Annotated in this window: 51 protein-coding genes (2 of these 51 cut by a window edge); 7 read left to right on the top strand and 44 right to left on the bottom strand. The window is 71.6% G+C overall.

All coding sequences use genetic code 11. The features are described from left to right. From ACFQ9Z_RS28030 to pyrR, 7 genes are all read right to left on the bottom strand, one after another. Positions 1-239: the start of a quinone-dependent dihydroorotate dehydrogenase gene (locus ACFQ9Z_RS28030; protein ID WP_383024507.1), read on the bottom strand. It extends 868 nt beyond the left edge of the window; only the first 239 of its 1107 coding nucleotides appear in the window; its start codon is at positions 237-239; its stop codon lies off the left edge, out of view. Between the two features lie 51 nt (positions 240-290). Further along, the gene (carB, locus tag ACFQ9Z_RS28025; RefSeq protein ID WP_383024504.1) at positions 291-3599 is read right to left on the bottom strand and encodes a carbamoyl-phosphate synthase large subunit; all 3309 of its coding nucleotides are present in this window, start codon (positions 3597-3599) and stop codon (positions 291-293) included. After that, a complete protein-coding gene (carA, locus tag ACFQ9Z_RS28020) occupies positions 3592-4734 on the bottom strand; it encodes a glutamine-hydrolyzing carbamoyl-phosphate synthase small subunit (RefSeq protein WP_383024496.1) in 1143 nt (380 codons plus the stop codon). The genes carB and carA overlap by 8 nt, the downstream gene beginning before the upstream one ends. Continuing rightward, the gene (locus ACFQ9Z_RS28015) at positions 4731-5291 is read right to left on the bottom strand and encodes a hypothetical protein (RefSeq protein WP_383024493.1); all 561 of its coding nucleotides are present in this window, start codon (positions 5289-5291) and stop codon (positions 4731-4733) included. The genes carA and ACFQ9Z_RS28015 overlap by 4 nt, the downstream gene beginning before the upstream one ends. After that, positions 5288-6574 carry a dihydroorotase gene (locus ACFQ9Z_RS28010; protein WP_383024488.1) on the bottom strand — a complete coding sequence of 429 codons (1287 nt, stop codon included), beginning with the start codon at positions 6572-6574 and terminating at the stop codon, positions 5288-5290. Before ACFQ9Z_RS28010 ends, ACFQ9Z_RS28015 begins: the two co-directional genes overlap by 4 nt. A 5-nt stretch (positions 6575-6579) precedes the next feature. Continuing rightward, a complete protein-coding gene (locus ACFQ9Z_RS28005) occupies positions 6580-7560 on the bottom strand; it encodes an aspartate carbamoyltransferase catalytic subunit (protein ID WP_383024484.1) in 981 nt (326 codons plus the stop codon). A gap of 92 nt (positions 7561-7652) precedes the next feature. Continuing rightward, entirely contained in the window at positions 7653-8225 is a 573-nt protein-coding gene (gene pyrR, locus ACFQ9Z_RS28000) for a bifunctional pyr operon transcriptional regulator/uracil phosphoribosyltransferase PyrR (protein ID WP_383024481.1), read from the bottom strand. Between the two features lie 251 nt (positions 8226-8476). On the opposite strand from pyrR, the gene bldD reads away from it, so the two are divergent. Continuing rightward, positions 8477-8980: a transcriptional regulator BldD gene (bldD, locus tag ACFQ9Z_RS27995; RefSeq protein WP_129310290.1), complete on the top strand. Its 504-nt coding sequence runs from the start codon at positions 8477-8479 to the stop codon at positions 8978-8980. Positions 8981-9167: 187 nt separating this feature from the next. Here the strand turns inward: bldD and nusB are convergent, their stop codons facing one another. The 13 genes from nusB to ACFQ9Z_RS27930 all read right to left on the bottom strand — a co-directional run bounded on the left by nusB (position 9168) and on the right by ACFQ9Z_RS27930 (position 22108). Next, on the bottom strand, positions 9168-9602 hold the full coding sequence (gene nusB / locus ACFQ9Z_RS27990) for a transcription antitermination factor NusB (protein ID WP_383024473.1): 435 nt from the start codon (positions 9600-9602) through the stop codon (positions 9168-9170). Positions 9603-9604: 2 nt separating this feature from the next. After that, entirely contained in the window at positions 9605-10171 is a 567-nt protein-coding gene (efp, locus tag ACFQ9Z_RS27985) for an elongation factor P (protein WP_360665989.1), read from the bottom strand. Positions 10172-10220: 49 nt separating this feature from the next. Continuing rightward, on the bottom strand, positions 10221-11327 hold the full coding sequence (locus ACFQ9Z_RS27980; protein WP_383024466.1) for an aminopeptidase P family protein: 1107 nt from the start codon (positions 11325-11327) through the stop codon (positions 10221-10223). Positions 11328-11406: 79 nt separating this feature from the next. Further along, positions 11407-12378 carry an AAA family ATPase gene (locus ACFQ9Z_RS27975; RefSeq protein ID WP_383024462.1) on the bottom strand — a complete coding sequence of 324 codons (972 nt, stop codon included), beginning with the start codon at positions 12376-12378 and terminating at the stop codon, positions 11407-11409. Positions 12379-12577: 199 nt separating this feature from the next. Then, entirely contained in the window at positions 12578-13669 is a 1092-nt protein-coding gene (gene aroB / locus ACFQ9Z_RS27970) for a 3-dehydroquinate synthase (RefSeq protein ID WP_383024459.1), read from the bottom strand. Further along, on the bottom strand, positions 13666-14148 hold the full coding sequence (locus ACFQ9Z_RS27965; protein WP_383024803.1) for a shikimate kinase: 483 nt from the start codon (positions 14146-14148) through the stop codon (positions 13666-13668). Before ACFQ9Z_RS27965 ends, aroB begins: the two co-directional genes overlap by 4 nt. 32 nt (positions 14149-14180) lie before the next feature. Then, positions 14181-15365, bottom strand: a complete 1185-nt coding sequence (gene aroC, locus ACFQ9Z_RS27960; protein ID WP_383024455.1) for a chorismate synthase — start codon at positions 15363-15365, stop codon at positions 14181-14183. Between the two features lie 166 nt (positions 15366-15531). After that, positions 15532-16371 carry a shikimate dehydrogenase gene (locus ACFQ9Z_RS27955; RefSeq protein WP_383024452.1) on the bottom strand — a complete coding sequence of 280 codons (840 nt, stop codon included), beginning with the start codon at positions 16369-16371 and terminating at the stop codon, positions 15532-15534. Next, positions 16352-18040 carry an endolytic transglycosylase MltG gene (mltG, locus tag ACFQ9Z_RS27950; RefSeq protein ID WP_383024449.1) on the bottom strand — a complete coding sequence of 563 codons (1689 nt, stop codon included), beginning with the start codon at positions 18038-18040 and terminating at the stop codon, positions 16352-16354. The genes ACFQ9Z_RS27955 and mltG overlap by 20 nt, the downstream gene beginning before the upstream one ends. 120 nt (positions 18041-18160) lie before the next feature. Continuing rightward, a complete protein-coding gene (gene ruvX, locus ACFQ9Z_RS27945) occupies positions 18161-18625 on the bottom strand; it encodes a Holliday junction resolvase RuvX (RefSeq protein WP_383024445.1) in 465 nt (154 codons plus the stop codon). 13 nt (positions 18626-18638) lie between these two features. Beyond that, entirely contained in the window at positions 18639-21311 is a 2673-nt protein-coding gene (gene alaS / locus ACFQ9Z_RS27940) for an alanine--tRNA ligase (RefSeq protein ID WP_383024440.1), read from the bottom strand. Next, complete coding sequence (locus ACFQ9Z_RS27935) at positions 21311-21658, bottom strand: hypothetical protein (RefSeq protein ID WP_383024437.1); 348 nt, start codon at positions 21656-21658, stop codon at positions 21311-21313. Before ACFQ9Z_RS27935 ends, alaS begins: the two co-directional genes overlap by 1 nt. 9 nt (positions 21659-21667) lie before the next feature. Then, a complete protein-coding gene (locus ACFQ9Z_RS27930; RefSeq protein ID WP_143638271.1) occupies positions 21668-22108 on the bottom strand; it encodes a DUF948 domain-containing protein in 441 nt (146 codons plus the stop codon). A 163-nt stretch (positions 22109-22271) separates the two neighbouring features. On the opposite strand from ACFQ9Z_RS27930, the gene ACFQ9Z_RS27925 reads away from it, so the two are divergent. Further along, positions 22272-24437: an ATP-binding protein gene (locus ACFQ9Z_RS27925; protein ID WP_383024434.1), complete on the top strand. Its 2166-nt coding sequence runs from the start codon at positions 22272-22274 to the stop codon at positions 24435-24437. Positions 24438-24458: 21 nt separating this feature from the next. Here the strand turns inward: ACFQ9Z_RS27925 and rpsD are convergent, their stop codons facing one another. From rpsD to ACFQ9Z_RS27900, 5 genes are all read right to left on the bottom strand, one after another. Continuing rightward, entirely contained in the window at positions 24459-25073 is a 615-nt protein-coding gene (rpsD, locus tag ACFQ9Z_RS27920) for a 30S ribosomal protein S4 (protein WP_301975067.1), read from the bottom strand. A gap of 305 nt (positions 25074-25378) precedes the next feature. Continuing rightward, positions 25379-26788, bottom strand: a complete 1410-nt coding sequence (locus ACFQ9Z_RS27915) for a replication-associated recombination protein A (RefSeq protein ID WP_383024424.1) — start codon at positions 26786-26788, stop codon at positions 25379-25381. 54 nt (positions 26789-26842) lie between these two features. Further along, entirely contained in the window at positions 26843-27496 is a 654-nt protein-coding gene (locus ACFQ9Z_RS27910; RefSeq protein ID WP_383024419.1) for a vitamin K epoxide reductase family protein, read from the bottom strand. A gap of 204 nt (positions 27497-27700) precedes the next feature. Then, positions 27701-28963 (bottom strand): histidine--tRNA ligase, encoded by a 1263-nt coding sequence (gene hisS / locus ACFQ9Z_RS27905; protein WP_383024416.1) that lies wholly within the window; start codon positions 28961-28963, stop codon positions 27701-27703. Between the two features lie 12 nt (positions 28964-28975). Next, positions 28976-29683, bottom strand: coding sequence for an MBL fold metallo-hydrolase (locus ACFQ9Z_RS27900; RefSeq protein WP_383024412.1), 708 nt, complete (start codon positions 29681-29683; stop codon positions 28976-28978). A 179-nt stretch (positions 29684-29862) separates the two neighbouring features. Here ACFQ9Z_RS27900 and ACFQ9Z_RS27895 point away from each other — a divergent pair, with 179 nt between their 5' ends. Continuing rightward, entirely contained in the window at positions 29863-30696 is an 834-nt protein-coding gene (locus tag ACFQ9Z_RS27895) for a peptidylprolyl isomerase (protein ID WP_383024407.1), read from the top strand. 154 nt (positions 30697-30850) lie between these two features. Beyond that, a complete protein-coding gene (locus ACFQ9Z_RS27890; RefSeq protein ID WP_383024404.1) occupies positions 30851-32080 on the top strand; it encodes a DUF349 domain-containing protein in 1230 nt (409 codons plus the stop codon). A gap of 72 nt (positions 32081-32152) precedes the next feature. On the opposite strand, the gene ACFQ9Z_RS27885 is transcribed toward ACFQ9Z_RS27890, so the two are convergent. The 15 genes from ACFQ9Z_RS27885 to pgsA all read right to left on the bottom strand — a co-directional run bounded on the left by ACFQ9Z_RS27885 (position 32153) and on the right by pgsA (position 47372). Then, a complete protein-coding gene (locus ACFQ9Z_RS27885) occupies positions 32153-34666 on the bottom strand; it encodes a RelA/SpoT family protein (protein ID WP_383024401.1) in 2514 nt (837 codons plus the stop codon). Between the two features lie 240 nt (positions 34667-34906). Next, positions 34907-35455 carry an adenine phosphoribosyltransferase gene (locus ACFQ9Z_RS27880; protein WP_383024397.1) on the bottom strand — a complete coding sequence of 183 codons (549 nt, stop codon included), beginning with the start codon at positions 35453-35455 and terminating at the stop codon, positions 34907-34909. Then, positions 35452-36561 carry a protein translocase subunit SecF gene (gene secF / locus ACFQ9Z_RS27875; RefSeq protein WP_383024394.1) on the bottom strand — a complete coding sequence of 370 codons (1110 nt, stop codon included), beginning with the start codon at positions 36559-36561 and terminating at the stop codon, positions 35452-35454. Before secF ends, ACFQ9Z_RS27880 begins: the two co-directional genes overlap by 4 nt. Positions 36562-36564: 3 nt before the next feature. Further along, entirely contained in the window at positions 36565-38340 is a 1776-nt protein-coding gene (gene secD, locus ACFQ9Z_RS27870) for a protein translocase subunit SecD (protein WP_383024390.1), read from the bottom strand. 141 nt (positions 38341-38481) lie between these two features. Next, positions 38482-38988: a preprotein translocase subunit YajC gene (gene yajC / locus ACFQ9Z_RS27865; protein ID WP_383024387.1), complete on the bottom strand. Its 507-nt coding sequence runs from the start codon at positions 38986-38988 to the stop codon at positions 38482-38484. Between the two features lie 165 nt (positions 38989-39153). Further along, on the bottom strand, positions 39154-40224 hold the full coding sequence (ruvB, locus tag ACFQ9Z_RS27860; RefSeq protein ID WP_383024383.1) for a Holliday junction branch migration DNA helicase RuvB: 1071 nt from the start codon (positions 40222-40224) through the stop codon (positions 39154-39156). Positions 40225-40252: 28 nt separating this feature from the next. Continuing rightward, entirely contained in the window at positions 40253-40858 is a 606-nt protein-coding gene (gene ruvA / locus ACFQ9Z_RS27855) for a Holliday junction branch migration protein RuvA (protein ID WP_383024378.1), read from the bottom strand. Continuing rightward, positions 40855-41394, bottom strand: coding sequence for a crossover junction endodeoxyribonuclease RuvC (gene ruvC, locus ACFQ9Z_RS27850; RefSeq protein WP_383024375.1), 540 nt, complete (start codon positions 41392-41394; stop codon positions 40855-40857). Before ruvC ends, ruvA begins: the two co-directional genes overlap by 4 nt. 136 nt (positions 41395-41530) lie before the next feature. Further along, positions 41531-42283 carry a YebC/PmpR family DNA-binding transcriptional regulator gene (locus tag ACFQ9Z_RS27845; protein WP_383024371.1) on the bottom strand — a complete coding sequence of 251 codons (753 nt, stop codon included), beginning with the start codon at positions 42281-42283 and terminating at the stop codon, positions 41531-41533. A 48-nt stretch (positions 42284-42331) separates the two neighbouring features. After that, the gene (pdxT, locus tag ACFQ9Z_RS27840) at positions 42332-42937 is read right to left on the bottom strand and encodes a pyridoxal 5'-phosphate synthase glutaminase subunit PdxT (protein WP_383024368.1); all 606 of its coding nucleotides are present in this window, start codon (positions 42935-42937) and stop codon (positions 42332-42334) included. A 13-nt stretch (positions 42938-42950) separates the two neighbouring features. Then, positions 42951-43856, bottom strand: coding sequence for a pyridoxal 5'-phosphate synthase lyase subunit PdxS (gene pdxS, locus ACFQ9Z_RS27835; RefSeq protein ID WP_383024365.1), 906 nt, complete (start codon positions 43854-43856; stop codon positions 42951-42953). Between the two features lie 126 nt (positions 43857-43982). Continuing rightward, positions 43983-44534, bottom strand: a complete 552-nt coding sequence (locus tag ACFQ9Z_RS27830; protein WP_365292946.1) for a hypothetical protein — start codon at positions 44532-44534, stop codon at positions 43983-43985. Positions 44535-44581: 47 nt separating this feature from the next. Further along, positions 44582-45742 (bottom strand): glycosyltransferase family 4 protein, encoded by a 1161-nt coding sequence (locus ACFQ9Z_RS27825; protein WP_383024361.1) that lies wholly within the window; start codon positions 45740-45742, stop codon positions 44582-44584. Next, positions 45739-46647 carry a phosphatidylinositol mannoside acyltransferase gene (locus ACFQ9Z_RS27820; protein WP_383024358.1) on the bottom strand — a complete coding sequence of 303 codons (909 nt, stop codon included), beginning with the start codon at positions 46645-46647 and terminating at the stop codon, positions 45739-45741. The genes ACFQ9Z_RS27825 and ACFQ9Z_RS27820 overlap by 4 nt, the downstream gene beginning before the upstream one ends. Beyond that, positions 46644-47372: a phosphatidylinositol phosphate synthase gene (gene pgsA, locus ACFQ9Z_RS27815; protein WP_383024800.1), complete on the bottom strand. Its 729-nt coding sequence runs from the start codon at positions 47370-47372 to the stop codon at positions 46644-46646. Before pgsA ends, ACFQ9Z_RS27820 begins: the two co-directional genes overlap by 4 nt. A gap of 200 nt (positions 47373-47572) precedes the next feature. Between pgsA and ACFQ9Z_RS27810 the strand changes: the two genes are divergently transcribed. Further along, positions 47573-49774 carry an elongation factor G-like protein EF-G2 gene (locus tag ACFQ9Z_RS27810; protein ID WP_383024354.1) on the top strand — a complete coding sequence of 734 codons (2202 nt, stop codon included), beginning with the start codon at positions 47573-47575 and terminating at the stop codon, positions 49772-49774. Positions 49775-49985: 211 nt separating this feature from the next. After that, positions 49986-51632, top strand: coding sequence for a hypothetical protein (locus tag ACFQ9Z_RS27805; RefSeq protein ID WP_383024350.1), 1647 nt, complete (start codon positions 49986-49988; stop codon positions 51630-51632). 34 nt (positions 51633-51666) lie between these two features. Here ACFQ9Z_RS27805 and ACFQ9Z_RS27800 read toward each other — a convergent pair whose 3' ends face one another. Further along, on the bottom strand, positions 51667-52227 hold the full coding sequence (locus ACFQ9Z_RS27800) for an HIT family protein (RefSeq protein ID WP_383024346.1): 561 nt from the start codon (positions 52225-52227) through the stop codon (positions 51667-51669). A gap of 67 nt (positions 52228-52294) precedes the next feature. On the opposite strand from ACFQ9Z_RS27800, the gene ACFQ9Z_RS27795 reads away from it, so the two are divergent. Then, positions 52295-52954, top strand: a complete 660-nt coding sequence (locus ACFQ9Z_RS27795; protein WP_383024343.1) for a potassium channel family protein — start codon at positions 52295-52297, stop codon at positions 52952-52954. Between the two features lie 28 nt (positions 52955-52982). Here ACFQ9Z_RS27795 and thrS read toward each other — a convergent pair whose 3' ends face one another. The 3 genes from thrS to ACFQ9Z_RS27780 all read right to left on the bottom strand — a co-directional run. Next, the gene (gene thrS / locus ACFQ9Z_RS27790) at positions 52983-54959 is read right to left on the bottom strand and encodes a threonine--tRNA ligase (protein ID WP_383024340.1); all 1977 of its coding nucleotides are present in this window, start codon (positions 54957-54959) and stop codon (positions 52983-52985) included. A gap of 207 nt (positions 54960-55166) precedes the next feature. Continuing rightward, positions 55167-56414 carry a hypothetical protein gene (locus tag ACFQ9Z_RS27785; protein WP_383024335.1) on the bottom strand — a complete coding sequence of 416 codons (1248 nt, stop codon included), beginning with the start codon at positions 56412-56414 and terminating at the stop codon, positions 55167-55169. After that, positions 56411-56685, bottom strand: the end of a protein-coding gene (locus ACFQ9Z_RS27780; protein ID WP_360666059.1) for a DUF4365 domain-containing protein. 292 nt of this gene lie beyond the right edge of the window; 275 of the gene's 567 nt are visible here — the last part of the coding sequence; its start codon lies beyond the right edge, outside the window; it ends in the stop codon at positions 56411-56413. Before ACFQ9Z_RS27780 ends, ACFQ9Z_RS27785 begins: the two co-directional genes overlap by 4 nt.

The following is a 56685-nucleotide window of genomic DNA, read 5'->3' as shown; positions in this document are numbered from 1 at the left end:
GACATGCCGTCGATCGCGACGGCGTTCTTGTCGAAGCCGGCCGCGAGCCCGAAGGGGCCGTGCATGCGCAGCCCGAAGGCCTCGGTGCGCAGCTCCTTGTGGCGGGGCGCGAGGGCGGCCGCGACGAACGTGCGCAGCACCGGGACGCGTACGGCCAGCCGGATCCAGCGGAAGGCCAGGTGATGCGCCTTCTCGGGGTCCATCCGTTTGAAGACGAGACTGAAGAAGATCTTGTACATGGTGTCCTCGTGAAGAGGGGGACACCGTTTCCGGTGTCCCCCTCGGGGCTGCTAGTCGCGGGCCGCGGTCAGGTGTTCCGCGTGTTCCTGGAGCGAGCGGACGCCCACGTCGCCGTGGTTGAGGGCGTCGATGCCCTGGACGGCCGCGGCGAGCGCCTGGACGGTCGTCAGGCACGGCACGGAGCGGGCCACCGCCGCAGTGCGGATGTCGTAGCCGTCGAGGCGGCCGCCGGTGCCGTACGGGGTGTTGACGATGAGGTCGACCTCGCCGTCGTGGATGAGCTGGACGATGGTCCGCTCGCCGTTCGGGCCGGTGCCCTCGGACTGCTTGCGCACGACGGTGGCGTTGATGCCGTTGCGCTTGAGGACCTCGGCGGTGCCGGAGGTGGCGAGCAGCTCGAAGCCGTGCGCGACCAGCTCGCGCGCCGGGAAGATCATCGAGCGCTTGTCCCGGTTGGCCACCGAGATGAACGCGCGGCCCTTGGTCGGCAGCGGCCCGTAGGCGCCCGCCTGCGACTTGGCGTACGCCGTGCCGAAGACGGAGTCGATGCCCATGACCTCGCCGGTGGAGCGCATCTCCGGGCCGAGGACGGTGTCGACGCCGCGACCCTGGATGTCGCGGAAGCGCGACCAGGGCATGACGGCCTCCTTGACGGAGATCGGCGCGTCCAGCGGCAGCTCGCCGCCGTCGCCGTTCGCCGGGAGCAGGCCCTCGGCGCGCAGCTCGGCGACGGTCGCGCCGAGCGAGATCCGGGCGGCGGCCTTGGCCAGCGGCACCGCGGTCGCCTTGGAGGTGAAGGGGACCGTGCGTGAGGCGCGCGGGTTGGCCTCCAGGACGTAGAGGATGTCGCCCGCCATCGCGAACTGGATGTTGATCAGGCCGCGCACGCCGACGCCCCTGGCGATCGCCTCGGTGGAGGCGCGCAGGCGCTTGATGTCGAAGCCGCCGAGGGTGATCGGGGGCAGGGCGCACGCCGAGTCGCCGGAGTGGATGCCGGCCTCCTCGATGTGCTCCATGACGCCGCCGAGGTAGAGCTCCTCGCCGTCGTAGAGCGCGTCGACGTCGATCTCGATGGCGTCGTCCAGGAAGCGGTCGACGAGGACCGGCCGGGAGGGGCTGATCTCGGTCGACTCGGCGATGTAGGAGGCCAGGCGGGTCTCCTCGTAGACGATCTCCATGCCGCGTCCGCCGAGCACGTACGAGGGCCGGACCAGGACCGGGTAGCCGATCTCGTCGGCGATGGCCTTGGCCTCCTCGAAGGTGGTGGCCGTGCCGTGCTTCGGGGCGGGCAGGCCGGCCTCCGCCAGGACCCGGCCGAAGGCGCCGCGGTCCTCGGCGGCGTGGATCGCCTCGGGCGAGGTGCCCACGATCGGCACGCCGTTGTCCTTCAGGGCCTGCGACAGGCCGAGCGGGGTCTGGCCGCCGAGCTGCACGATCACACCCGCGACCGGGCCGGCCTGCTGCTCGGCGTGGACGATCTCCAGCACGTCCTCCAGCGTCAGCGGCTCGAAGTACAGCCGGTCGGAGGTGTCGTAGTCGGTGGAGACGGTCTCCGGGTTGCAGTTGACCATCACGGTCTCGTACCCGGCGTCGGAGAGCGCGAAGGAGGCGTGGACGCAGGAGTAGTCGAACTCGATGCCCTGGCCGATGCGGTTCGGGCCGGAGCCCAGGATGATGACGGCCGGCTTCTCGCGGGGCGCGACCTCGGACTCCTCGTCGTAGGCCGAGTAGAAGTACGGCGTCCGCGCGGCGAACTCGGCGGCGCAGGTGTCGACCGTCTTGTAGACCGGGCGGATGCCGAGGGCGTGCCGGACCTCGCGGACGACGTCCTCGCGCAGGCCGCGGATCTCACCGATCTGCTGGTCGGAGAAGCCGTGGCGCTTGGCGTCGGAGAGCAGGTCACCGGTCAGCTCGGGGGCCTCGGCCAGCTCGTCCGCGATCTCCTTGATCAGGAAGAGCTGGTCCACGAACCACGGGTCGATCTTCGTGTACTCGAAGACCTCCTCGGGCGTGGCGCCCGCGCGGATCGCCTGCATGACCGTGTTGATCCGGCCGTCGGTGGGACGGACGGCCTCGCGGAGCAGGGTCTCCTTGTCGCCGGGCTCACCGGTGAAGGCGAACTGGCTGCCCTTCTTCTCCAGCGAGCGCAGCGCCTTCTGGAAGGCCTCGGGGAAGTTGCGGCCGATGGCCATGGCCTCGCCGACCGACTTCATGGTGGTGGTCAGCGTGGAGTCCGCCTGCGGGAACTTCTCGAAGGCGAACCGCGGCGCCTTGACGACCACGTAGTCGAGCGTGGGCTCGAAGGAGGCCGGGGTCTCCTGCGTGATGTCGTTCGGGATCTCGTCCAGCGTGTAGCCGACGGCCAGCTTCGCGGCGATCTTGGCGATGGGGAAGCCGGTGGCCTTGGAGGCGAGCGCGGAGGAACGCGACACGCGGGGGTTCATCTCGATGACGATGACCCGGCCGTCCTCGGGGTTCACCGCGAACTGGATGTTGCAGCCGCCGGTGTCGACGCCGACCTCGCGGATGACGGCGATGCCGATGTCGCGCAGGATCTGGTACTCGCGGTCGGTCAGCGTCATCGAGGGCGCGACCGTGATGGAGTCGCCGGTGTGCACGCCCATGGGGTCGAAGTTCTCGATGGAGCAGACGACCACGACGTTGTCGTGCTTGTCGCGCATCAGCTCCAGCTCGTACTCCTTCCAGCCGAGGATGGACTCCTCCAGGAGCACCTCGGTGGTCGGGGAGAGCGTGAGGCCCTGGCCGGCGATGCGGCGCAGCTCCTCCTCGTCGTGCGCGAAGCCGGAGCCGGCGCCGCCCATGGTGAAGGAGGGGCGGACGACTACGGGGTAGCCGCCGAGCGTCTCGACGCCCGCCAGGACGTCGTCCATGGTGTGGCAGATCACCGAGCGGGCGGACTCGCCGTGCCCGATCTTGCGGCGGACCTCCTCCACGACCGCCTTGAACTGGTCGCGGTCCTCGCCCTTGTGGATGGCCTCGGGCTTGGCGCCGATCAGCTCGACGCCGTACTTCTCCAGGACGCCGTTCTCGTGCAGCGAGATGGCAGTGTTCAGGGCCGTCTGGCCGCCCAGGGTGGGCAGCAGCGTGTCCGGGCGCTCCTTGGCGATGATCTTCTCGACGAACTCGGGGGTGATCGGCTCGACGTAGGTGGCGTCGGCGATCTCCGGGTCGGTCATGATCGTCGCCGGGTTGGAGTTGACGAGGATCACGCGCAGGCCCTCGGCCTTGAGCACGCGGCACGCCTGGGTGCCGGAGTAGTCGAACTCGGCGGCCTGGCCGATGACGATCGGGCCGGAGCCGATGACCAGGACGGACTGGATATCGGTGCGCTTAGGCACGCTGGCCCTCCATCAGGGAAACGAAGCGGTCGAACAGGTAGGCGGCGTCGTGCGGACCGGCTGCCGCTTCGGGGTGGTACTGGACGGAGAAGGCCGGCTGGTCGAGCAGCTGCAGCCCCTCCACCACGTTGTCGTTCAGGCAGACGTGCGAGACCTCGGCGCGGCCGAACTTCGTCTCGCTGACCTTGTCGAGCGGCGCGTCCACGGCGAACCCGTGGTTGTGCGCGGTGACCTCGACCTTGCCGGTCGTGCGGTCCTGGACCGGCTGGTTGATGCCCCGGTGACCGTACTTCAGCTTGTAGGTGCCGAAGCCGAGGGCGCGGCCGAGGATCTGGTTGCCGAAGCAGATGCCGAACAGCGGCGTCCGGCGCTCCAGGACGGCGGACATCAGCGCGACGGGGCCGTCCGCGGTGGCCGGGTCGCCGGGGCCGTTGGAGAAGAAGACGCCGTCGGGCTCGACGGCGAAGACGTCGTCGGGCGTGGCGGTGGCGGGCAGCACGTGCACCTCGATGCCGCGCTCGGCCATGCGGTGCGGGGTCATGCCCTTGATGCCGAGGTCGATGGCGGCGACGGTGAAGCGCTTCTCGCCGACCGCCGGGACGATGTACGCCTCCTTGGTCGCGACCTCCTCGTAGAGGCTCGCGCCCTTCATGTGCGGCTGCGTGCGCACGCGCTCGACCAGCTCGGCCTCGGGGGCGAGCGCCTCGCCGGAGAAGATGCCGGCGCGCATCGAGCCGCGCTCGCGCAGGTGGCGGGTGAGCGCGCGGGTGTCGATCCCGGAGATGCCGACCACGCCCTGCGCGACCAGCTCGTCGTCCAGGGACCGCTTGGCGCGCCAGTTGGACGGCACGCGCGCGGGGTCGCGCACGACGTAACCGGAGACCCAGATGCGCCGGGACTCGTCGTCCTCGTCGTTCCAGCCGGTGTTGCCGATCTGCGGGGCGGTCGCGACGACGATCTGACGGTCGTAGGACGGGTCGGTGAGGGTTTCCTGGTAACCGGTCATGCCGGTGGAGAACACGGCCTCGCCGAAGGTCTCCCCCACGGCCCCGTAGGCGCGGCCGCGGAAGGCGCGGCCGTCCTCCAGGACGAGTACGGCGGGAACCTTCGCGGCTCCCCTGGTGGAGGTCGTCATCGTGCGCCTTCCGTGTCGTTGATCATCTTGTTCAGGGTGTCGACCCACTCGGTGTGCTCGGCCGCGTGGTCGGAGCGGAAACCGGAGTCGATGAGCTTGTCGCCCAGTTCCCAGGTCACCACCAGCAGTCCGCCCTCGGTGAGGACCTTGCCGGCGATGCCCTTGTCGAGCCGGGCGCCGCGCAGCGCGGCCGCGGGGACGAAGAAGTCGCTCGCTCCGGGGCGCTCGACCGCCAGACCCGCGTCGGTCAGGGTGAGCTCGGCCCGGCTGCGGGTGCCGAGGCCGTGGGCCACGATGCGGTCCAGCCACTGTCCGGCGGTGGTGGAGCCGTGGTAGCGGCCGTTCATGCTCAGTCTCACCGGCCCGGTGGCCTCCGGCGCGCCGGGCGGGGCGGGCAGGTCACTCTGGAGGGTGCCGCGCCACTTCCAGCCCTCGCGCATCAGCCAGTAGATGAGCGCGACGAAGAGGGCGAGTCCGACGAGCCAGCCGATGCGGGCGCCCCAGTCGGTGACCTCGGCCGACTTCTTCGCCTCGGCCAGCAGGATTACAGGTGTCACGTGAGCTTCCCGTCGACGAGCGTGGCCTTGCCCCGCAGCCATGTGTGCGTCACACGGCCCGGCAGCTCACGTCCCTCGTAGGGGGTGTTGCGGCTGCGCGAGGCGAAGCCCGCGGGGTCCACCTGGCCACGGTATGCCGTGTCGACGAGGGTGAGGTTGGCGGGCTCACCAGCCGAGACGGGACGGCCGTGTCCGGTGGCCTGTCCGATCTGCGCCGGCCTGACGGACATCCGGTCGGCGACGCCTGCCCAGTCGAGCAGGCCGGTGTCGACCATCGTGTCCTGGACCACCGACAGCGCGGTCTCCAGGCCCACCATGCCCATGGCGGCGGCGGCCCACTCGCAGTCCTTGTCCTCGTGCGGGTGCGGGGCGTGGTCGGTGGCGACGATGTCGATCGTGCCGTCGGCGAGCGCCTCGCGCAGGGCGTGCACGTCGCGCTCGGTGCGCAGCGGGGGGTTGACCTTGTAGACCGGATTGTACGTGCGCACCAGTTCGTCGGTGAGGAGCAGGTGGTGCGGGGTGACCTCGGCGGTGACGTCGATGCCGCGGGACTTGGCCCAGCGGACGATCTCCACGGACCCGGCGGTCGACAGGTGGCAGATGTGCACGCGGGAGCCCACGTGCTCGGCGAGCAGCACGTCCCGCGCGATGATCGACTCCTCGGCGACGGCCGGCCAGCCGCCCAGACCCAGCTCGGCGGAGACGACGCCCTCGTTCATCTGGGCGCCCTCGGTGAGGCGGGGCTCCTGCGCGTGCTGGGCGACGACGCCGCCGAAGGCCTTCACGTACTCCAGCGCGCGGCGCATGATCACCGCGTCGTCCACGCACTTGCCGTCGTCGGAGAAGACGGTGACGCCGGCGGCGGACTCGTGCATGGCCCCCAGCTCGGCGAGCTTCCTGCCCTCCAGGCCGACGGTGACGGCGCCGATGGGCTGGACGTCGCAGTAGCCGTGCTCCCGGCCGAGCCGGTAGACCTGCTCGACGACGCCGGCGGTGTCGGCGACCGGGAAGGTGTTGGCCATGGCGAACACGGACGTGTAGCCGCCGCTCGCGGCCGCGCGGGTGCCGGTGAGCACGGTCTCGGAGTCCTCGCGGCCCGGCTCGCGCAGATGGGTGTGCAGGTCGACCAGGCCGGGCAGCAGCACCTTCCCGGCGGCCTCCACGACCTCGGCGCCCTCGGCGCTCAGGCCCTGGCCCACCTCGGCGATCGTCTCCCCGTCGATCAGCACGTCCTGCGGCTCGCCGCCGAGCACCTTCGCACCCCGGATCAGGATCTTGCTCATGGTCTTTACTTCTCCTCCGCGGTGCGGGCTTGGGTGAGGGCGGGCTCGTTGCCGCCGAGCAGCAGGTACAGGACGGCCATCCGGATGGAGACGCCGTTGGCGACCTGCTCGACGACGGTGCAGCGGTCGGAGTCGGCGACCTCGGCGGTGATCTCCATGCCGCGGACCATCGGGCCGGGGTGCATCACGATGGCGTGCTCGGGCATCTTCGCCATGCGCTCGCCGTCGAGGCCGTAGCGCCGCGAGTACTCGCGCTCGGTGGGGAAGAAGGCGGCGTTCATGCGCTCGCGCTGGACCCGGAGCATCATCACCGCGTCGGACTTCACCAGCGTGCTGTCGAGGTCGTACGACACCTCGCAGGGCCAGTTCCCGACGCCGACCGGCACCAGGGTGGGCGGGGCGACCAGGGTGACCTCCGCGCCGAGGGTGTGCAGCAGGTCCACGTTGGAGCGGGCGACCCGGCTGTGCAGGACGTCGCCGACGATGGTGATCCGCTTGCCGCTCAGGTCCTGGCCCAGCCCGGCGTCCCGGCCGACCAGGCGGCGGCGCATGGTGAACGCGTCCAGCAGGGCCTGGGTGGGGTGCTGGTGGGTGCCGTCGCCGGCGTTGACCACGGCGGCGTCGATCCAGCCGGAGTTGGCCAGGCGGTAGGGGGCCCCGGAGGCGCCGTGCCGGATGACGACGGCGTCGACGCCCATCGCCTCCAGGGTCTGGGCGGTGTCCTTCAGGGACTCGCCCTTGGACACCGACGAGCCCTTGGCGGTGAAGTTGATGACGTCAGCGGACAGCCGCTTCTCGGCGGCCTCGAAGGAGATCCGGGTGCGGGTGGAGTCCTCGAAGAAGAGGTTGACGATCGTGCGGCCGCGCAGGGTCGGCAGTTTCTTGATCGGCCGGTCGGCGACCCGGGCCATCTCCTCGGCGGTGTCGAGGATCAGGACGGCGTCGTCGCGGGTGAGGTCGGCGGCCGAGATGAGATGACGCTGCATCTGTCAGGCTCCGTAAGGCAGTTCATACAGGGAGATTCGGGGCGTACCGGTACGTGCACGGGCGCGCCGGGGCGGCCGTGCGGCCGGTCTCGCTACTGGCCGGCCGGCTTCGCGCCGAGCAGCACGGTGTCGCGACCGTCCTCCTCGGCGAGCTGGACCTTGACCGTCTCCCGCAGCGACGTGGGGAGGTTCTTGCCGACGTAGTCGGCGCGGATGGGCAGTTCGCGGTGGCCGCGGTCGACCAGGACGGCGAGCTGCACCGCGCGGGGGCGCCCGATGTCGTTCAGGGCGTCGAGGGCGGCGCGGATGGTGCGACCGGAGAAGAGCACGTCGTCGACGAGGACGACCAGTCTGCCGTCGATGCCGTCACCGGGGATCTCGGTGCGGGCCAGCGCACGCGGCGGGTGCATGCGCAGGTCGTCGCGGTACATGGTGATGTCCAGCGAGCCGACGGGGACCTTGCGGTCGGTGATCTGCTCAAGCTTGGCGGCGAGCCGCTGGGCGAGGAAGACTCCCCGGGTCGGAATGCCCAGGAGCACCACGTCGTCGGCGCCCTTGGCGCGCTCGACGATCTCGTGGGCGATGCGGGTCACAACCCGCGCGATGTCGGGGCCCTCGAGCACGGGCCGGGCATCGGACGGGGGCGGGCTGGTGTGCGTGTCCATACGAAACGGACCTCCTTCTCCGCCTCACGGGACGGACCTTAAAGGACGTCGGATTTGCGCCATTAACCGTAGCAGGTCCCCGGAGGCCCTCGATCACCCACCCGGCGCAATCGGCCGCCACCGGAACGGAAGGGTCGGGGTGGACCATTCGGCTTGACGCACCAGAGTCACGCTGCGTAACCTCACAGTGAGTTACCAGCCGCGCGGCGGAAATCACAGCCGACCGCGTCGACACAGTGCCGGGGAGCTATATGTCCAGCGAATACGCCAAACAGCTCGGGGCCAAGCTCCGGGCCATCCGCACCCAGCAGGGCCTTTCCCTCCACGGTGTCGAGGAGAAGTCCCAGGGTCGCTGGAAGGCCGTGGTGGTCGGTTCCTACGAGCGCGGTGACCGCGCCGTGACCGTGCAGCGCCTGGCCGAGCTGGCCGATTTCTATGGTGTACCCGTGCAGGAGCTGCTGCCGGGCACCACGCCGGGCGGCGCCGCCGAGCCGCCGCCGAAGCTGGTCCTGGACCTGGAGCGGCTGGCCACCGTGCCGGCCGAGAAGGCGGGCCCGCTGCAGCGCTACGCGGCGACGATCCAGTCGCAGCGCGGCGACTACAACGGCAAGGTGCTCTCGATCCGCCAGGACGACCTGCGCACCCTCGCCGTCATCTACGACCAGTCCCCCTCGGTCCTCACCGAGCAGCTCATCGGGTGGGGCGTCCTGGACGCGGACGCGCGTCGCGCCGTGGCGACCCACGAAGAGGCCTGAGCCGCACGGCGCCTGAGCAGAAACGTGCCGCCGGGGTGGCCGGAACTGCACGGTTCCGGCCACCCCGGCGGCTTTCGGGGCCCTCTCAGGGCCTTCCGGGAGAGCCCGGGCACCACAACGCCACAGGGCCCGCCGCGATCGCTCGCGGCGGGCCCTGTGGCGTTGTGGTGCTGTCGTGGTACCGGCTCTACGCCTCGTCCCGGCGCAGCGACGGCTTGAGCTCCTTCAGCCGGCCCAGCAGGCCGTTGACGAACGAGGGCGACTCGTCCGTGGAGAACTCCTTCGCCAACTGCACCATCTCGTCCAGGACGACGGCGTCCGGGGTCTCGTCCACCCAGATCAGCTCGTAGGCGCCCAGGCGCAGGATGTTGCGGTCCACCACCGGCATCCGGTCGAGCGTCCAGCCCACCGCGTAGCTCGCGATCAGCTCGTCGATCCGCTTCGCGTGCTCGGCGTAGCCCTCGACCAGCTGCATCGTGTACTCGCTCACCGGCGGCTGCCGGGTGTCGGACCGGGAGAGCCGGATCCAGTCCGCGAGGACCGTCAGGACGTCGGCGCCGCGCTGGTCACCCTCGAAGAGGATCTGGAAGGCGCGCTTGCGGGCCGTGTTGCGGGCAGCCACGGTTAGCTGTTCACCCGGCCGAGGTAGTCGCTGGTGCGGGTGTCGACCTTGATCTTCTCACCGGTGGTGATGAAGAGCGGGACCTGGATCTGGTGGCCGGTCTCCAGGGTGGCGGGCTTGGTGCCACCGGTGGAGCGGTCGCCCTGGACGCCCGGCTCGGTCTCCTGCACGACCAGCTCGACGGCGGCCGGCAGCTCGACGAAGAGCACCTCGCCCTCGTGCTGGGCGACGGTGGCCGTGAAGCCCTCGATGAGGAAGTTGGCGGCGTCGGCGACGGCCTTGCGGTCGACCATGAGCTGGTCGTAGGTCTCCATGTCCATGAAGACGAAGTAGTCGCCGTCCATGTACGAGAACTGCATGTCGCGCTTGTCGACAGTGGCCGTCTCGACCTTGACGCCGGCGTTGAAGGTCTTGTCGACGACCTTGCCGGAGAGCACGTTCTTGAGCTTGGTGCGCACGAAGGCCGGGCCCTTGCCGGGCTTGACGTGCTGGAACTCGACGACGGACCAGAGCTGGCCGCCTTCGAGCTTGAGCACCATGCCGTTCTTGAGGTCGTTCGTGGAAGCCACGGTTGCGGAATCTCCTGGACTGACGTACGACCCCGGGGCACGCACCTGACTAGAGGGCGAGCAGCTCCTTGGTCGTGATGGTGAGTAGCTCGGGTCCGCCGTCCGCCTCTGGGCGTACGACGAGCGTGTCATCGATCCGGACGCCGCCCCGGCCCGGGAGGTGGACCCCCGGTTCGACGGTGACCGGCACGCAAGCGTCCAGTTTACCCATGGCGGCGGGGGCGAGCTGCGGGTCCTCGTCGATTTCGAGTCCGACACCGTGTCCGGTCAGCGGTGGCAGTGCTTCCGCATAGCCCGCGGAGTCCAGCACCTGCCGCGCCGCGCGGTCCACCACACGGTAGGCGGCGCCCGGCATGAGGGACTCCCGTCCGGCCCGCTGCGCGGAGAAGACCAGGTCGTAGAGCTCGATCTGCCAGTCGGCGGGCGAGGTGCCGATGACGAACGTGCGGCCGATCTCGCAGCGGTAGCCCCGGTAGGTGGCGCCCAGGCAGACGGAGAGGAAGTCGCCCTCCTCCACCCGCCGGTCGGTGGGACGGTGGCCGCGCCGGCCGGAGTTGGGCCCGGTGGCCACGGAGGTGGGGAACGCCGGCCCGTCGGCGCCGTGGTCGACCAGCCGGCGCTCCAGCTCCAGGGCGAGGTGGCGCTCGGTGCGGCCGACCAGGATGGACTCCAGCAGCTCGCCGAGGGCCTGGTCGGCGATCTCGGCGCCGATGCGCAGGCAGGAGATCTCCTCCTCGTCCTTGACCACCCTGAGCTGCTCGACGGCCGCGCCGAGGTCGGCCAGGCGCAGCCGCGGGGCGACGGAGGACAGGGCCCGGTACCGGACGACGGTGAGGTCGTGCTCCTCCACGGCCAGCGCGTCGGAGCCCTGTGCGTCGGCGAGGCCTGCAGCGGCGACCGCCGCGTCCCCTCCGGGGGAGGGGAGGATGTGCAGCCGCAGGCTCTCGTCCGGGCGTCCTTCGGCGGGGCGGTCGTCCGGGGGCGCGGAGCACACCAGGAGGTCCTCCTGGCCGCCGAGCAGCAGGACGGCGCCCTGGGGGGCGGCGCCCGCCAGGTAACGCACATTGGCGGGGCGGCTGACCAAGGCGGCGGGGGCGCCGGCCGCGTTGCAGCGCTCCCTCAGGCGGGATCGGCGGGTCGCGTGCACCTCTGACATGAGATGAGCGTAGGAGTTCTGGGCGAAATGTGCCGGTTGGGTGGGGCCGAGTGGGGCCCGGGGCGGGCGCTGCCGCCGGTCACCAGCTCGGCGGGCTCGCCATCGCCCGGGCGATGACCTCGTCCAGCACCCGGGCCGTGCCCGGGACGTCGAGCTGGGAGTTGTCCACGATCGGCAGGCCCGAGCCGTACCAGCCCGCCATGCGGCCGTGGATCCGGGCCACCTCCTCGTCGGAGAGGCGGCGGTTGCCCGAGCGCTCGGCGTTGCGCTCCAGCACGACGTCCAGGCCCGGGAGCAGGACGACCGGCAGCAGACCGGGGCCCACGTGGCGTTTCCAGCCGCCGAGGCCCACGACCGGCCGGTCGGGGAAGACCGCGTCGTCGAGGATGCAGGAGATGCCGTTGGCCAGGAAGTTCCGGGCGGCGAAGCCGCAGGTCCGGCGGGCCAGGCGGTACTGGGCCTCGGAGTGGTCGTTCCAGCCGGACTGGGGGTCGGCGAAGCCGGAGCGGACCCATTCGCGCACGTCGTCCAGGCTGATGTGGGCCGTGGGCACCCGCCGGTGGTCCGCCCAGTACTTGGCGACGCTGGTCTTGCCGGCGCCCGCCGGGCCGATCAGCAGGACGGCCAGGGTGGTGGCCGCCGGATCGGGCGCGGGAGCGGAGGCCGGCGGCGCCGCGGGCACGCCGACGAGGCCGCCGGGCGGCAGCGGCAGGTGGCCGGTGGTGTCCGGGGGCGGGGGGGCGGGGGCGTGCCGCGGGGCGGGCGGCTGCGCGTGCGAGGGCGGCACCGGGCCGGACGGGGGCACGGGCGCGGAGGGGGGCATCGGACTGGAGGGGGGCACGGGCGCGGAGGGCGGCATCGGGCCGGACGGGGGCACGGGCCCGGACGGGGGCACCGGTCCCGCTCCGGTCGCCGGGTAGCCGGGTGGCGGCGGGGGCACGGGGGCGGGACCCTGCTGGGCTCCCGGGTGGTGCGCGGCCGACGCCCAGGCGGCGTGCGGTCCCCGCCCCTGCTGGTGGGGCGGCAGCGGCGACCCCCCTGCGTGCTGCATCCGTTGCCACTCCGTCTCGTACACACATCTGGCACTGGCAGGCGGGTGCGGAGCCCGCTCTCCCCCACACCCTAAGGGGCGTGGGAGGGACACCCACCCGAACGGTACCGCCCCCGGCCGTCGTTCGGTGAAACGACCGGGGGCGGTCCGAAGTGCCCGTGCCCCGGCCGGAATCGGACGGAACGGCACAGCGGGGTGGTTACTGGCCCACCTCTCCGTAGGCGGCGAGCAGCACGGCCGGGTCCGGGCCCTCCAGCACGGTCGGCTTGGCCAGTGCGTCGAGCACGATGAACCGCAGCAGGTCACCGCGGGACTTCTTGTCGACCTTCATCGTCTCCAGCAGCTTGGGCCACTGGTCGTGGCGGTAGTGCAGCGGCAGGCCGACCGCTTCGAGGACGGTGCGGTGGCGGTCCGCCGTCGCGTCGTCCAACCGGCCCGCCAGACGGCCGAGTTCGGCGGCGAAGTGCATGCCGACCGCGACCGCGGCGCCGTGCCGCCACTTGTAGCGCTCGTTCTTCTCGATGGCGTGCCCGAGGGTGTGGCCGTAGTTGAGGACCTCCCGCAGACCCGACTCCTTCAGGTCGGAGGAGACCACCTCGGCCTTCACCCGGATCGAACGCTCGATCAGCTCGGCCGTGTGCGGCCCCGCCGGGGTCCGGGCGGCCTCGGGGTCGGACTCGATGAGGTCCAGGATCACCGGGTCGGCGATGAAGCCGGCCTTGATCACCTCGGCGAGCCCGGACACGTAGTCGTTGACCGGGAGCGAATCCAGCGCGGCGAGGTCGCAGAGCACACCGGCCGGCGGGTGGAAGGCGCCCACCAGGTTCTTGCCCTCGGCGGTGTTGATGCCGGTCTTGCCGCCGACGGCCGCGTCCACCATGGCGAGCACGGTGGTCGGGACCGCGATCCAGCGCACCCCGCGCAGCCAGGTAGCGGCCACGAACCCGGCCAGGTCCGTCGTCGCGCCGCCGCCCACGCCGACGATGACGTCGGTGCGGGTGAAGCCGGACTGGCCGAGCGCCTTCCAGCAGTAGGCGGCGACCTCGGCGGTCTTGGCCTCCTCGGCGTTGGGCACCTGGATGGCGACGGCCTCGTAGCCCTGCTCGGCCAGGTCGGCGCGGAGCGCGTCACCGGTCTCGGCCAGCGCCTCCGGGTGGACCACCGCGACCCGCTTGGCCTTCGGCCCGATCAGCCCGGCCAGCTCGCCCAGGAGCTGCCGGCCGACCAGCACCTCGTAGGACTCGGTCCCGGCGCTGCCGGCGACCTGGATCCGGGTGACAGACTCGCTCATGCTTCCTTCAACTCCAGTGCGTCCAGCGCTGCTCGGGTGACCTCTTCGGGGGTGCGGCCGTCGGTCGCCACGACGGCGGCGGCGACCTCCTCGTACAGGTGCCGCCGGGCCTCCATCAGCTCGCGCCACTGCTTGCGCGGATTGACCGCGAGCAGCGGGCGGGCCACGTTGAGGCCGGTGCGCCTGACGGCCTCCTCCACGTCCATGGACAGGTAGACCACCCGGTGCCCGGCGAGCAGCGCCCGGGTGTCCGGGTCCAGGACGGCTCCGCCGCCGAGCGCGAGGACGCCCTCGTGCGCGGCGACGGCCCGGCGCACCGCCTCCTTCTCGATGGCGCGGAAGGCGGACTCGCCCTCCTCCACGAAGATGTCGGCGATGGTCCGGCCCTCGGCGGCCACGATGTCCTCGTCGGTGTCCCGGAACCCGGTCCCGAGCCGCTCGGCGAGGAGCCGGCCCACGGTGGACTTGCCCACGCCCATGGGTCCGACGAGTACGACGACGGGCACCGCGCTCACCGGATCCGCAGGCTGTCGAGGTACGACCGGACGTTGCGGCGGGTCTCGGCCACGCTGTCGCCGCCGAACTTCTCCGCCACCGCGTCCGCGAGGACCAGGGCGACCATCGCCTCGGCGACGATGCCCGCGGCCGGCACGGCGGAGACGTCGGAGCGCTGGTGGTGCGCCTGGGCGGCCTCGCCGGTGGTCACGTCCACCGTCCGCAGGGCCCGGGGCACGGTCGCGATCGGCTTCATCGCGGCGCGCACCCGCAGCAGCTCACCGGTGGACAGACCGCCCTCGGTGCCGCCGGCGCGGCCGGACACCCGCCGGATGCCCTCGTCGGTCCGCACGATCTCGTCGTGCGCCTTCGAACCCGGCACCCGCGCGAGCTCGAAGCCGTCGCCGATCTCGACGCCCTTGATCGCCTGGATGCCCATGAGCGCGCCGGCCAGGCGCGCGTCCAGCTTGCGGTCCCAGTGCACGTGCGAGCCCAGGCCCACCGGGACGCCGTAGGCCAGGACCTCGACCACGCCGCCGAGGGTGTCGCCGTCCTTGTGGGCCTGGTCGATCTCGGCGACCATCGCCTTGGAGGCGTCGGCGTCCAGGCAGCGCACCGGGTCGGCGTCCAGCCGCTCGACGTCGGCCGGCGTCGGGTAGACGCCCTGCGGGGCCTTGGCGGAGGCCAGCTCGACCACGTGGGAGACGATCTCGATGCCGGCCGTCTCCTTCAGGTACGACCGGGCCACCGCGCCGAGCGCCACCCGGGCGGCGGTCTCGCGGGCGGAGGCGCGCTCGAGGATCGGGCGGGCCTCGTCGAAGCCGTACTTCTGCATGCCGGCCAGGTCGGCGTGGCCGGGCCTGGGCCGGGTCAGCGGCGCGTTGCGGGCGAGGCCGTCCAGGATCTCGGGGTCGACCGGGTCGGCCGCCATGACCTGCTCCCACTTGGGCCACTCGGTGTTGCCCACCATGACCGCGACCGGGGAGCCGAGGGTCAGGCCGTGCCGGACGCCGCCGAGGAAGGTGACCTCGTCCCGCTCGAACTTCATGCGCGCGCCGCGGCCATAGCCGAGCCGCCGCCGCGCCAGGTGGTCCGCCACCATCTCCGTGGTGATCGGCACGCCGGCGGGAAGGCCCTCCAGCGTCGCGACGAGTGCGGGACCGTGGGACTCCCCCGCGGTGAGCCAACGCAGCCTGCTCAACGGTGCTCCTCCGTGTTCGCGCCCGGTACTGCCCTCAGTACGCGTGTCCTCGCGTACGGCGACGACGCGACCGGGTGCGCGACCCCGGCCCGCCACCTCCGATCCTCCCACGTCCGCGGGGCGGATTCGGCGGCCGGTCCAGCAGGCGGACGCCGGACCGGGGCGGTCAGCGCCCGGCGAGCGCCTTCTCGCCGGCGTGCCGCATGGCCTCCAGGGGCGCGGGCGAGCGGCCGGTCATCCGCTCCACCTGCAGCACGGCCTGGTGGACGAGCAGGTCGAGGCCGCTGACGACCGCGCCGCCGAACATGGACCAGCGGGCCGCCAGCTCGGTCGGCCAGGGGTCGTAGAGCACGTCGAACAGGGTGGCGGGACGCTCGGGCACGGCCGCGGCGAGGGCGTCGGTGGCGCCGGCCGGGGTGGTGGCGATCACCAGCGGGGCGCGCAGCGCCTGCCCGGCGTCCGCCCAGTCCGCCGTGCGGACGTCCACCTCCAGGCGTTCGCCCCACCGCCGCATCTCGGCGGCGCGGGCCTCGCTGCGCACGTAGGCGACGACCTCGCCGGTGCAGATCCGGGACAGCGCGGCGAGCGCGGACGACGCGGTCGCGCCGGCGCCGAGGATCGCCGCCGATCCGACCTCCTCGATGCCGTGCTCGGACAGCGCGGCCACGATGCCGGGGATGTCGGTGTTGTCGCCGAGGCGGCGGCCGTCCTCGGTGAGGACGACCGTGTTGACGGCGTCCACGGAGGCGGCCGTGTCGCTGATCTCGTCCAGCAGCGGGATGACCGCCCGCTTCAGCGGCATGGTGAGCGACAGCCCCGCCCACTCCGGTCCGAGTCGTTCGAGGAAGCCGGGCAGGGCGGCCTCGTCGGTCTCGAAGCGGTCGTACGACCAGCCGCTGAGGCCGAGGGCCTCGTAGGCCGCCCGGTGCAGCACCGGGGAGAGCGAGTGGGCGATCGGCGCTCCGAGCACGGCGGCCCGGCGGGCGTCAGTTGCCCGAGGAGGCATTGAACTTGTCCTTGAGCTGCTTGAATTCCGCGTAGGTCTTGGCGAATTCGGTGTTCGTGGTGCCGTCCGTCGCCACGAAGTAGATCCAGCCCTCGTGCGTCGGATTCAGTGTCGCCCGCAGCGCGTCCTCGCCGGGATTGCCGATCGGGCCGGGCGGGAGGCCCTTGTTGGTGTAGGTGTTGTACGGGCTGCGGTCGCTGTTGATCTCCTTCTCGGAGATGTGGATGTTGCTCGTGCCCTTGAGGTAGTTGTAGGTCGAGTCGAACTGGAGCAACTGGTTCGTCTCGGTGTTGGTGGGCTTGAGACGGTTGTAGACCACCTCCGCCATCTTGCGGAAGTCGTCGTGCGTCTTGCCCTCCGCCTGGACCAGGCTCGCGACCGTGAGCAGCTCGAACGCGTTCTTCAGGCCCAGCGCCTGCGCCTTCGCGGGGAGGTTGTAGGGGGCGTACTTCTGCTTGGTCTGGGCGACCATCTGCTTCAGCACCGCCTCGGGCTTCATGCCCTTGGCGGCCGGGTAAGTGGCGGGCCAGAGGAAGCCCTCGAGCGGGTCCTGGATGGAGCCGTTGTTCTGCGCCCAGCTCGGCAGGCCGAGGTTCTTGTACCGCGCCTTGGCGACCTTCCTGGTGGTGCCTGCGGAGACGCCCAGCTGCTTGTCGATGGCCTGGTACACCTGTGCGTTGCGCTCGCCGGGCTTGACGAGCACGTTGCTCTGGCTCCTCGGGTCCAGCATGAGCTGCACGGCGCTGGCGGCGGACATCTCCTTCTTCAGCAGGTACGCGCCGGCCTGGATGGTGTCGCCCTTGGGGTTCTGCCCCTGGGCGCTGACGAAAGCGTCGGCGCTCTTGACCACGCCCGCTTCCTTCAGCCGCCGTCCGATCTCCCAGCCGCCGGCGCCCTTGGGGATCTCGACGGTCACGCTCACGCCGGTTCCGCTGCCCGCGTAGTCGGGAGCCGGGGCGAAACGATTTTGGTAGAACTTCCAGCCGAAATAACCGGCTCCGCCGAGGCCTCCGCCGAACACCAGGCAGACGACCAGGCAGGCGCAGCCGTTGCGGCGCTTCTTGCCGTTGGCCGGTTTCTTGCCCTTGCCCCGCCGCTCACTCCTGCTCTGCAGCTCGTGCCCGGCGTCGTCATCGTCGTCGTCCGCCCCCGAGAAGAAGGCGTGCTCCTCCTCGGCCGCGGGTTCCGGTTCCGGCTCGGGGCGCCGGCGGCCCGGCGGCTCGGGCGGCGGGTAGGCGTCCTCGGTGCGGTAGAAGTCGTGCTGCTGCGCGGTGTAGGCGGCGGGCTGCTGGCCGTACGGGTCGCCGGGATCGGGCGGGTACGGCACCTGGCCCTGGGCGCCGTTCGCGTTCCAGACTCCCTGCTGCTGGTACTGCTGCTGTGTGTGCGCGGCGTACTGCTGGTCCTGGCCGGGGAACGCGCCACCGTACTGCTGGTGGTCCTGCTCGGGGTGGTACGGGTACTGCTGCTGGTCGTAGCCGGGCTGCTGCTGCCGGCCCTGGTCCCAGTCGCCGTACTGCGGCTGCTGCGGGTAGTGCTGCTGCGCCTGGCCGTCGTAAGGAGACTGCTGACCCGCGTGGGTCTGCTGCCCTCCCCATCCGCCGTCCCCGTACAACGGGTCCTCCGGATGCCACGGTTCGGAGCCAGGGCCCCGGCCATACTCAGTCATCGATCCCCTAGAGCCGCGAGGCGGACGGTCGCGCGGCCCGGACCGGCTTCCGTTCCGCCTCTTGTTGTGCGGTGGCTGTTCGAACACCGCCGCATCGCGCGGAACGTTACCGTATCGCGATCAGATGACCACTTCGACGCCCTCGCCGGGTGCTTTACCTGACACCCGTTCGGATTCCAGGGCCTGCTGCAGGATGATGACGGCCGCGGCCTGGTCGATCACGGAGCGGCCCTTCTTCGATCTGACCCCCGAGGCGCGCAGGCCCTGACTGGCCGTCACGGTCGTCATCCGCTCGTCCACCAGACGGACCGGCACCGGCTGGATGCCCCCGGCCAGCTCCTGGGCGAAGGCGCGGACCTTGGCGGCGGCCGGTCCCTCGCCCCCCTTGAGGGAGCGAGGGAGTCCGACGACGACCTCGATCGGTTCGTACTCCTCCACCAGCTGCCGCAGCCGGCGGTGGGCGGCGGGCACGTCCCGGCCGGGGACGGTCTCCACCGGGGTGGCGAGGATCCCGTCGGGGTCGCACGAGGCGACCCCGATCCGGGCGTCCCCGACGTCGATCGCGAGCCGGCGTCCTCTGCGCATGTCCGGCCGCTTCCTACTTCGCGGTCTCGGCGACGAGCCGCTCGACGGCGTCGGCGGCGTCGCCGACCGCGGCCGGGTTCTGGCCGCCGCCCTGGGCGACGTCCGGCTTGCCGCCACCGCCGCCGCCGAGCGTCTTGGCGGCGGTGCGGACCAGGTCACCGGCCTTGAGGCCGCGCTCGCGGGCCGCCTCGTTGGTGGCGATGACGGTCAGCGGCTTGCCGTTGTTGACCGTGAACAGGGCGACCACGGCGGCCCGGCCGCCCTGGATGCGGCCCCGTACGTCGAGGACCAGCCTGCGCAGGTCGTCGGGGCTGGTGCCGTCCGGCACCCGGCCGGTGACCACGGCGACACCGCGGACGTCCCGGGCGGACTCGGCGAGACCGGCGGCGGCCTGCAGGACCTTCTCGGCGCGGAACTTCTCGATCTCCTTCTCGGCGTCCTTCAGCTTGCCGAGCATGGCGGAGATCTTCTCCGGGAGCTCCTCCGCGCGGCCCTTGACCAGCTCCTGGAGCTGGGCGACGACCGTGTGCTCACGGGCGAGGAAGTTGTAGGCGTCGACGCCGACCAGGGCCTCGATGCGCCGCACGCCCGAGCCGATCGACGACTCGCCGAGCAGCTTGACCAGGCCGAGCTGGGCGGTGTTGTGCACGTGTGTGCCGCCGCACAGCTCCTTGGAGAAGTCGCCGATGGTCACCACGCGGACGCGCTCGCCGTACTTCTCGCCGAACTCGGCGATGGCGCCCTGCTTCTTGGCGTCGTCGATGCCCATGATCTCGGCGTGCACGTCGAGGTCGCGGGCGAGCACCTCGTTGATCTTCTGCTCGACGTCGGTCATCACGGCCGTCGGAACGGCGGACGGCGAACCGAAGTCGAAGCGGAAGCGGCCCGGCTGGTTCTCGGAACCGGCCTGGGCGGCCGTCGGGCCGAGGGCGTCGCGCAGCGCCTGGTGGGTCAGGTGGGTGGCCGAGTGGGCGCGGGCGATGGCCTTGCGGCGACGCTGGTCGATGGAGGCGTGGGCCTTGGCTCCGACGGTCACCTCGCCGACCTGGACGACGCCCTTGTGGACGTAGACGCCCGGGACCGGCTTCTGGGTGTCGCGGACCTCGATGACGGCCCCGGAGTCGACCCTGATCCGGCCGGTGTCTCCGATCTGGCCACCGCCCTCGGCGTAGAACGGGGTGCGGTCGAGGACGACCTCGACCTCGTCGCCCTCGGTGGCGGCCGGGGAGGAGACGCCGTCGACCAGGATGCCGACGATGGTGGTCTCGCTCTCGGTGTCGGTGTAGCCGATGAAGTCGGTGGCACCGGCGGAGTCGGCGATCTCGCGGTAGGCGCCCATGTCGGCGTGGCCGGTCTTCTTGGCCTGGGCGTCGGCCTTGGCGCGCTCCCGCTGCTCCTTCATCAGGCGGCGGAAGCCGTCCTCGTCCACGGAAATGCCCTGCTCGGCGGCCATCTCCAGGGTGAGGTCGATCGGGAAGCCCCAGGTGTCGTGGAGCAGGAAGGCCTTGTCACCGGAGAGCACCGTGCCGCCGGACTGCTTGGTCTCGGTGACGGCGGTGTCGAGGATGTTGGTGCCGGCCTTCAGCGTCTTCAGGAAGGCGTTCTCCTCGGCGAGGGCGACCTTCTCGATGCGCTCGCGGTCGGTGACCAGCTCCGGGTACTGCTGGCCCATCATGCCGATGACGACGTCGATCAGGTCCTTGACGACCGGGCCGGTGGCGCCGAGCAGGCGCATGTTGCGGATGGCGCGGCGCATGATGCGGCGCAGCACGTAGCCGCGGCCCTCGTTGCCCGGGGTGACGCCGTCGCCGATGAGCATGGTGGCGGTGCGCATGTGGTCGGTGACCACGCGCAGCGAGACGTCCGAGTCGTGGGCGTCGCCGTAGGCCACGCCGGTCAGCTCGGTGGCCTTGTCGATGACGGCCATGGAGGTGTCGATCTCGTACATGTTCTGCACACCCTGCAGAATCATGGCGAGGCGCTCCAGGCCGAGGCCCGTGTCGATGTTCTTGCTGGGCAGTTCGCCGAGGATCTCGAAGTCGTCCTTGCCGGTGCCCTCGCCCCGCTCGTACTGCATGAAGACGAGGTTCCAGATCTCCACGTACCGCTCGTCGTTGACGGCGGGGCCGCCCTCGGCGCCGAACTCGGGGCCGCGGTCGTAGTTGATCTCGGAGCAGGGGCCGCAGGGGCCGGGGACGCCCATGGACCAGTAGTTGTCCTTCATGCCCAGGCGCTGGATGCGCTCCTTGGGCACGCCGACGACCTCGTGCCAGATGCGCTCGGCCTCGTCGTCGTCCTTGTAGACGGTGATCCACAGGCGCTCGGGGTCGAGGCCGTAACCGCCCTCGTCCTGGGGCGAGGTGAGCAGCTCCCAGGCGTACTTGATGGCGCCTTCCTTGAAGTAGTCGCCGAAGGAGAAGTTGCCGCACATCTGGAAGAACGTGCCGTGCCGGGTGGTCTTGCCGACCTCTTCGATGTCGGGCGTGCGCACGCACTTCTGCACGCTGGTGGCGCGCGCGAAGGGCGGCTTGACCTCACCCAGGAAGTAGGGCTTGAAGGGCACCATGCCGGCGGGGACGAGGAGCAGAGTCGGGTCGTCCGCGATGAGCGACGCCGAAGGGACGACGGTGTGCCCGCGCTCCTCGAAGAAGCTCAGCCAGCGGCGGCGAATCTCGGCCGACTCCATCAGTGGTCCTCATTCCGGTTGTGCGAGTACGTCGTGTTCTCGATGTACTTCGGGTTGCTGCGGTTGTTCTCCAGGGCGGCGTACCGCCCGGGCGCGGGGAGTTCGGGGTCGGCGTTGATGCCCAGCGCCTCCCCCAGCTCGGCCTCCCGCCGGGCCATGTTGTCGCGGACGTCGAGCGCGAAGCCGACCGCGCCGTCCTTCAGTCGCCGGCCGGCCTCCAGGGCCTTGTCGGCCGCGGTCGCGGCGAGGCTCTCCGGGGTCAGCTGCCTCAGCTTGCGGTTGACCTTGGTGGTGGCCCACACCCCGGCGGCGACGCCGGAGGTGAACCAGAAAGTACGGCGGAACATCGGTCGGTCTCAGTCCTTCTTCCGCTTGCGTCGTGCGGCGGGGACCGTGCGGCCCACGATCACCGTACGCCGGGGCGACTTCGCGGGCGCGTCCTCCCTGCGGCCGCCCAGCGCACGGCGCACGCCGTAGCCGAAGGCCGCGACCTTGACCAGCGGGCCGCCGAAGGTGGAGGCGACGGTGGTGGACAGCGCGGAGGCGTTCGACGTGACCTCCTGGACGTCGGAGGCGATCGCGTCGACCCGGTCGATCTGCGTCTGCGCGGAGCGCACGGCCGCGGAGGCGTCCGCGAGCAGCGGGACGGCCTGGTCGGTCACCTCAGCCACGAGCTTGGTGGTCGCCTTGAGCGTCTGGGCCAGCCTCACCAGTGCGACGGCGAGGAAGGAGACCAGGATCGCCCAGAAGACGGCCACCAGGATCCCGGCCACCTCTCCACCGGACACTGTGCGCACCCGCTCCCTGAAACGTGCTCTGAACATCGGAACCGTGAAAAAAGCAGTGCACCGAGCCTATCGCGCCGGTGGCGGGGCTCCGTACCGGATTACCGTCGGCGGCGGACGCAGTCGCGGGAACCGATTGTACGGAGTGAACACGTTTCAGTACGCTCCGTGTCCCATGCGAGGTCCTCAGCGCCCCGGCCCCTGCGCGGACGGCGGCCCGCCCCTTGAGCTCACGGCCTTCGTCGGGCGCTCGGCCGAACTCGCCGGTCTGGCCGAGGCCATGGCGGGGGCCCGGCTGGTGACGGTGACCGGTCCCGGCGGGGTGGGCAAGTCCCGGCTCGCCCTGCGCGCGGCGCAGCGGCCGGCGGCCGGGACGGAGGTGGCCCGGGTCGAGCTGGCGCCGGTCCAGGACCCGCTGTTCGCCGAGTACGCGGTGGCGGAGGCCATGGGCCTGACCGACCACACCACCCGGCCGCCGCGCGAGGCACTGCTCCGCCATCTCGCCGGGCGCCGTTTCCTGCTGGTGCTGGACGGGTTCGAGCACCTGGTGGAGGACTGCGCCGGGCTGGTGGCCGAGCTGCTGCGCGGACTGCCGGAGCTGCGGGTGCTGGCCGTGGGGCGGCGTCCGCTGGGGTTGGCCGGCGAGCGGCTCTTCCCGCTGGCGCCGCTCGGCGCCGACGAGGCGGTGGAGCTGTTCGCCGACCGGGCCCGGCAGCACGGGGCCGAGGTGGCGGACCGTCCGGCGGTCCGTGAGCTGTGCCTGCGTCTGGAGGGGATCCCGCTGGCGGTGGAGCTGGCCGCGGGGCGGCTGCGGGCGCTGTCCCCGGAGCAGTTGCTCGAGCGTCTCGACGACCGGTTCCGGCTGCTGACCGGCGGCGGCCGGGACGCCCTGCCGCGGCACCGGACGCTGCGCACGGCGATCGGCTGGAGCCACGAGCTGTGCACCCCGGCCGAGCGGCTGCTGTGGGCGCGGCTGTCGGTGTTCGCGGGGACCTTCGACCTGGACGCGGCCGAGTACGTGTGCAGCGGGGACGGCCTGCCCGCCGAGGACGTCCTGGACGTGCTGTCGGAACTGCTCGCGCAGTCGCTGGTGACGCGCGAGGAGACGTTGACGGGACCCCGCTACCGGATGCTGGACACCGTCCGGGCCTACGGCGCCGACTGGCTGGAGGCCACCGGGGACACGGCCCGGCTGCGGCGACGGCACCGCGACTGGTGCCTGGGCCTGGCCACGATGTGCGAGCTGGACTGGTTCTCGCCCCGGCAGCGGGAGGTGGCCGCGCGCGTCGAGGCGGAGCTGCCGAATCTGCGGGACGCCCTCGAGTTCTGCCTGACCGAGCCGGAGGAGGCGCATCTGGGCCAGTACCTGGCGGGCTCGCTGTGGTTCTGCTGGGCGGGCTGCGGGCGGCTGTCGGAGGGGCGGCGCTGGCTGGAGCGCAGCGTGGAGCTGGAGTCGGGGTACGAGCGGTCGCGGCTGAAGGCGCTGTGGGTGCTCGGCTACGTGGCGATCCTGCAGGGCGACACCGTCGCGGCGCTGGCCGCGCTGCGGGAGTGCCGTTCCGCGGCGGAGCGGGTGGCGGACGGCACGGCGGTGGCGTACGCGGAGCACCGCACGGGCTGTCTGGCCCTGGTGACGGACGACATGGCGCGCGCGGAGCGGCTGCTGCGCTCGGCGCTCGGCCGGTACCGCCAGATCGGCGAGCTGAACAGCAACGTCCTGATGAGCCAGGTGGAGCTGGCGATGGCGCGGGCGTTCCAGGGGGACCTGGCGGACGCGGTGCGCCTGTGCGTGGAGGTGCGCCGGGTGTGCGAGGACCACGGGGAGCACTGGGCCCGCTCGTACGCGCTGTACGTACTGGCCTACGCGGCCTGGCGGGACGGGGACCTGCCCCGTGCGCGGGAGCTGCTGGTGGACTGCCTGGGCGACGCGCACGCCTTCCGCGACCTGCTCGGTTCGGTGCTGTCGCTCGAGCTGCTGGCCCTGGTGACGGCGTCCCAGGGCGACCCGGCGGAGGCGGCGGTCCTGCAGGGCGCCGCGGGCCGGCTGTGGCCGTCGGTCGGGCTGCCGCTGTTCGGCTCGGTGCACTACAACGCCCCGCACGAGCTGTGCGAGGCGGCGGCCCGGCAGGCGCTCGGCGACCAGCGGTACGAGGAACTGCTGGCCGAGGGGGCCCGGCTGGACCGGGCGGCCGCCGTGGCCCGGGCGCTGGCACACGGGCGTGCGCGGCCGGAGCAGGGGGTGCCCGGCCGGCGTGGACGGCTGCCGCAGGCGCGCGGCGAGGGCCACGAACGCGAACCCGCCGCCTCCCGCGCCCGGAAGGGCGGGGAGACGGCGGGCTGAGTGCCTACGCCGTGACCGGGGTCAGCGGGCGTAGTACTCGACGACGAGCTGCTCGTCGCAGATCACCGGGATCTCCTTGCGGTTCGGCTCGCGGTCCAGGCGGAACGCCAGGGCCCTGAGATTCACCTGCAGGTAGCGCGGGGTCTCACCGTCGGGGGCGAAGCCACCCTCGCGGGCGATCTGGAAGAGCGTCTTGTCCTTGGAGCGGTCGCGGACCTGCACGACGTCGTCCGGACGGACACGGAAGGACGGCTTGTCGACCTTCTGGCCGTTGACCTGGATGTGGCCGTGGACGACCATCTGGCGGGCCTGGTAGATCGTGCGGGCGATGCCCGAACGCAGGACCAGCGCGTCGAGACGGCGCTCGAGCTCGATGATCAGGGCCTCACCGGTCTTGCCCTGGACCTTGGAGGCACGCTCGTAGGCGCGGACGAGCTGGCGCTCGGACACGTCGTACTGCGCGCGCAGGCGCTGCTTCTCGAGCAGACGGACCTTGTAGTCCGAGTTCTGCTTGCGGCCGCGGCCGTGCTCACCCGGCGGGTAGGGACGGGCCTCGAAGTACTTGACGGCCTTCGGGGTCAGCGCGATGCCGAGGGCACGCGACTTCTTGACCTTGGGGCGGGACTGGTTCGCCACTGTCTGTTTCTCTTTCCTGGGTTTCGGCTTGTCAGGGTTGAGGGAGGTCGCATCCGCAGCCGGGGAGACCCGCCGGGTCCGCGTGGGACCTGCCGGGCAGCCGCTCCCCTGATCTGGGCACATACGTGCAGCACGCGAGTGGCCCACCGACCGTTCCCGGGGATCCGGGGTGGTGGTGGGCTGCCCGCGACACCGTTCGACGGTGCGCGACGCTCCTGGAGCTGGTCCGCGAGGGACCGGTCTCCGGCTGGCTGTCCCGCTCTGACTGCGCGGGACTCAGCACTTCGGGGCAGTCTACAGGCTGCTCAGGACCGCCTGCGACCGAGGTGCTTGCGCGTCCACTCCACCGCGTCCGCGTACCGGGCCTCGGTGCCGTGCCGGGTCGGCGTGTAGTACTCGCGGTCCTTGAGGGCGTCGGGGGCGTACTGCTGCTGGGCGATGCCCTCGGGCAGGTCGTGCGGGTACACGTAGCCCTGGGCGTGGCCGAGCTTGGCCGCGCCCTGGTAGTGCCCGTCCCGCAGATGCGCCGGCACAGGACCGGCCTGTCCCTTGCGCACGTCCTCCAGCGCGGCGCCTATGGCGGTGGTGGCCGCGTTCGACTTGGGGGCGAGCGCGAGGGCGATGGTGGCGTGGCTGAGGGTGAGGGCGGCCTCCGGGAAGCCGATCATGGCGACGGCCTGGGCGGCGGCGACCGCGATGGGCAGGGCGTTGGGGTCGGCGAGGCCGATGTCCTCGCTCGCGGAGATCATCAGGCGGCGGGCGATGAACCGGGGGTCCTCGCCGGCTTCGATCATGCGGGCCAGGTAGTGCAGCGCCGCGTCGACGTCGGAGCCGCGGATGGACTTGATCAGGGCGCTGGCGACGTCGTAGTGCTGGTCGCCGTCGCGGTCGTACTTCAGCGCGGCGCGGTCGACGGTCTGCTCGAGCGTGCGGAGGCTGATCTCGTGCTCGCCCTGGTCGAGGGCGGCTCCGGCGGCGGCCTCCAGCGCGGTCAGGGCGCGGCGGGCGTCGCCGCCGGCGATGCGCAGGAGGTGGTCCTCGGTGTCGCCGGGCAGGGCGACGGCGCCTGCCAGGCCGCGCTCGTCGCCGAGGGCCCGCTTCAGCAGGCCGCGGACGTCCTCGTCGGTGAGCGGTTCGAGGGTGAGCAGCAGGGAGCGGGACAGCAGCGGGGAGATCACCGAGAAGTACGGGTTCTCGGTGGTCGCCGCGATCAGGGTCACCCAGCGGTTCTCGACCGCGGGCAGCAGGGAGTCCTGCTGGGCCTTGCTGAAGCGGTGGATCTCGTCGAGGAAGAGGACGGTCTCCCTGCCGAAGCCGCCGGTGGCGCGGCGGGCGCCGTCGATGACCGCGCGGACCTCCTTGACGCCCGCGGTGATGGCGGACAGCTCCACGAAGCGCTTGTCGGTGGCCTTGGACACGACGTACGCCAGGGTCGTCTTGCCCGTGCCGGGCGGGCCCCAGAGGATCACCGAGGACGGCCCGGCGGGTCCCACGCGTCTCCCGCCGCCGCCCTTGCCGGAGGGGCCCGCGGCCCCGCCCCGCTGCTCCGGGCCCTCGCCCACCAGCCGGCGCAGCGGGGACCCGGGCTTCAGCAGGTGCTGCTGGCCCACCACCTCGTCGAGGGTGCGCGGGCGCATCCGCACCGCCAGCGGGCTGGCGGCGGGATCCTTCTCCTGGCGTTCTTCTGCTGCGGCGGTGAACAGGTCGGGTTCCACGCAGAAACCCTAAATCACCGCACCGACAATCCCGTCAGGGCCGCCGTCCGGCCGTCAGGCGGTCCAGAAGTCCCACCACCGGGTGAGCACCAGCATGCCGATCACGCCGACGTGCATGACGGGCACGACCCAGGTGAACTCGCCGAAGAACGACTTGAGCCAGCGCGGGGACGGCAGGAAGCCGTTGCGGATGTTGAACGAGGTGACGTACCAGAACATGACGATCGTGGCGACCCAGGCGAGCGAGCACCACAGGCACAGCGCGTTGATCCGGTACAGGGACTGGAACTGCAGCCAGGTGCAGAAGGCGACCCCGAAGAGGGTGCCGAAGTTGAAGGTCAGCCAGTACCAGCGCGGGAAGCGGGCGCGGGCCAGCAGGCTCACGCCGACGCAGACGACGATGCCGTAGGCGACCAGGCCGAGCATCGGGTTGGGGAAGCCGAAGACGGCGGCCTGCTTGCTCTCCATGACGCTGCCGCAGGACACCACCGGGTTGAGGCTGCAGCCGGGGGTGTAGGTCTTGCCGGCGACTTTGGCCTCGAGGATCTTGAACTTGTCGATCGTGATGACCCAGGCGGCCAGCAGCCCGGCGGCGCCGGTGATCACCAGCAGGATCGCGAGGGCGCGGCTGCCGCCCTCCGCGCGCGGCGCGGCGACGGGCCCGGACCCGGGCTCCCTGGAGACGTCCTTGACTGTCGTCTTGCTCATCACGCCGATTCCGTCACTCGAGAGGTGGACCTTCTTCGGGCAGCCCTCATTCTGCCGCACGCACGCGTCGGTTCACCGTTCGCTTTGCATAAGGAGGCTCGTACGAGCGGTGGCGTTCGACCGCCTTCGGGCAGCGGTGGCACCACGTGCGGCGAGGGCGCCGGACGCCCCGGCGGGGTGTCCGGCGCCCTCGCGCGCGTGTGCTCAGCCGAGCCGTGACTCCAGTTCGGCCACGATCTCGTTCACGCCGATCGCCGTCTGCTCGCCGGACTCCATGTCCTTGAGCTGCACGACGCCCTCGGCGAGGTCCCGCTCGCCGGCGACGATCGCGTAGCGGGCGCCGCTGCGGTTGGCGTTCTTCATGGCGCCCTTCAGGCCCTTGCCGCCGTAGGCGAAGTCCGTCGCGACGCCGATCCTGCGCAGTTCGGTGACCTTGGCGAACAGGACCCGGCGGGCCTCCTCGCCCAGCGGGACGGCGTAGACGCTGGTTGTGGACGGCAGGTCGAGGGTGACGCCCTCGGCCTCCAGGGCGAGGACCGTGCGGTCGACGCCCAGCGCCCAGCCCACCGACGGCAGCGCGGGGCCGCCGATCATCTCCGACAGGCCGTCGTAGCGGCCGCCGCCGCCGACCGCGGACTGGGAGCCGAGACCGTCGTGCACGAACTCGAAGGTGGTCCGGGTGTAGTAGTCCAGGCCGCGGACCAGCTTCGGGTCGTTCTCGAAGGCCACGCCCGCCGCGGTGAGCAGCTCGCGGACCTCCTCGTGGTACGCCTTGCAGGCGTCGCACAGGTAGTCGCGCAGCAGCGGCGCGCCGGTGAGCTGCTTCTGCACCGACTCGCGCTTGTCGTCGAGGACCCGCAGCGGGTTGATCTCCACCCGGCGGCGGGTGTCCTCGTCCAGGTCAAGGGCGCGCAGGAAGTCCTGCAGCGCGGCCCGGTACACGGGCCGGCACTCCTTGTCGCCCAGGCTGTTCAGCAGGATGCGGAAGTCGCGCAGGCCCAGCGAGCGGTAGGCCTGGTCGGCCAGGATGATCAGCTCGGCGTCCAGCGCCGGGTCCTCGGCGCCGATCGCCTCGGCGCCGACCTGGGAGAAGTGCCGGTAGCGGCCCTTCTGCGGCCGCTCGTAGCGGTAGTACGAGCCGGAGTACCAGAGCTTGACCGGGAGGTTGCCCGCCTTGTGCAGGTTGGCCTCCAGGGCTGCGCGCAGCACGGACGCGGTGCCCTCGGGGCGCAGGGCGAGCCGGTCGCCGCCCTTGGTCTCGAAGGCGTACATCTCCTTGGTGACGATGTCGGTGGACTCGCCGACGCCGCGCGCGAACAGCTCCACGTTCTCGAAGCCGGGGGTCTCGACGTAGCCGTAGCCGGAGTCGCGCAGCGGGGCCGCGATCGCCTCCCGGACCGCCAGGTAGACGGCGGAGTCCGGCGGGAGGAGGTCATAGGTGCCCTTGGGGGCCTGGAAGGTACTCACGGATGTCTCTCGTCACATTCCTCGTCGGGGAGCCCGGAAGGCTCCCTGGCCGGCCGCCACCTGCCGCAGATGGGGGTTGGTGGCGCGCTCCTGGCCGATGGTCGTCTGGGGGCCGTGCCCGGACAGCACCACGGTGGAGTCCTCGAGCGGCAGGCACACGCGGGCCAGCGAGTCGAGCATGTCCTCCATGGAGCCACCCGGCAGGTCGGTGCGTCCGACGGAGCCGGCGAACAGCAGATCCCCGGAGAAGAAGACCGACGGGATGTCCGCGGTCTCGGGCATCCGGAAGGTCACCGACCCCTTGGTATGGCCCGGTGCGTGCGCGACGGAGAAGGTGAGACCGGCCAGCTCCAGCTCCGCGCCGTCGCTCAGCTCCCGGACGTCGTCCGGCTCGCCCACGGTCAGCTCGCCCAGGAGCGGCAGGCCGAAGGCGCGGCCGAGCGCCTTCTCGGGATCGCTCATCATGTACCGGTCGGCGGGGTGGATCCAGGCCGGCACGTCGTGTGCGCCGCACACGGGGACGACCGAAGCCACATGGTCGATGTGGCCGTGGGTGAGGACGACCGCGACGGGCTTGAGCCGATGCTTCCTCAGCGCTTCCTCGACTCCGTCGGCGGCCTGGTGGCCCGGGTCGATGATCACGCACTCCTCACCGGCGGCGGGGGCGACGAGATAACAGTTCGTCCCCCAGGCCCCGGCGGGGAACCCGGCAATGAGCACGATCGTCCTTCGTTGTGTCGATACGGGAGGGCCTGCGCGCAGGCAGCCTGTGGTCCAGAGCCTACCGGCGCTGCCGTTTCCTCAGCGAACCCATATACGGTACGGGGCTACACGCGGCCGTCGGCTCACAGGACGCACGCGTACCGTCGGCAACACGACACGCATGAGGAGAGAACCCGGTGGTCAGCCAGGAGCAGCGGCGGCGTCAGCTCGCCCGGGAGAAGTTCTTGCGGCAGCAGCAGCGGCGCACCAGCGCGCGGCGCAAGGCACGCATGCGCAACTCCGTGATCGCGTCGGTGCTCGGCGTGGTCGTGATCGGCAGCGTCGCGCTGTACACGACGGGCGTGCTGAAGAACGACGACGACAAGAAGACCAGCGCCGGCGCGGACGCGTCGCCGAGCGCCTCGCCGAGCGGCAAGGCGCCGGACCCGTGCGAGAAGCCGGCGGCGGGCTCGGTGAAGAAGCTGAGCTGGAAGAAGGAGCCGGCGGTGACGATCGACACGTCGGCGAAGTACACGATGACGCTCGCGACGACGTGCGGCGACATCGACATGTCGCTGAAGGCGTCGGCGGCCCCGCACACCGTGAACTCGTTCGACTTCCTCGCGGGCAAGGGCTACTTCGACCACACCAAGTGCCACCGGCTCACCGCCGAGGGCATCTTCGTGCTGCAGTGCGGCGACCCCACGGGCACCGGCAGCGGCGGGCCCGGCTACACGATCCCGGACGAGAACCTCAAGGACAAGAGCCTGAAGGGCAACGTCTACCCGGCCGGCACGGTCGCGATGGCGAACACCGGACAGAAGCACACCGGTGGCAGCCAGTTCTTCCTGGTCTACAAGGACAGCCCGCTGCCGCCGAGCTACACGCCGTTCGGGACGGTCTCCGACGCGGGCATGAAGGTGCTCAAGAAGATCGCGGCGGCCGGCGCCCAGGCGGCCGACCCGACGACCGGCAACACCGCGCCGAACGCGACGGTAGTGATCAACAAGGCGACGGTCGCCAAGTCCTGACCCGGCGAGACGCCGGGGACCGCCGCCAGCGCAGATTCGCCCGCGCTGGATGCGGACAGGCCACCCGCCGGTCGCCTATGTTGGCCGTGACGAAACTGTGGACGATGCCCGGGGGCGCTGAGGCCCCCCGCAGGCATCATGTGGAGGAGGCGCTGTGAGCAGCGACCCGTGGGGCCGCGTCGACGAGACGGGGACCGTGTACGTGCGTACGGCCGACGGCGAGCAGGTCGTCGGTTCCTGGGCGGCCGGCTCCCCTGAGGAGGCGCTTGCCTACTTCGAGCGCAAGTACGAGGGCCTGGTTGTCGAGATCGGCCTCCTCGAGAAGCGAGTGCAGACCACCGACCTGTCGGCGAAGGACGCCCGGGCCGCGGTCGACCACCTGCGCGAGCAGGTGGACGCCCACCACGCGGTGGGCGACCTCGACGCGCTGCGGACCCGCCTCGACAAGCTCGTGGAGACGGTCGAGGCCCGGCGCGAGGAGCGCAAGGCGCAGCGGGCCAAGCAGTCCGACGAGGCCCGCAGGGCCAAGGAGGACCTGGTCACCGAGGCCGAGCAGCTCGCCCAGTCCGACCAGTGGCGGGCGGCCGGTGAGCGGCTGCGTGCCCTGGTGGACACCTGGAAGGGCCTGCCGCGTCTGGACCGCAAGTCGGACGACGAGCTGTGGCACCGCTTCTCGCACGCCCGGTCGGCGTTCTCCAAGCGGCGCAAGGCGCACTTCGCGCAGCTCGACGCGCAGCGCGAGGAGGCCCGCCGGACCAAGGAGCGGCTGGTCTCCGAGGCCGAGGCGCTGTCCGGTTCGACGGACTGGGGCGCGACGGCGGCCCGTTACCGCGAGCTGATGACCGAGTGGAAGGCCGCGGGCCGCGCCCAGCGCGAGCACGAGGACGACCTGTGGAACCGCTTCCGCGGCGCCCAGGACGTGTTCTTCGCGGCCCGCAGCTCGGTCTTCGCCGAGCGGGACGCGGAGCAGGCCGAGAACCTGAAGCTGAAGGAGGAGCTGGCCGGGGAGGCCGAGAAGCTCCTGCCCATCACGGACCTGAAGGGCTCGCGGGCGGCCTTCCGCTCCATCAACGAGCGCTGGGAGGCCATCGGTCACGTCCCGCGGGACGCGCGCCCGAAGGTCGAGGGCCGGATGCACGCCGTGGAGCGGGCCCTCCAGGAGGCCGAGGAGGCCGAGTGGCGCCGGACGAACCCGGAGGCACGCGCGCGTGCGGAGGGTCTGACCGGTCAGCTCCAGGCCGCGGTGGACAAGCTGAGGGCGCAGATCGAGCAGGCCCGCGCCCAGGGCAACGGCGCCCGGGCCGACAAGCTGGAGCGTGAGCTGGAGGGCCGTCAGGCGCTTCTGGACCAGGCTCTGAAGGGCCTGCAGGAGTTCGGCGGCTAGTCACCCCTTCGCTCCCGCGAAAGGGCCCCATACCGGCGTATGGGGCCCTTTCGCGTGCGGCTCGGCCTCCGGTCAGGCGCGGCTGCGCGCCGAGGTCACGCGGTACACGTCGTACACGCCCTCCACACCACGCACGGCCTTGAGGACGTGGCCCAGGTGCTTGGGGTCGCCCATCTCGAAGGTGAAGCGGGAGGTGGCCACCCGGTCGCGGGACGTCTGCACGGCGGCGGACAGGATGTTGACGTGCTGGTCGGACAGGATCCGTGTGACGTCCGACAGCAGCCGGGAGCGGTCCAGCGCCTCCACCTGGATGGCGACCAGGAAGACCGAGGACTGGGTGGGGGCCCACTCGACGTCGAGGATGCGCTCCGGCTCGCGGGACAGTGACTCCACGTTGACGCAGTCGGTGCGGTGGACCGATACGCCGCTGCCGCGCGTGACGAAGCCGATGATCGGGTCGCCGGGCACGGGCGTGCAGCAGCGGGCCAGCTTGACCCACACGTCGTCGACGCCCTTGACCACGACGCCCGGGTCGGCGCTTGAGCGCCGCTTGCGGCCGCGGCCGCGGGCCGGCGGGACCGTCTCGTCGATCTCCTCGGTGGCGGCCTCCTCGCCGCCGAGGGCCTGCACCAGTTTCTGGACGATGTTCTGCGCGGAGACGTGGCCCTCGCCGATCGCCGCGTACAGCGCGGAGATGTCCGAGTAGCGCATCTCGTGCGCCATCGTGACGAGCGAGTCGCCGGTGAGGATGCGCTGGATGGGCAGGTTCTGCTTGCGCATGGCCCGCACGATGGCGTCCTTGCCCTGCTCGATCGCCTCGTCCCGGCGCTCCTTGGAGAACCATGCCCGGATCTTGTTGCGGGCGCGCGGCGACTTGACGAACCCGAGCCAGTCGCGGGACGGGCCGGCGCCGGCCGCCTTGGAGGTGAAGACCTCCACAAGGTCGCCGTTGTCCAGGGTCGACTCCAGCGGTACGAGCCTGCCGTTGACCCGTGCTCCTATGGTGCGGTGGCCGACCTCGGTGTGGACGGCGTACGCGAAGTCCACCGGCGTCGCCCCGGCCGGGAGCGCGATGACGTCGCCCTTCGGCGTGAAGACGAAGACCTCGTTGCGGGAGAGGTCGAAGCGCAGCGACTCCAGGAACTCGCCGGGGTCCTCGGTCTCCTTCTGCCAGTCCAGCAGCTGCCGCAGCCACGCCATGTCGTTGATGGCGTCCTTGTCCTTGCCGGAGGCCTTGGGCACGTCCGTGCGGACCTTGGAGGCGCCGGCGACGGCCTCCTGCTTGTACTTCCAGTGCGCGGCGATGCCGTACTCGGCCCGCCGGTGCATGTCGAACGTGCGGATCTGCAGCTCGACGGGCTTGCCGTTGGGTCCGATGACCGTCGTGTGCAGCGACTGGTACATGTTGAACTTCGGCATCGCGATGTAGTCCTTGAACCGGCCGGGCACCGGGTTCCATCGCGCGTGCACCGTGCCCAGGGCCGCGTAGCAGTCCCGGACCGTGTCGACGAGCACACGGATTCCCACCAGGTCGTAGATCTCCGCGAAGTCACGGCCGCGGACGATCATCTTCTGGTAGACGCTGTAGTAGTGCTTCGGGCGGCCGGTGACCGTCGCCTTGATGCGGGCCGCGCGCAGGTCGGACTGGACCTCGTCGGTCACTATGGCGAGGTACTCGTCGCGCTTGGGCGCCCGCTCGGCCACCAGCCGCACGATCTCGTCGTACATCTTGGGGTAGAGGATCGCGAAGGCGAGGTCCTCCAGCTCCCACTTGATGGTGTTCATGCCCAGCCGGTGCGCCAGCGGGGCGTAGATCTCGAGCGTCTCGCGCGCCTTCTTCTCCTGCTTCTCACGCTTGAGGTAGCGCATGGTGCGCATGTTGTGCAGGCGGTCGGCGAGCTTGATGACCAGGACGCGCGGGTCCTTCGCCATCGCCACGACCATCTTGCGCACGGTCTCGGCCTGTGCGGCCTCGCCGAACTTGACCTTGTCCAGCTTGGTCACGCCGTCGACGAGCAGGGCGACCACGTCGCCGAAGTCGCGGCGCAGGTCCTCCAGGCCGTACTCGGTGTCCTCCACGGTGTCGTGCAGCAGCCCCGCCATCAGGGTGGCCGGGTCCATGCCCAGCTCGGCGAGGATGGTGGTGACGGCGAGCGGGTGCGTGATGTACGGGTCGCCGCTCTTGCGCTTCTGCCCCCGGTGCCAGCGCTCGGCGACCTGGTAGGCGCGCTCGATCTGGCGGAGCGTGGCGTTCTCGATCTTGGGGTCGTTGCTGCGCACTATCCGCAGCAGCGGTTCCAGCACCGGGTTGTACGGGTTCGCGCGCTGCACGCCGAGACGCGCGAGGCGGGCGCGGACGCGGTTGGAGGAGCCGGAGCGGGCGGGCTGGCCGGCGGCGGGGCGCACGGGCGGGGCCGGTTTGGGACGGGCGACCTCGGCTGCCTTCTCGACGGGCGCGGACTGGGCGTGCTCGACCGCCCCGCGGGTGTCGTTCTTGGCGGACGACACGTTCCGCGCGGACTTGGCCGCGGGGGCCGAGCCGGGCTCGGGCTTGGCGGCGGTCAGTGGCTGGGCCTCGTCTGGCAAGAGGACTCCTCGTGCGCGTTCCGGGTCCCCCGGTCAGGCTCCGGAGACCCCATGGTAGCGATCCTGCGCCTCCTCATCGCCTGCGGGCGGATGTGAGGACCGTCTACCCGTGAAACGCGAGGGACTCCCCTGGGATTCCGCGATGTGGACGCGGGACGGGACCGGGGTGTGCGGCGGGTGACCGAACGGCGAACGGCCGCCCCCGGGACACCGGGGGCGGCCGTTTCGTACGAGGAGGCGTCAGATCCGCAGGAGCGCGGCCAGCGGTGCCTCGCCGAGCGCCGGCTCCAGCCGGGTCCGGCCGCCGAGGAAGCCCAGCTCCATGAGGACCGCGAGCCCCGAGACCTCGGCGCCCGCCCGCTGGATGAGCCGGATCGCGGCCTCGGCGGTACCGCCGGTGGCCAGGACGTCGTCGACGATCAGCACCCGGTCGCCGGACGCCAGGTCCTCCGCGTGCACCTCGATCTCGGCCGAGCCGTACTCGAGGTCGTACGCCTGGCGCAGGGTCGCGCCCGGCAGCTTGCCCGCCTTGCGGACCGGGATGAAGCCGAGGCCCGCGCGGACGGCCACCGGCGCGCCCAGGATGAAGCCCCGGGCCTCCAGTCCGACGATCTTGGTCGCGCCGGTCTCGGCGGCGACCCGGGCCAGTGCGCCGGTCAGCGCGGAGAACGCCTCGGGGTCCGCGAGCAGCGGGGTGATGTCCTTGAACATCACGCCGGGCTCGGGGTAGTCGGCGACGTCCCGGATGCGGCTGAGCAGCAGCGACGTGATGTCGGTCAGCTCGGTCATCGGCGCTTCCCGGAGGGTCGGCCGCGGCCCCGGTTGCGGGACGCGGTCTGGTCGCGGGGGCCCACCACGGCGTGTGCCGCGTCCTCGGGCCCGTCGCCCGGGCCGGGCCGGGCCGTCACGAGGTCCTCGCCGGCCGCGGCCTGCGCGCGCTTGGCCATGACGCGCTTGCGCAGCGCCTTCATCGCCGGCTCCCTCTCCTTGAGGTCGGCGACGAGCGGGGTGGCGATGAAGATCGAGGAGTACGCGCCGGCCGCGAGGCCGACGAACAGCGACAGCGAGATGTCGTTCAGGGTGCCCGCCCCGAGGAAGCCGCCGCCGATGAACAGCAGGCCGGCCACCGGCAGCAGCGCGACCACGGTGGTGTTGATGGAGCGGACCAGCGTGCCGTTGATCGACTGGTTGGCGATGTCGCTGTAGGTGAAGCGGGTCTGCTTCGTGATGTCCTTCGTCTGCTCCTTGAGGCTGTCGAAGACGACGACCGTGTCGTAGAGCGAGTAGCCGAGGATCGTCAGCAGACCGATGACCGTACCGGGCGTGACCTCGAAGCCGACCAGGGCGTAGATGCCGGTCGTGATGGTGATGTCGTGGATCAGCGCGACGAGGGCCGCGATGGCCATGCGCCACTCGAAGGCGATGGCCAGGTAGATCACGACGAGCACCATGAAGATCGCCAGACCCTGCCAGGCCTTGCTGGCGATCTGCTCGCCCCAGCTCGGGCCGACCAGGTCGGCGGCGAGCTTCTCGGGGTTGAGCTTCAGGTCCTGGGCCAGCGTCTGCTTGATCTGGTCGGACTTGTCGGTGTCGATGCCGGCGATCTGGATGCGCAGGCTGCCGTTGCCGAGCTTCTGCACGACGGCCTCGTGGCCGGAGGCGCTCCTCGCGAACTCCTCCGCCTGGGTCACCGTCGTGCTCATGTGGGTCGGCGTCGTGAAGACGGCGCCGCCCTGGAACTCGATGCCCATGTTCAGGCCGCGCACCGCCAGGCCGACGATGGCCGTGATGGTGATCAGGATGGAGATGCCGTACCAGATCTTGCGCTTGCCGACGAAGTCGTAGCTGATCTCGCCGCGGTGCAGTCGAGCGCCGAGGTTGCCGAGTTTCGACATCGCTCACGCCTCCTTCGGGTCGACAGGGCCGGCGGCGGGACCGGCGGGACGGCGGGTGCGGCGCAGCGGCGGCTTGGCACCCAGGCTCTTCGGGTCGAGGCCGGACCACTTGTGGCCGTCCGCGAAGAACTTGCGGCGGGCGAGCAGCGTCATCAGCGGCTTGGTGAAGAGGAAGACGACGACCACGTCGAGGACGGTGGTCAGACCGAGCGTGAACGCGAAGCCCTGCACCTTGCCGACGGTCACGATGAACAGCACGGCGGCGGCGAGGAAGGACACGAAGTCGGAGACGAGGATCGTGCGCCGGGCGCGTGGCCAGGCCCGCTCGACGGCGGGGCGCAGCGAGCGGCCCTCGCGGATCTCGTCCCGGATGCGTTCGAAGTACACGATGAACGAGTCCGCTGTGATGCCGATGGCGACGATGGCGCCGCAGACGGCCGGCAGGTTCAGCGCGAAGCCGATGGCCGGGCCGAGCAGCGACATGATCACGTAGGTGAGGATCGCGGAGACCAGCAGGGACGCCATGGCGACGAGCGACAGGCCGCGGTAGTAGGCGATCAGGTAGATCACGACCAGCGCGAGGCCGATCGCACCGGCGATCAGACCGGCGCGGAGCTGCTCACCGCCGAGCGCGGCGGTCACCGTGGTGACGGTCTCCTCCTTGAAGGAGAGCGGGAGCGCGCCGTAGGACAGCATGTTGGCGAGGTTCTGGGCCTCCTGCTGCGTGAAGCTGCCGGAGATCTCCGCCTGGCCGCCGGTGATGGCGGTCTGGACGTACGGGCTGGAGACGACCTCGCCGTCGAGGACGATGCCGAACTCGTTCTGCGGGGTCTGGTTCTTGGCGAGCTGGCCGGTGATGTCGGCGAACTTCTTCGAACCGGTGCCGGTGAAGGTCATCTGGACCTGCCAGCCGGAGCCGCCCTGGGTGTCGAAGACCGCCTGGGCCTTCTTGACCTCGGTGCCGTCCACGCCGGCCGGGCCGAGCAGGTACTTGTACCAGACCTTGTCGCGCTCACCGCAGGCCACGGTGGGGTCGCCGGGCTTGGCGTTGGTGCCGGCGTTGGCGCGCTCGGCGGGCTTGGCGCAGTTCAGGGCCGCGTACTGGGCCTGCAGCTTGGTGGTGTCCGGGTTGGCGGAGGCCGTGGCGGACGGGCTGGCGGAGGTCTTGGCGCCGGACGAGGCGCTCGGGGAGGACGAGCCCGACGGCGTGGGGTCGGCCTTCAGGGCGTCGGTGACCGCGCGGCCCTGCGAGGTGGCGGAGGCCGTCGGGGAGGCGGAGGAGGACGAGGACGCCTTCTCCTTGCCGGAGCTCGACGGGCTCGGCGAGGCGCCGCCGCTGGAGGACGCGCTCGGCGAGGGGCTCGCCGGGGTGGTGCCGCTGGGCTCGCTGGCGAGCACCGGGCGGAAGTACAGCTTGGCGGTGGTGCCGACCTGCTGCTGGGCCTCCTTGGAGTTGGTGCCCTTGGGGATGTTCACGATGATGTGATCGGCCCCCTGGGTCTGCACCTCCGCCTCGGAGACACCCAGACCGTTGACACGGCGGTTCATGATGTCGACCGCGGTGTTCATGTTGGCCTCGTTGATCGCGGACCCCTGGTCGGCCTTCGCCTTGAGCGTGATGCTCGTACCACCGGCGAGGTCGATGCCGAGGCGCGGTGTCGTGTGCCCGGAGACGAACATCCCACCGGTGAGCGCCACGATGGCGATCAAAATGAGGGCCAGCGAGCGCCCTGGCTTGCTCTGGGCGCTCGCGCTCCGGCCCCTCTTAGGTGCTGCCACCTTCTCGTACTCCCTCTCGGGCCGCGCCGCGCCAGGTCGGCGCCGGTCGGCCATGACATGGTGTCGGGCTCCGTGCGGCGAACAGAGGCGCCCGGGGTGCGCCGGTCACGGCCGGGCCGCGCCGCACACCCCGGGAGGTGCCTACTTCGCCTCGGAGTCGCCGTCGGTCTTCTTCGGCTCTTCGTCCGTCTTGGCCTCGGCGACCTCGGCGGCTCCGGTCCCGTCCTCGGCGGCGTCCTTCTTGCCGAGGTCGACGGTCTTGTCGCCGGAGGCGGCGGCAGCGGCGGGCTCGTCGCTCCCGCCGGTCCCGGTGAGGGAGGAGGCGTCGTCCGGGACGACGCCGGCGTCGGACTTGAGGTCGTGCTCGATGCCGTGGACGATCCGGTTGTACTCGTCGTCGGTGAGGACGGCGCCGATCGCGTTCTTGGCGAAGAGGAGTTCGACGCCCGGCCCGGCGTCGAGGAGGACGGTGTCCTCGCTGACCTCCTTGACCGTCGCGTACATGCCCCCGATCGTGCGAACGCCGGAGCCGGGCTGCATCTCATTGCGCATGCTCGCGGCCTGCTGCTGCTTCTTCTTGGCCGAGCGCGTCATCAGGAACATGGCCGCGATGAGCACAATGAACGGGAGAAGGGTCAAGGTATTCACGGGACGGGGTTTCCTTCGCGCGACCGCGCGGTGAGCGGCCTGTTGGATGGGGGTGGGTCGGCGCCGCCCGCAAGGGCGGCATCGGCGGAGTCTAAGCGAGTCCGCGCGCATGGAACAACGCTCAGCATGGCACCTGGGTTCCTGCTCCGGCCAATGCCCTCGCCGTCACGCCCCGAACAGGTCCTGTTGTCCGGTTCCCCCGCCGGCCGAGCGGGGCGGGGTCAGACCGAGGTGCGCCCAGGCGGCCGGGGTGCCGACACGGCCGCGCGGAGTGCGGGCCAGCAGGCCCTCCCGGACCAGGAAGGGCTCGGCGACCTCCTCGACCGTCTCTCGCTCCTCCCCCACCGCCACGGCGAGCGTGGACAGGCCCACCGGACCGCCGCCGAACAGCTTGAGCAGCGCCTCCAGGACGGCCCGGTCGAGGCGGTCGAGGCCGCGCGCGTCCACTTCGTAGACGGCGAGGGCGGCCGCGGCGATCTCCCGGGTGATCACGCCGTCCGCCTTGACCTGCGCGTAGTCCCGGACGCGGCGCAGCAGGCGGTTGGCGATGCGGGGCGTGCCGCGGGAGCGGCCGGCGATCTCGGCGGCGCCGTCCGGCACTATCTCTACGTCGAGCAGGCCGGCCGAGCGGTGCACGACCCGCTCCAGCTCACGCGGCTCGTAGAACTCCATGTGCGCGGTGAAGCCGAAGCGGTCGCGCAAGGGGGGCGGCAGCAGGCCCGCGCGCGTGGTGGCGCCGACCAGGGTGAAGGGGGGCAGTTCCAGGGGGATGGCGGTGGCGCCGGGGCCCTTGCCGACGATGACGTCGACGCGGAAGTCCTCCATCGCCATGTACAGCATCTCCTCGGCGGGCCGGGACATGCGGTGGATCTCGTCGAGGAAGAGGACCTCGCCCTCCTGGAGCGAGGAGAGGATCGCGGCGAGGTCGCCGGCGTGCTGGATGGCCGGGCCCGAGGTGATGCGGATGGGGGCGCCCATCTCGGCCGCGATGATCATCGACAGGGTGGTCTTGCCGAGTCCGGGGGCTCCGGAGAGCAGCACGTGGTCGGCGGTGGCCCCGCGCGCGCGTGCGGCGCGCAGGACGAGGTCCAGCTGTTCGCGGACCTTCTCCTGGCCGATGAACTCCTCGAGGTCCTTGGGGCGCAGGGCGGCCTCGACGGCCTGGTCCTCCCGGTCGGCTGCGGAGCCCACCAGCCGCTCGGGGGCGGCGGAGTCGGTCGTGTCGTCCCAGTTCATGTGGCGTGCCTCGGGGTGGTGTGGTCGGTCAGCGGGCGCGGTTCAGGGTCTGCAGCGCCGCCTTGAGCAGCCGGCCCACCTGCGGGGTGCCGCCCTCGGCCTCGGCCTGGGGGGTTACGGCGGCGACGGCCTCGTCGGCCTCGCGGGTGGCGTACCCGAGGCCGATCAGCGCCGCGTGGAGCTGGTCCCGCCAGCCCTGGGTGACGGGCGCGCCCACCGCGGGGGCGCCGGCCGGCGCGCCGAGGCGGTCCTTCAGCTCCAGCAGGAGCTTCTGGGCGCCCTTCTTGCCGATGCCGGGCACGGCTGTGAGGGCCTTCTCGTCGGCGGTGGCGACGGCCCGGCGCAGAGCGTCCGGCGTGTGGACGGCGAGCATGGCCTGGGCGAGCCTCGGTCCGACCCCGCTGGCGGTCTGGAGCAGCTCGAAGACCTGGCGCTCGTCGTCGTCGGCGAAGCCGTACAGCGTCAGGGAGTCCTCCCGGACGACCAGCGAGGTGTGCAGCTTGGCGGGCCGGCCCTGGCGGAGCGTGGAGAGCGTGTTCGGCGTGCACTGCACGGACATGCCGACGCCGCCCACCTCGATCACCGCCGCGTCGGGGGCGAGCGCGGCGACCGTGCCGCTGAGGAAGGCGATCATGGCGTACGGCCTTTCGTCGCGTGGGCCGAGTGCAGCGCCACGGCCTGCTGGAGTCGGTTCTGCGCGGGGGCGCGCCAGATGTGGCAGATGGCGAGCGCCAGGGCGTCGGCGGCGTCGGCCGGCCTGGGCGGCGCGGCGAGTCTGAGCAGCCGGGTGACCATGGCGCCGACCTGCGCCTTGTCGGCGCGGCCGCTGCCGGTGACGGCGGCCTTGACCTCGCTGGGGGTGTGCAGGGCGACCGGGATGCCCCGGCGGGCGGCGCACAGCATGGCGACCGCGCTGGCCTGCGCGGTGCCCATCACCGTACGGACGTTGTGCTGGCTGAACACCCGCTCCACGGCGACGAACTCGGGCCGGTGCTCGTCCAGCCAGGCCTCGATGCCCTGTTCGACGGCGACCAGCCGGTGCCCCAGTTCGGCGTCCGCGGGCGTCCTCACGACGCCGACGCCGAGCATGGTGAGCGGGCGTCCCGCGACCCCCTCGACCACACCCACACCGCACCGGGTCAGGCCGGGGTCCACCCCCAGTACGCGCACGCGCCCTCCCTCTCTGGTCATCCGCGGACGCCTGGTGATCCACGGATGCCGCCAGGCTAGCCGCTGCCTGTGACAACGGCGGCGGGCCGGTGGACGTGTCCCACCGGCCCGCCGAACCGCTCAGTCCGCGGCAGGGCTACGCGTCGACCTTCTCCATGATCTCGTCGCTGACGTCGAAGTTGGCGAAGACGTTCTGCACGTCGTCGCTGTCCTCGAGCGCGTCGATCAGCTTGAAGATCTTCTTGGCGCCCTCCTCGTCCAGTTCGACCTGGACGGAGGGGACGAAGCTGGAGTCCGCGGAGTCGTAGTCGATGCCGGCCTCCTGGAGGGCGGTGCGGACCGCGACCAGGTCGGTGGCCTCGCTGATGACCTCGAAGGTCTCGCCGAGGTCGTTGACCTCCTCGGCGCCCGCGTCCAGGACGGCGCCGAGCACGTCGTCCTCGCTCAGCTCGCCCTTGGGGACGATGACGACGCCCTTGCGGCTGAACATGTACGACACCGAGCCCGGGTCCGCCATGCTGCCGCCGTTGCGGGTCATGGCGACCCGGACGTCGGAGGCGGCGCGGTTGCGGTTGTCGGTGAGGCACTCGATGAGCACCGCGACACCGTTGGGGCCGTAGCCCTCGTACATGATCGTCTCGTAGTCCGCGCCACCGGCCTCGAGACCGCCCCCGCGCTTGATGGCGGAGTCGATGTTCTTGTTGGGGACCGACTGCTTCTTGGCCTTCTGGACGGCGTCGTAGAGCGTCGGGTTGCCCTCGAGGTCGACGCCGCCCATGCGCGCCGCGACCTCGATGTTCTTGATCAGCTTCGCGAAGAGCTTGCCGCGCTTGGCGTCGATCACGGCCTTCTTGTGCTTCGTCGTGGCCCATTTAGAGTGGCCGGACATCTGCCTGTCTCCTTCGCGTAACCCATCTCTGCAACGACTCCAGAGATCCTACAAGGACTCCGGTGTCCGGTTGGCGCGCACCATGTCGACGAACAGGGAGTGCACGCGGTGGTCGCCGGTCAGCTCCGGGTGGAACGACGTGGCGAGCGCGTTGCCCTGGCGGACCGCGACGATGTGGCCTTCGTGCTCGGCGAGCACCTCGGCCCCGGCGCCCACGGACTCCACCCAGGGGGCGCGGATGAAGACGCCCTCCACAGGATCGCCCGCGACGCCCCGGACGTCGACCGCTGCCTCGAAGGACTCGTTCTGCCGGCCGAAGGCGTTGCGCCGCACGATCATGTCGATGCCGCCGATGGTCTCCTGGCCCGAGCGCGGGTCGAGGATCTTGTCGGCGAGCATGATCATGCCGGCGCAGGTGCCGTAGACGGGCATGCCGTCTCGCACGCGCGCGCGGAGGGGATCCATCACTCCGAACAGGACGGCCAGCTTGGAGATGGTGGTGGACTCGCCGCCGGGCAGCACGAGGCCGTCGACCTCGGCGAGTTCCTCGGGGCGCCGCACCGGCCTGGCCACGGCGTCTGCCGCGGCCAGGGCGATGAGGTGCTCCCGTACGTCGCCCTGGAGGGCCAGGACGCCAATGACGGGGGTGTTCATGTGTTCCGTTGCCTTACCAGCCGCGGTTGGCGTAGCGCTCGGCCTCGGGCAGGGTGTCGCAGTTGATGCCGACCATGGCCTCGCCGAGGTTGCGGGACGCGTCCGCGATGATCTTCGGGTCGTCGAAGAAGGTGGTGGCCTTCACGATGGCGGCGGCGCGCTTGGCCGGGTCGCCGGACTTGAAGATGCCGGAGCCGACGAAGACGCCCTCGGCACCGAGCTGGCGCATCAGCGCGGCGTCGGCCGGGGTGGCCACACCGCCGGCGGAGAAGAGGACCACCGGGAGCTTGCCCAGCTCGGCGACCTCCTTGACCAGCTCGTAGGGGGCGCGCAGCTCCTTGGCGGCGGCGTACAGCTCGTTGTTGTCGTAGCCGCGCAGGCGGGCGATCTCGTTCTTGATCTGGCGCAGGTGGCGGACGGCCTCGACGACGTTGCCGGTGCCGGCCTCGCCCTTGGAGCGGATCATCGCGGCGCCCTCGGCGATGCGGCGCAGGGCCTCGCCCAGGTTGGTGGCGCCGCAGACGAAGGGGGTGGTGAAGGCCCACTTGTCGGAGTGGTTGACCTCGTCGGCCGGGGTGAGGACCTCGGACTCGTCGATGTAGTCGACGCCGAGGGACTGCAGGACCTGGGCCTCGACGAAGTGGCCGATGCGGGACTTGGCCATGACCGGGATGGAGACGGCGTCGATGATGCCCTCGATCATGTCCGGGTCGGACATACGGGCCACGCCGCCGTCCTTGCGGATGTCGGCCGGGACCCGCTCCAGGGCCATGACGGCGACGGCGCCCGCGTCCTCAGCGATCTTCGCCTGCTCCGGCGTGACGACGTCCATGATCACGCCGCCCTTGAGCTGCTCGGCCATGCCGCGCTTCACACGGGCGGTGCCGGTCTCGGGAGCCTGGTTCTCGGTGGTGGACACGGGTGACCTCACTGGTGTGGAAAGAGTGACTGCACCGACGAGGAAACGCGAGGCGACCAGTCCACAGCAAGGGCCAATGGCGATCCGGTGGCTCCTTTTGTCCGGCGGCGGGCGCCGGCGCCCGGTTCAGGCGGCTCGTTCCACCAGCGCCGCGGGCGGCTCGTCGTCCATCTCGAAGGCCAGCGGGAAGGGGGCGTGGCCGGCCAGCCGGAACCAGCGCACCTTGCGGTGCTCACGGAGCCTGCGGGCGGCTCCCACGGCGTCGTTGTGGAAACGGCGGGCCATGGGCACGCGGCGCACCGCCTCGGCCAGCTCGTGGGCCGCCGCCTCGCCGCCCGGGGCGTCCCGGACGACCTCGACCTGCCGCGGGTCCTCGAACACCGCGCGCAGGGCCTGGCTCAGCTCGCTCTCCGCGACCTCCCGCTGGTCCTCCTCCGCCTGCCGGGCGGCGTGCGCGGCCTCGTAGAGCACGATCGAGGCCGCGGGGTCCAGTACGCCCGAGGTGGCCAGCTCCTGGGCCACGGAGGCCCGCCGCAGCAACTGGGCGTCGAGCGCGGCGCGTGCGGCGTCCATGCGCACGTGCAGCCGGTCCAGCCGCCCGGCGGTCCAGCTCAGGTACACGCCGACGGCGATCAGCACGACGAGGGCGACGAGGATCCAGGTGAGGGTTGCGGTCACGGGCGAAGGCTATCGGGACGCCGCGGCGCGCCGTCGCCCCCTCCGGTTCAGTCCCGGGCCAGCCCGAACCGCGAACGCCGGCCCGGGCGCTCGTCCGTGGCCACCGCCGCCGTGCCGGTCGTGACGGTCTCGTACACCGACAGGATGTCGGCGCCGACCGTCGACCAGTCGAAGCGGCGGACGTGCGCGCTCCCCCGCTCCCGCAGCCCGGCCCGGCGCTCCGGGTCGGCCAGCAGGTCCACGGCGGCCCGCGCCAGCGCGTCGGCGTCCTCGTTGGCGAAGACCTCGCCCGCCTTGCCCTGGTCGAGGACCTGCACGAAGGCGTCCAGGTCGGAGGCGAGGACGGGGGCGCCCGCGGACATGGCCTCGACCAGGATGATGCCGAAGCTCTCGCCGCCGGTGTTGGGCGCGACGTACAGGTCGACGCTGCGCAGGAAGCGGGCCTTTTCCGCGTCGCTGATCATGCCGAGGAACTCCACCCGCCGGCGCAGGTCGGCCGGCAGGTCCTCGACGGCGGCCTCCTCGTCGCCGCGCCCCGCGACCAGCAGCCTGGTCCGCGGGCGGGCGGCCAGGATCCTCGGCAGCGCCCGCATCAGCACCGGCAGGCCCTTGCGGGGCTCGTCGATGCGTCCGATGAAGCCGATCGTGTCGCCCTGCCACTCGGGCCTGGGCTCGGCCCTGGCGAAGAAGTCGACGTCGACGCCGTTGGGGATGACCACCGCGTCACCGCCCAGATGCTCCACCAGGGTGCGGCGGGCGTACTCGCTGACCGCGATCCGCGCGCTGATCTTCTCCAGCGCGGCCTGCAGGATCGAGTAGGCGGCGATCATCGCGCGCGAGCGGGGGTTGGAGGTGTGGAAGGTGGCCACGATGGGGCCCTGGGCCGCCCAGCAGGTGAGCAGGCCGAGCGAGGGGGAGGTCGGCTCGTGGATGTGGACCACGTCGAACGCGCCCTCGTGCAGCCAGCGCCGCACCCGCGCGGCGGACAGGAACCCGAAGTTCAGCCGGGCCACCGAGCCGTTGTACGGCACGGGCACCGCGCGGCCGGCCGAGACGACGTAAGGCGGCAGCGGGGTGTCGTCGTCGGCGGGCGCGAGGACGGACACCTCGTGGCCGAGGCGGATGAAGTACTCGGCCAGGTCGCGGATGTGGAACTGGACGCCGCCGGGCACGTCCCAGGAGTACGGGCAGACGATCCCGATTCTCACGAGGGTCCCTTCGTGGGGTCCAGGTCGGCGAGCCACAGACGCTGGAGCATGTGCCAGTCCTCCGGGTGCTCGGCGATCCCGGTGGCGAAGGCGTCGGCCAGCGACTGTGTCATGGCGGACGTCCTCTCGGCGCGGGTACCCGACGGCGGTACCTCGATCGGGGGATGCACGCGGCCCTTCATGACCGGGGACTCGTCGTACCAGAGGGTGACGGGCAGCAGCAGAGCGCCGGTCTGCTGGGCCAGCAGGGCCGGTCCCGCAGGCATCCGGGCCCGGTCGCCGAAGAAGTCCACCTCCGTGCCGGACGCGGACAGGTCGCGGTCGGCGACCAGGCAGACCAGTCCGCCGTCGCGCAGCCGCCGGGCGAGGGTGCCGAAGGCCGAGCCGCCGCTGTGCGGGAGCACCTCCATGCCGAGGCCCTCGCGGTAGGCGACGAAGCGGTCGTAGAGGGTCTCGGGCTTCAGCCGCTCGGCGACCGTGGTGAACGGGGTCCGCAGCTCGGTGGTGACCCAGGCGCCGGCCAGGTCCCAGTTGGCCAGGTGCGGCAGCGCCAGGATCACGCCGCGGCCGGAGGCGAGCCCGTCGGTCAGGTGGTGCAGGTCCTTGGGCTGGAAGCCGGTCCTGACGCGTTCGGGGCTCCAGGCCGGGAGCCGGAAGGACTCCATCCAGTAACGCAGGTAGGACCGCATGCCCGCGCGCGAGAGTTCGGCCAGCCGCTCGGGACCGGCGCCGGGCACCACGCGCGCGTAGTTGGCCTCCAGGCGCTGTACGCCCTTGCCGCGCCGCTTCCAGACGAGGTCGGCGATGGTGCGGCCGAGGCGGACCGCGACGGGTTCGGGGAGGTTCTTCACGGTGCTCCAGCCGAGCCCGTAGAGCGCGTCGGTGAGCCGGTCCGCGGTGCTCACTTGGCCGCCTCCCTCCCCGGGGCGGCGTTCTCCCCGGCCGCCGCCTCGGCCTCGGCGGACTCGCGGCGGACGGTGACGACCCGCTGGACGAGCGTGACGAGGCTGCCCACGGCGACGATCCACAGGGCGATCGGCAGCAGCCACTGGACGCCCGGCACACCGAACTTGTGCAGGCCCGCGAAACCGGCCGCGACCAGCGAGATCACCAGCCGCTCGGCGCGTTCGACGAGCCCGTTGACGGCGACCGGCAGCCCGATCGACTCGCCGCGCGCCTTGGTGTACGAGACCACCTGGCCGCTGGCCAGGCAGAAGATCGTGACGGCGCACAGGACGTTGTCGTCTCCGTTGCCCGCGTACCACAGCGCGAGGCCGCCGAAGATCGCGCCGTCGGCCACCCGGTCCAGGGTGGAGTCCAGGAAGGCGCCCCAGCGGCTGGAGCGGCCGAGCTGGCGGGCCATGTTGCCGTCGACCAGATCGGAGAAGACGAAGAGCGTGATCACGACCGTGCCCCAGAAGAACTCCCCCCGGGGGTAGAAGACCAGCGCGCCCGCCATCACACCGGCGGTGCCGATGAGCGTGACCGTGTCGGGGCTGACGCCCCGGCGGATCAGAAACGCGGCGAACGGTGTGAGGACACGCGTGAAGAATGCACGCGCGTACTTGTTCAGCATGGCCTTCCCGACGGTCGTTGTCGCCGCGGCCCTGGTGGCCTCCGGCTGGCCCATCGTAGTCACGCGTGCGCGTGAGCGACGGGCGGGCACCCACGAGCCCGCGCCCCCGTGGCCGCTTCGCGGCCGTTCGTATGGACGGGGCGTTACGGGAGTGGAAAGCTCGAAGGACCGCGGGCGTCGCCGGAGCCGCCGCAGCACGCGGGTCCCGCGTGTCCGCGCCCACAGTGACCTCACCGTGCACGGGAGGCAGGATCATGGGCGACAAGGCACAGACACACCACCCCGGAGCCGCCGGCAGGGCGAAGGCGGCCGACCACCCCGCGTCCATACGGAATGTGGTGCTGGTCGGCCACTCCGGATCGGGCAAGACCACGTTGGTGGAGGCCCTCGCGCTGACCGCGGGGGCGGTGAACCGGGCGGGCCGTGTGGAGGACGGCGGCACCGTCTCCGACCACGACGACATCGAGCACCGGCAGCAGCGCTCGGTGCAGCTCTCGCTGGTCCCGGTCGAATGGGACGGCATCAAGATCAACATTCTGGACACCCCCGGGTACGCCGACTTCGTCGGGGAGCTGAGGGCCGGTCTGCGGGCGGCGGACGCGGCCCTCTTCGTCGTCTCGGCCTCGGACGGGGTGGACGGCTCGACCCGGATGGTCTGGGAGGAGTGCCAGGCCGTCGGCATGCCCCGGGCGATCGTGGTGACGCACCTGGAGTCGGCGCGCGCGGACTTCGAGGAGATGACCCGGGTGTGCGCGGAAGCCTTCGGCGCCGACGACCCCGACGCCGTGCTGCCGCTGTACCTGCCGCTGCGCGGTCCCGCGGGCCCCGACGGGCACGCGCCCGTGACCGGCCTCGTCGGCCTGCTGTCGCAGAAGCTGTTCGACTACTCGACCGGTGAGCGCAAGGAGTCCGAGCCCGGCGAGGACCAGGTGCCGGACATCGACCGGGCCCGCGACCGGCTGATCGAGGGGATCATCGCCGAGAGCGAGGACGAGACCCTCATGGACCGCTACCTCGGCGGCGAGCGGGTCGACGTCAAGACGCTGGTCCAGGACCTGGAGCGGGCCGTGGCACGCGGCACGTTCTTCCCGGTCCTGGCCGCCGCGCCGGCCGCCGAGGGCGCCCGGCAGGGCCTCGGCACGGTGGAACTGCTGGAGCTGATCACCGGCGGCTTCCCGACGCCGTTCGAGCACCCCATGCCCGGGGTCACCACGATCGACGGCAGGACGCGTGAGCTGAAGGCCTGCGACACCGAGGGCCCGCTGGTCGCCGAGGTCGTGAAGACCTCCTCCGACCCCTACGTCGGCCGTGTCTCCCTGGTCCGCGTCTTCTCCGGCACCCTGCGCCCCGACGAGACGGTGCACGTCTCCGGGCACGGGATGGCCGACCGCGGGCACGAGGACCACGACGTCGACGAGAAGATCGGCGCGCTGTCCACGCCGTTCGGCAAGCAGCAGCGGCCGGTGACCCACGCCGTCGCCGGCGACCTGGTGTCCGTGGCCAAGCTCGGCCGCGCGGAGACCGGGGACACCCTCTCGGCCAAGGACGACCCGCTCCTGATGGAGCCCTGGCGGATGCCCGATCCGCTGCTGCCGCTGGCCATCCAGGCGCACAGCAAGGCCGACGAGGACAAGCTCTCGCAGGGCCTGGCCCGCCTGGTCGCCGAGGACCCGACGATGCGCCTGGAGCAGAACCAGGACACCCACCAGGTGGTCCTGTGGTGCCTGGGCGAGGCGCACGCGGACGTCGCCCTCGAGCGGCTGCGCAGCCGGTACGGCGTCCAGGTCGACGTGGTCCCGCACAAGGTGTCCCTGCGGGAGACGTTCGCGGTGAAGGCCGCCGGGCGCGGCCGGCACGTGAAGCAGTCCGGCGGGCACGGGCAGTACGCCATCTGCGAGATCGAGGTGGAGCCGCTGCCCGGCGGCTCGGGCATCGAGTTCGTGGACAAGGTGGTCGGCGGCGCCGTGCCACGCCAGTTCATCCCGTCCGTGGAGAAGGGCGTACGGGCGCAGGCGGCCAGGGGCGTGGCGGCGGGCTATCCGCTGATCGACGTCCGGATCACGCTGCTGGACGGCAAGGCGCACTCGGTGGACTCCTCCGACGCCGCGTTCCAGACGGCGGGCGCGCTGGCGCTGCGCGAGGCCGCGGCCGGCGCCCGGATCCACCTGCTGGAACCGGTGGCCGAGGTGGGCGTGCTCGTACCGGACGACTACGTCGGCTCGGTGATGAGCGACCTGTCGAGCCGGCGCGGCCGGGTGCTCGGCACCGAGCAGGTGGGCTCGGGACGGACCCTGATCCGGGCCGAGGTGCCCGAGTTCGAGATCGGCCGCTACGCGATCGACCTGCGGTCCCTGTCCCACGGCACGGCCCGCTTCGACCGCGCCTACGCGCGGCACGAGCCGATGCCGCCGCAGATCGCCGAGCGGATCCGCGAACAGGCGGGCGAGGCCCCGTGATCCGCACCGGCCCGGCTCCGTGCGCCGGTGGGCGGCTTCGGCCGTCCACCGGCGCGCCGCCGGTGGCTGCGGATACGCTGATCACCTGATCACGGCGTGCCGGACCCGTGCGGTTGTCGGGCGGATTCGGCAAGTTGGCCTGTTCAACAGGTGTGCGGGGCAGTGAAGTCGGGAAGGCCGCAGGAGCGACACCGGCGGCGAGGGGGCGGGAATGTCGGTTGGTACGGAGTGGGACGGACCCCAGGTGCCCGTCTCCGGCGACGAGGGCCAGGCGGCGACGTACGCGCTGGCCTCGGCGGCCTACCGGGACAACGTGGTCGAGGACATCAAGAAGACCGACAACGAGTGGCACCAGTCGACCGTCAACGCCGGCCGGATATCCCTGCTCAGGCCCAATCTCGGCGAGGCCTTCTCACGGGCCGTGGTCGACCGCATGCTGGCCCCCGGCCGCAAGCCGCTCATCCAGTCCTTCGGCGCCGAGCCCCAGGTCGTGGTGGAGCACGCGCTCGCGGCGAACAACATCCGCCGCGAACGCGACAACCGGCTCTCGGTGGTCGTGGTGCTGTGCGGGCTGATCTTCCTGCCGGGGTTCATCGGCTGGCTGCTCGTCTTCCAGCTGCGCACCCTCGTCTCCCGGCGCGAGGACAAGCGCGCCGGGGCGCTCGCCACCGCCCTGCTCACCGGGGTGGGCGTGCTGGCCGCGCTCTTCCTGCTGAAGATGCCCTTCGGCGGGTTCTGGGGGTGGTACGCGCGGGGCTGTGTCGTGGCCCCGGTGCTCGGCTGGTTCTGGGCCAAGCGGATCTGCGAGCGCAGCGCCCAGGACCTGCGGGCGCGCTGGGAGGGCCTGCTCTCCGGCAGCAGCGTCGGCGCCAAGGTCCCCGAGGCCGTGCCCCGCGCGCCGGGTGAGACCGCGGCCGAGCAGCTGCGCCAGTCGCTGGCCCGGCTCGGCGCCGAGCAGCGGTCCAACTCCGTCTTCTACGCCGGACCCAAGGGCATACTCGGCATGGGCACGCGCTGGGGCTCCTGGCAGCTCGCCGAGGACCTGGAGCCCGCCGATCCCTCCCGGGAGATCCACCCCTTCCGCAGCTGGGACGTCATACGCGCCATCCACGACCAGCTCCGCATGCTGGAACGCGGCCCGCTGAACACCGGCGGCTTCCCGCGGCCGTCGATACGGCACTGGATCGTCACGCCGATCGGGGAGAACGCCAAGGAGGTCTCCCGGCCCGAGGGCACGGACGTGGAGGCGTTCCAGATCAAGCAGCACGCCATCCAGGACATCTGCAACAAGCAGCAGTTCGGCAGCGGCGACCGGCACTACCTGGGCGTGCAGTGGACGCTGTGGGACGGGCAGCTCGTCATCACCATGATGATCACGGTGACGGTGCTGCACGAGACGCTGCGCATCGAGGTGACCGGGCACGCGCTGGGGCCGGTGAACCCGCTGTTCACCACGAAGCCGACGGCGCCCACCAAGGAGGTCGCCAAGTCGCTCAAGCCCTGGGAGAACCGCACGGTCAAGCTGCCGCTCGTGACCACCGACGAGGTGGTGCGGCTCACCGCGCGCGCCCCGCTGACCTGGTACCCGCCGGCGCTCAAGTGGCTCGGCGGCTCGCTCGCCCTGCCGGAGCCGTTCGGGCTGCGGCACGCCTGGGCGGACCAGCCGTGGCGGCACCGCTTCATGGCCGACGACGCGCTGCGCGCGGCCACGCCGGTGCTGCGGGTGGTGCACTCGGCCGCGATCCGGGTGCTGCGGGAGAACGGCGTGGACACCGAGAAGTTCGGCAACCGCTCGTCCGTCCTCAGCGGCCTGGTGCAGGACCCGACGCCGAGGAAGGCCGACCTGTACGACGCGTGAGCGGTGCCCTCGCGCCCGGGGGCACCGTCCCGTCCTAGGCGGCCGGCCAGGCCTCCGCCAGCATCTTCCTGGTGTCCGCCAGAAGCTGCGGCAGCACTCTCGTGTGGCCGACCACCGGCATGAAGTTCGTGTCGCCGCCCCAGCGCGGGACGATGTGCTGGTGCAGGTGGGCCGCGATGCCGGCGCCGGCCACCGTGCCCTGGTTCATGCCGATGTTGAAGCCGTGCGCGCCGGAGGCGGTGCGCAGCGCGGTCATCGCCTGCTTGGTCAGCTCGGCCAGCTCGGCCGTCTCCGGCAGGGTGAGGTCCGTGTAGTCGGCCACGTGCCGGTACGGCACGGTCATCAGATGGCCGCCGTTGTACGGGTAGAGGTTGAGGACCGCGTACACGTGCTCGCCGCGGCGGACGACGAGGCCGTCCTCGTCGGACTTGGCCGGGATCGAGCAGAAGGGACAGCCGTCCTCGGCCCCCGGACCGGTCGGCTTGTTCTCACCCTGGATGTAGGCCATCCGGTGGGGCGTCCACAGGCGCTGGAACGCGTCCTGCGTCCCCACTCCGATCTGCTGCTCCGGCTCACTCGTCATGCAAGGCAGCATATGGCTTCGCCCGTTCGCGGCGTGTCGCCGGGGCGGCCCGAACGACGTCACCGGCCAAGCTGGGCCGGTGGACGACGACAGCCCGGCGGCCCGCTGGGAGCAGCGCACCGAGATCCCGCTCTTCGTGGGGTCGCTGCTCTTCATCGCCGCCTATGCCACCCGGGTCCTGGCGGTGAGCCTGCCGTCCTTCTGGCGGAACCTGTGCCTGGCCACGATGCTCGCGCTGTGGGCGGTGTTCGCCGCGGACTACCTGGTGCGCTGGCGGCTCGGCGGACAGCGGTTCCTGCGCTTCGTCAGCACGCACTTCCTGCACACCGTCGTGGTCCTCCTGCCGCTGCTGCGCCCGCTGCGGATCGTCCCCCTCTACGACGTCATCCAGCGCCGGCAGGGAGACCCCCGGCTCTCGCTGCACGCCCGTGTGATCGCCTACGCGAGCCTGTCCACCCTGCTGCTGGGCTTCTCCGGCTCCCTCGCCGTCTACCAGCAGGAGCGCGGAGTGCCCGGCGCCAACATGCGGACGTTCGGCGACGCCGTGTGGTGGGCGGCCGCGACCCTGAGCACGGTCGGCTACGGGGACATCGTCCCGGTGACCCCGCTCGGCAGGGTGATCGCGACCGGGATGATGGCCTGCGGGCTCGGCCTGCTCGGCGCGGTGACGGGTTCGTTCTCGTCGTGGCTGATGCAGACCTTCTCCCGCGAGGGCGACGAAAGACCCCCGGAGAAGTGATCCCCGGGGGCCCTTCGGGTGGCGCGGATCAGACCTGGGCGCGCTCCGCCACGACCTTGGCGATCTTGGCGATGGCCTCGTCGAACGGGATGCCGTTCTCCTGCGAGCCGTCGCGGTAGCGGAAGGACACCGAGCCGCCCGACATGTCCTCGTCGCCCGCGATGACCATGAAGGGCACCTTCTGCTTCTGGGCGTTGCGGATCTTCTTCTGCATGCGGTCCGAGGAGGAGTCCACCTCGACGCGCAGGCCCTGCCTGCGGGCCGCGGCCGCGAACTTCTCCAGGTACTCCACGTGCGCGTCGCCGATCGGGATGCCGATCGCCTGCACCGGCGCCAGCCAGGCCGGGAAGGCGCCCGCGTAGTGCTCGAGGAGCACCGCGAAGAACCGCTCGATGGAGCCGAACAGCGCGCGGTGGATCATCACCGGGCGCTGCTTGGCGCCGTCCGGGCCGGTGTACTCGAGGTCGAAGCGCTCGGGCAGGTTGAAGTCGAGCTGGACGGTCGACATCTGCCAGGTGCGGCCGATGGCGTCCTTGGCCTGGACGGAGATCTTCGGGCCGTAGAAGGCGGCGCCGCCCGGGTCCGGGACGAGGGGCAGGCCCTGCTTCTCGGCGACCTGGCGCAGCGTCTCGGTCGCCTCCTCCCAGACCTCGTCGGAGCCGACGTACTTCTCCGGGTCCTTGGTGGACAGCTCCAGGTAGAAGTCGGTCAGGCCGTAGTCGCGCAGCAGGCCGAGGACGAAAGTGAGCGTCTTGTCCAGTTCCTCGGACATCTGCTCACGGGTGCAGTAGATGTGCGCGTCGTCCTGGGTGAAGCCGCGGGCACGGGTGAGGCCGTGCACCACGCCCGACTTCTCGTACCGGTACACGGTCCCGAACTCGAAGAGGCGCAGCGGCAGTTCGCGGTAGGAGCGGCCGCGCGCGTCGAAGATCAGGTTGTGCATCGGGCAGTTCATGGGCTTGAGGTAGTAGTCCACGCCCTCGTCGAGCTGCATGGGCGGGTACATGCCCTCGGCGTACCAGTCCAGGTGGCCCGAGGTCTCGAAGAGCTTCCCCTTGGTGGCGTGCGGGGTGTAGACGAACTCGTAGCCCTCCTCCTCGTGCCGGCGGCGCGAGTAGTCCTCCATCACACGGCGGACGATGCCGCCCTTGGGGTGGAAGACGGCGAGGCCGGAGCCGATCTGCTCCGGGATGGAGAACAGGTCCAGCTCGTTTCCGAGCTTGCGGTGGTCGCGCTTCTCGGCCTCGGCCAGGAAGTCGAGGTACGCCTTCAGCTCGTCCTTGGACGGCCAGGCGGTGCCGTAGATGCGCTGCAGCATCGGGTTCTTCTCGCTGCCGCGCCAGTAGGCGGCCGCGTTGCGCATCAGCTTGAACGCCGGGATCAGGCGGGTGGAGGGCAGGTGCGGACCGCGGCAGAGGTCCTTCCAGCACAGCTCGCCGGTCTTGGCGTCCAGGTTGTCGTAGATCGTCAGCTCGCCGGCGCCGACCTCGACGTCCGCGCCGTCGTCGTGCGACGCCGAGCCCTTGAGGCCGATCAGCTCGAGCTTGTACGGCTCGTCCGCCAGCTCCTCGCGGGCGGACTCGTCGGTGACCACGCGGCGGGAGAAGCGCTGGCCGCGCTTCTGGATCTCCTGCATCTTCTTCTCGATGGCCTTGAGATCCTCGGGCGTGAACGGCTTCTCGACGTCGAAGTCGTAGTAGAAGCCGTCCTTGACCGGCGGGCCGATGCCCAGCTTCGCCTCGGGGAAGAGCTCCTGCACGGCCTGCGCCATGACGTGCGCGGTGGAGTGGCGCAGGATGTTCAGGCCGTCCTCGGAGGAGATCTCGACCGCCTCGACCTCGTCGCCGTCGGACAGCTCGTAGGCGAGGTCCTTCAGGTCGCCGGCCACGCGCGCGGCGATGATCGAGCGCTCGCCCGCGAAGAGGTCGGCGGCCGTAGTGCCCGTCGTCACCACGCGTTCTTCCCGCTCGGAATCGCGTTGGATGATCACACGGACGTCTGACACCGGTCTCTCCTGACTGAAGGTGGGTGCGGCGCCATACCAGGAGCGCGCGCACAACGGATCGTACCGACCCGGGACCGCCGACCGCGAAACGGTTACCTCCCGTCCCCGTCCCGGCACGCCCCGGTCCCCTGCTCCGGCCCGCCCCCCGTCCCGGCACGCCCCGCGCCCTCCGTCCCGGCACGCCCCACGGTCCCGTCCCGGCGCCCCTCAGTCGTCGTCCCGGTACGCCTCCTGGCACGGCTCCTCGAAGCAGCCGGGACTCTCGTGCAGTGACTTCATCAGCCGGTCCCGCTCGGCGTCGTCGACCCGTACCGGCACGACTCCGCCGGCGCCGGTGAGCCTGCGGAATCCGCCGCGGCGCTCCAGCCGGCCGTGCACCCGGACCGGGAGCCCGACCAGGTGGGCGTGGCCGGCGACGCGGTAGTCCTCCTCGTCGAGGGTGACGCGGACGTGCGGGACGTCGGCGCCGGCGAGCACCCGCAGCCGCACGGTGCCCTCGCCGAACGGTCCGGAGCGGCGCAGCCGGACCACGGCGCCGGTGATCCGGACCGGTACGGAGGGTTCCTCGCGCAGGTAGCGGGCGCCCGCCGCGCGCAGGGCGGGCAGGTCGCCGGGGGAGAACTCGACGGGCTCGGCCGGGACGGCGCAGCCCTCGGGGACGGCGGTCCCGGGCGCCCAGGCGACGGCGACGCGGGCGCCCTCGGTGCCGCGCACGAGTGCGGTCAGCGCGTCGGTCAGTTCGCGGCTGGCGCCGGCCTCGACGGCGCCGTCGAAGGCGTCCATGCCGCCGGTGGCGCGCTGGTAGTCGACGGCCTCGCGGACCGCGTACAGCGCCTGGTGGAGCCGGACGGCGAGCGGGCGGCCGGCGGGCACGGGCACGAAGGCGGTGAGCCGGCGCCCTTCCGCGCCGGGGCCGACGAACACGTCCGCGAGCAGGGCCGCGGCGGCCGAGCGGTGCCGGGCGCCGTGGTAGCCGGCCCGGGCGCGGGTGGCCAGCGCGGCGGCCAGGAGCATCTGGCGGGCGGCGCCGCGCAGTTGTTCGTCGGCCGTCCAGGGCGCGGCCCCGGACGGTCCGCCCGGGGCGTCCCGCCACCAGCGGATCTCGTCGCTGGGCACGGCGAGGGAGATCAGCACCTCGCGCGCGGACGGGGTGTCGCTGCGGGCGAGCGCGTCGACGGCCTCGCCGAGCAGGTCGTCGCTGTCGGGGAACGCGCGGCTCTCGGGGACGAGCAGGCTGGTGCCGGCGCCGCCGGGGCCCGGCGGGGTCCAGCGGCCGTAGCGTCCGGCCGCTCCCCCGCGCCGCTGCCAGCCGTGCCGGTGCAGCAGGGCGGCGAGCACGGCGGGATCGACCGCGGCGGGATCGACGGCGGCGGGGTCGGGCGGCCGTCGCCGGGCGGGGTCGCCGGGGTGCGGCCGGGCCTGGCGCGGAAGTTCCTCCTGGGGACGGCTCCTCATGGCCTGCCTCCCGTTCCGACCCGCGTCATGATCTCGCACAGCGCCCGGTCGTCGAAGATGCGTGAGGTCGGTATCCGCACCGTGGTCCGGTGCCGGCCGGTGACCGGATGACCGGCCAGGTCGACCCAGTAGCAGCAGTGCCTCAGGTCGAGCCGGTCGTGGCTCGCGCGCAGCCAGTCGTCCTGGGACCGCGGGACCAGCATGACGACGAGGATCTTGTGCACCGAGACGGGTGTGCGGGCGAGTTTGCGCAGGTGGTCGTTGTCGAGCG

Origin of the sequence: Streptomyces sp. NPDC056580 (genome assembly GCF_042793175.1) — a bacterium.
In the GTDB taxonomy this organism is placed as follows: Bacteria; Actinomycetota; Actinomycetes; order Streptomycetales; family Streptomycetaceae; genus Streptomyces.
The sequence above is the reverse complement of the archived record's forward strand: the minus strand, read 5'-3'. Positions and strand labels throughout refer to the sequence as shown.

Excerpts from the sequence above, each read along its gene's own strand:
- carA (WP_383024496.1), bottom strand. The coding sequence starts at position 4,734 with ATGACGACCTCCACCAGGGGAGCCGCGAAGGTTCCCGCCGTACTCGTC.
- ACFQ9Z_RS28010 (WP_383024488.1), bottom strand. The coding sequence starts at position 6,574 with ATGAGCAAGATCCTGATCCGGGGTGCGAAGGTGCTCGGCGGCGAGCCG.
- ACFQ9Z_RS28005 (WP_383024484.1), bottom strand. The coding sequence starts at position 7,560 with ATGCAGCGTCATCTCATCTCGGCCGCCGACCTCACCCGCGACGACGCC.
- pyrR (WP_383024481.1), bottom strand. The coding sequence starts at position 8,225 with ATGGACACGCACACCAGCCCGCCCCCGTCCGATGCCCGGCCCGTGCTC.
- bldD (WP_129310290.1), top strand. The coding sequence starts at position 8,477 with ATGTCCAGCGAATACGCCAAACAGCTCGGGGCCAAGCTCCGGGCCATC.
- ACFQ9Z_RS27980 (WP_383024466.1), bottom strand. The coding sequence starts at position 11,327 with ATGTCAGAGGTGCACGCGACCCGCCGATCCCGCCTGAGGGAGCGCTGC.
- ACFQ9Z_RS27975 (WP_383024462.1), bottom strand. The coding sequence starts at position 12,378 with ATGCAGCACGCAGGGGGGTCGCCGCTGCCGCCCCACCAGCAGGGGCGG.
- aroB (WP_383024459.1), bottom strand. The coding sequence starts at position 13,669 with ATGAGCGAGTCTGTCACCCGGATCCAGGTCGCCGGCAGCGCCGGGACC.
- ACFQ9Z_RS27965 (WP_383024803.1), bottom strand. The coding sequence starts at position 14,148 with ATGGGCGTGGGCAAGTCCACCGTGGGCCGGCTCCTCGCCGAGCGGCTC.
- ACFQ9Z_RS27955 (WP_383024452.1), bottom strand. The coding sequence starts at position 16,371 with ATGCCTCCTCGGGCAACTGACGCCCGCCGGGCCGCCGTGCTCGGAGCG.
- mltG (WP_383024449.1), bottom strand. The coding sequence starts at position 18,040 with ATGACTGAGTATGGCCGGGGCCCTGGCTCCGAACCGTGGCATCCGGAG.
- ruvX (WP_383024445.1), bottom strand. The coding sequence starts at position 18,625 with ATGCGCAGAGGACGCCGGCTCGCGATCGACGTCGGGGACGCCCGGATC.
- alaS (WP_383024440.1), bottom strand. The coding sequence starts at position 21,311 with ATGGAGTCGGCCGAGATTCGCCGCCGCTGGCTGAGCTTCTTCGAGGAG.
- ACFQ9Z_RS27935 (WP_383024437.1), bottom strand. The coding sequence starts at position 21,658 with ATGTTCCGCCGTACTTTCTGGTTCACCTCCGGCGTCGCCGCCGGGGTG.
- ACFQ9Z_RS27925 (WP_383024434.1), top strand. The coding sequence starts at position 22,272 with ATGCGAGGTCCTCAGCGCCCCGGCCCCTGCGCGGACGGCGGCCCGCCC.
- ACFQ9Z_RS27910 (WP_383024419.1), bottom strand. The coding sequence starts at position 27,496 with ATGAGCAAGACGACAGTCAAGGACGTCTCCAGGGAGCCCGGGTCCGGG.
- ACFQ9Z_RS27880 (WP_383024397.1), bottom strand. The coding sequence starts at position 35,455 with ATGACCGAGCTGACCGACATCACGTCGCTGCTGCTCAGCCGCATCCGG.
- secF (WP_383024394.1), bottom strand. The coding sequence starts at position 36,561 with ATGTCGAAACTCGGCAACCTCGGCGCTCGACTGCACCGCGGCGAGATC.
- ruvB (WP_383024383.1), bottom strand. The coding sequence starts at position 40,224 with ATGAACTGGGACGACACGACCGACTCCGCCGCCCCCGAGCGGCTGGTG.
- ruvA (WP_383024378.1), bottom strand. The coding sequence starts at position 40,858 with ATGATCGCCTTCCTCAGCGGCACGGTCGCCGCGCTCGCCCCCGACGCG.
- ACFQ9Z_RS27845 (WP_383024371.1), bottom strand. The coding sequence starts at position 42,283 with ATGTCCGGCCACTCTAAATGGGCCACGACGAAGCACAAGAAGGCCGTG.
- pdxT (WP_383024368.1), bottom strand. The coding sequence starts at position 42,937 with ATGAACACCCCCGTCATTGGCGTCCTGGCCCTCCAGGGCGACGTACGG.
- pgsA (WP_383024800.1), bottom strand. The coding sequence starts at position 47,372 with ATGGGCCAGCCGGAGGCCACCAGGGCCGCGGCGACAACGACCGTCGGG.
- ACFQ9Z_RS27810 (WP_383024354.1), top strand. The coding sequence starts at position 47,573 with ATGGGCGACAAGGCACAGACACACCACCCCGGAGCCGCCGGCAGGGCG.
- ACFQ9Z_RS27805 (WP_383024350.1), top strand. The coding sequence starts at position 49,986 with ATGTCGGTTGGTACGGAGTGGGACGGACCCCAGGTGCCCGTCTCCGGC.
- ACFQ9Z_RS27800 (WP_383024346.1), bottom strand. The coding sequence starts at position 52,227 with ATGCTGCCTTGCATGACGAGTGAGCCGGAGCAGCAGATCGGAGTGGGG.
- ACFQ9Z_RS27785 (WP_383024335.1), bottom strand. The coding sequence starts at position 56,414 with ATGAGGAGCCGTCCCCAGGAGGAACTTCCGCGCCAGGCCCGGCCGCAC.